The sequence below is a fragment of the Flavobacterium glaciei genome (assembly GCF_003350545.1).
In the GTDB taxonomy this organism is placed as follows: domain Bacteria; phylum Bacteroidota; class Bacteroidia; order Flavobacteriales; family Flavobacteriaceae; genus Flavobacterium; species Flavobacterium glaciei.
On record NZ_QQBA01000003.1, the window covers coordinates 230,687 to 288,357 of the forward strand.

The 57,671-nt window shown below is 33.9% G+C and carries 54 protein-coding genes and 1 pseudogene (2 of these 55 running past the window's edge); 28 read left to right on the top strand and 27 right to left on the bottom strand.

The genetic code is table 11. The annotated features are described in order from the left end of the window. The 3 genes in view from DFR66_RS04485 to DFR66_RS04495 are tightly spaced (at most 12 nt apart) and all read left to right on the top strand, a layout consistent with a single transcriptional unit that may run on beyond the window. Positions 1 to 462: the 3' portion of a polyprenol monophosphomannose synthase gene (locus tag DFR66_RS04485; protein WP_114753706.1), read on the top strand. It extends 264 nt beyond the left edge of the window; only the last 462 of its 726 coding nucleotides appear in the window; its start codon lies beyond the left edge, outside the window; it ends in the stop codon at positions 460 to 462. Positions 463 to 474: 12 nt separating this feature from the next. Continuing rightward, the gene (locus DFR66_RS04490; protein ID WP_114753646.1) at positions 475 to 1,815 is read left to right on the top strand and encodes a dihydroorotase; all 1,341 of its coding nucleotides are present in this window, start codon (positions 475 to 477) and stop codon (positions 1,813 to 1,815) included. Between the two features lie 10 nt (positions 1,816 to 1,825). Next, the gene (locus DFR66_RS04495) at positions 1,826 to 2,245 is read left to right on the top strand and encodes a DUF4296 domain-containing protein (RefSeq protein WP_114753707.1); all 420 of its coding nucleotides are present in this window, start codon (positions 1,826 to 1,828) and stop codon (positions 2,243 to 2,245) included. Between the two features lie 9 nt (positions 2,246 to 2,254). On the opposite strand, the gene DFR66_RS04500 is transcribed toward DFR66_RS04495, so the two are convergent. Further along, on the bottom strand, positions 2,255 to 3,256 hold the full coding sequence (locus DFR66_RS04500) for an NAD-dependent epimerase/dehydratase family protein (RefSeq protein ID WP_114753647.1): 1,002 nt from the start codon (positions 3,254 to 3,256) through the stop codon (positions 2,255 to 2,257). Between the two features lie 146 nt (positions 3,257 to 3,402). Between DFR66_RS04500 and tyrS the strand changes: the two genes are divergently transcribed. Genes tyrS through DFR66_RS04515 form a run of 3 tightly spaced genes read left to right on the top strand, consistent with a single transcriptional unit; the run spans position 3,403 to position 5,187 of the window. After that, positions 3,403 to 4,695 (top strand): tyrosine--tRNA ligase, encoded by a 1,293-nt coding sequence (tyrS, locus tag DFR66_RS04505; RefSeq protein ID WP_114753648.1) that lies wholly within the window; start codon positions 3,403 to 3,405, stop codon positions 4,693 to 4,695. A gap of 31 nt (positions 4,696 to 4,726) precedes the next feature. Further along, positions 4,727 to 4,930 (top strand): hypothetical protein, encoded by a 204-nt coding sequence (locus tag DFR66_RS04510; protein ID WP_114753649.1) that lies wholly within the window; start codon positions 4,727 to 4,729, stop codon positions 4,928 to 4,930. A gap of 2 nt (positions 4,931 to 4,932) precedes the next feature. Continuing rightward, on the top strand, positions 4,933 to 5,187 hold the full coding sequence (locus tag DFR66_RS04515; protein ID WP_114753650.1) for a type II toxin-antitoxin system RelE family toxin: 255 nt from the start codon (positions 4,933 to 4,935) through the stop codon (positions 5,185 to 5,187). 49 nt (positions 5,188 to 5,236) lie between these two features. On the opposite strand, the gene DFR66_RS04520 is transcribed toward DFR66_RS04515, so the two are convergent. The 5 genes from DFR66_RS04520 to DFR66_RS04540 all read right to left on the bottom strand — a co-directional run bounded on the left by DFR66_RS04520 (position 5,237) and on the right by DFR66_RS04540 (position 11,731). Next, on the bottom strand, positions 5,237 to 6,217 hold the full coding sequence (locus tag DFR66_RS04520) for a LuxE/PaaK family acyltransferase (protein ID WP_167400485.1): 981 nt from the start codon (positions 6,215 to 6,217) through the stop codon (positions 5,237 to 5,239). Between the two features lie 131 nt (positions 6,218 to 6,348). Next, positions 6,349 to 6,690: a T9SS type A sorting domain-containing protein gene (locus DFR66_RS04525; RefSeq protein ID WP_114753708.1), complete on the bottom strand. Its 342-nt coding sequence runs from the start codon at positions 6,688 to 6,690 to the stop codon at positions 6,349 to 6,351. A 160-nt stretch (positions 6,691 to 6,850) separates the two neighbouring features. Next, positions 6,851 to 7,414: a hypothetical protein gene (locus tag DFR66_RS04530; RefSeq protein WP_114753652.1), complete on the bottom strand. Its 564-nt coding sequence runs from the start codon at positions 7,412 to 7,414 to the stop codon at positions 6,851 to 6,853. A 78-nt stretch (positions 7,415 to 7,492) separates the two neighbouring features. Then, positions 7,493 to 8,893, bottom strand: coding sequence for a hypothetical protein (locus DFR66_RS04535; RefSeq protein WP_114753653.1), 1,401 nt, complete (start codon positions 8,891 to 8,893; stop codon positions 7,493 to 7,495). Positions 8,894 to 8,926: 33 nt separating this feature from the next. Beyond that, positions 8,927 to 11,731 (bottom strand): TonB-dependent receptor, encoded by a 2,805-nt coding sequence (locus tag DFR66_RS04540; RefSeq protein WP_114753654.1) that lies wholly within the window; start codon positions 11,729 to 11,731, stop codon positions 8,927 to 8,929. A gap of 176 nt (positions 11,732 to 11,907) precedes the next feature. On the opposite strand from DFR66_RS04540, the gene DFR66_RS04545 reads away from it, so the two are divergent. Together DFR66_RS04545 and DFR66_RS04550 are read left to right on the top strand one after the other, a co-directional pair. Next, positions 11,908 to 12,591 carry a response regulator transcription factor gene (locus DFR66_RS04545; protein ID WP_114753655.1) on the top strand — a complete coding sequence of 228 codons (684 nt, stop codon included), beginning with the start codon at positions 11,908 to 11,910 and terminating at the stop codon, positions 12,589 to 12,591. After that, a complete protein-coding gene (locus DFR66_RS04550) occupies positions 12,592 to 13,641 on the top strand; it encodes a sensor histidine kinase (protein ID WP_114753656.1) in 1,050 nt (349 codons plus the stop codon). An 86-nt stretch (positions 13,642 to 13,727) separates the two neighbouring features. On the opposite strand, the gene DFR66_RS04555 is transcribed toward DFR66_RS04550, so the two are convergent. From DFR66_RS04555 to DFR66_RS04575, 5 genes are all read right to left on the bottom strand, one after another. Then, positions 13,728 to 14,795, bottom strand: coding sequence for a glycosyltransferase (locus tag DFR66_RS04555; protein ID WP_114753657.1), 1,068 nt, complete (start codon positions 14,793 to 14,795; stop codon positions 13,728 to 13,730). A 179-nt stretch (positions 14,796 to 14,974) separates the two neighbouring features. Further along, complete coding sequence (locus DFR66_RS04560) at positions 14,975 to 15,643, bottom strand: hypothetical protein (protein ID WP_114753658.1); 669 nt, start codon at positions 15,641 to 15,643, stop codon at positions 14,975 to 14,977. Between the two features lie 91 nt (positions 15,644 to 15,734). After that, on the bottom strand, positions 15,735 to 19,178 hold the full coding sequence (locus tag DFR66_RS04565; RefSeq protein ID WP_114753659.1) for a hypothetical protein: 3,444 nt from the start codon (positions 19,176 to 19,178) through the stop codon (positions 15,735 to 15,737). Between the two features lie 191 nt (positions 19,179 to 19,369). Continuing rightward, positions 19,370 to 20,626 carry an aspartate kinase gene (locus tag DFR66_RS04570; protein ID WP_114753660.1) on the bottom strand — a complete coding sequence of 419 codons (1,257 nt, stop codon included), beginning with the start codon at positions 20,624 to 20,626 and terminating at the stop codon, positions 19,370 to 19,372. 27 nt (positions 20,627 to 20,653) lie between these two features. Next, positions 20,654 to 21,160 (bottom strand): GNAT family N-acetyltransferase, encoded by a 507-nt coding sequence (locus DFR66_RS04575; RefSeq protein WP_114753661.1) that lies wholly within the window; start codon positions 21,158 to 21,160, stop codon positions 20,654 to 20,656. Positions 21,161 to 21,330: 170 nt separating this feature from the next. On the opposite strand from DFR66_RS04575, the gene fbp reads away from it, so the two are divergent. Continuing rightward, on the top strand, positions 21,331 to 22,350 hold the full coding sequence (gene fbp, locus DFR66_RS04580; RefSeq protein WP_114753662.1) for a class 1 fructose-bisphosphatase: 1,020 nt from the start codon (positions 21,331 to 21,333) through the stop codon (positions 22,348 to 22,350). A 59-nt stretch (positions 22,351 to 22,409) separates the two neighbouring features. Here the strand turns inward: fbp and DFR66_RS04585 are convergent, their stop codons facing one another. Then, complete coding sequence (locus tag DFR66_RS04585) at positions 22,410 to 22,841, bottom strand: tellurite resistance TerB family protein (RefSeq protein WP_114753663.1); 432 nt, start codon at positions 22,839 to 22,841, stop codon at positions 22,410 to 22,412. A 178-nt stretch (positions 22,842 to 23,019) separates the two neighbouring features. On the opposite strand from DFR66_RS04585, the gene DFR66_RS04590 reads away from it, so the two are divergent. The 4 genes from DFR66_RS04590 to DFR66_RS13845 are packed head-to-tail and all read left to right on the top strand — an operon-like array spanning position 23,020 to position 25,824. Continuing rightward, positions 23,020 to 23,613: a HupE/UreJ family protein gene (locus DFR66_RS04590; RefSeq protein ID WP_114753664.1), complete on the top strand. Its 594-nt coding sequence runs from the start codon at positions 23,020 to 23,022 to the stop codon at positions 23,611 to 23,613. Between the two features lies 1 nt (position 23,614). Beyond that, on the top strand, positions 23,615 to 24,046 hold the full coding sequence (locus DFR66_RS04595; protein ID WP_114753665.1) for a deoxycytidylate deaminase: 432 nt from the start codon (positions 23,615 to 23,617) through the stop codon (positions 24,044 to 24,046). A gap of 13 nt (positions 24,047 to 24,059) precedes the next feature. Further along, on the top strand, positions 24,060 to 25,634 hold the full coding sequence (locus DFR66_RS04600) for a S41 family peptidase (protein ID WP_114753666.1): 1,575 nt from the start codon (positions 24,060 to 24,062) through the stop codon (positions 25,632 to 25,634). A 16-nt stretch (positions 25,635 to 25,650) separates the two neighbouring features. Further along, positions 25,651 to 25,824 carry a hypothetical protein gene (locus DFR66_RS13845; RefSeq protein WP_167400486.1) on the top strand — a complete coding sequence of 58 codons (174 nt, stop codon included), beginning with the start codon at positions 25,651 to 25,653 and terminating at the stop codon, positions 25,822 to 25,824. 29 nt (positions 25,825 to 25,853) lie between these two features. Here the strand turns inward: DFR66_RS13845 and DFR66_RS04605 are convergent, their stop codons facing one another. The 3 genes from DFR66_RS04605 to DFR66_RS04615 all read right to left on the bottom strand — a co-directional run bounded on the left by DFR66_RS04605 (position 25,854) and on the right by DFR66_RS04615 (position 27,350). Further along, a complete protein-coding gene (locus tag DFR66_RS04605; RefSeq protein WP_114753667.1) occupies positions 25,854 to 26,459 on the bottom strand; it encodes an FAD-dependent oxidoreductase in 606 nt (201 codons plus the stop codon). Positions 26,460 to 26,461: 2 nt separating this feature from the next. After that, positions 26,462 to 26,665, bottom strand: coding sequence for a hypothetical protein (locus tag DFR66_RS04610; RefSeq protein ID WP_114753709.1), 204 nt, complete (start codon positions 26,663 to 26,665; stop codon positions 26,462 to 26,464). A 106-nt stretch (positions 26,666 to 26,771) separates the two neighbouring features. After that, a complete protein-coding gene (locus tag DFR66_RS04615; RefSeq protein WP_114753668.1) occupies positions 26,772 to 27,350 on the bottom strand; it encodes a MarC family protein in 579 nt (192 codons plus the stop codon). A gap of 268 nt (positions 27,351 to 27,618) precedes the next feature. Here DFR66_RS04615 and DFR66_RS04620 point away from each other — a divergent pair, with 268 nt between their 5' ends. The 5 genes from DFR66_RS04620 (at position 27,619) to DFR66_RS04640 (ending at position 36,488) form a co-directional block, all read left to right on the top strand. Beyond that, positions 27,619 to 28,185, top strand: coding sequence for a DUF3109 family protein (locus DFR66_RS04620; RefSeq protein ID WP_114753669.1), 567 nt, complete (start codon positions 27,619 to 27,621; stop codon positions 28,183 to 28,185). Between the two features lie 265 nt (positions 28,186 to 28,450). Continuing rightward, positions 28,451 to 29,428 carry a ribonucleotide-diphosphate reductase subunit beta gene (locus DFR66_RS04625; RefSeq protein WP_114753670.1) on the top strand — a complete coding sequence of 326 codons (978 nt, stop codon included), beginning with the start codon at positions 28,451 to 28,453 and terminating at the stop codon, positions 29,426 to 29,428. Between the two features lie 286 nt (positions 29,429 to 29,714). After that, positions 29,715 to 32,129, top strand: coding sequence for a ribonucleoside-diphosphate reductase subunit alpha (locus DFR66_RS04630; protein ID WP_114753671.1), 2,415 nt, complete (start codon positions 29,715 to 29,717; stop codon positions 32,127 to 32,129). 280 nt (positions 32,130 to 32,409) lie between these two features. Then, a complete protein-coding gene (gene dgt, locus DFR66_RS04635; RefSeq protein WP_114753710.1) occupies positions 32,410 to 33,753 on the top strand; it encodes a dGTP triphosphohydrolase in 1,344 nt (447 codons plus the stop codon). Positions 33,754 to 33,830: 77 nt separating this feature from the next. Further along, positions 33,831 to 36,488: a T9SS-dependent M36 family metallopeptidase gene (locus DFR66_RS04640; protein ID WP_158634638.1), complete on the top strand. Its 2,658-nt coding sequence runs from the start codon at positions 33,831 to 33,833 to the stop codon at positions 36,486 to 36,488. 56 nt (positions 36,489 to 36,544) lie between these two features. Here DFR66_RS04640 and DFR66_RS04645 read toward each other — a convergent pair whose 3' ends face one another. The 3 genes from DFR66_RS04645 to DFR66_RS04655 form a co-directional block, all read right to left on the bottom strand. After that, positions 36,545 to 37,579, bottom strand: coding sequence for a DUF3078 domain-containing protein (locus DFR66_RS04645; protein ID WP_114753673.1), 1,035 nt, complete (start codon positions 37,577 to 37,579; stop codon positions 36,545 to 36,547). A 38-nt stretch (positions 37,580 to 37,617) separates the two neighbouring features. After that, positions 37,618 to 39,399 (bottom strand): 1-deoxy-D-xylulose-5-phosphate synthase, encoded by a 1,782-nt coding sequence (locus tag DFR66_RS04650; RefSeq protein ID WP_114753674.1) that lies wholly within the window; start codon positions 39,397 to 39,399, stop codon positions 37,618 to 37,620. Positions 39,400 to 39,581: 182 nt separating this feature from the next. Then, positions 39,582 to 40,433: an energy transducer TonB gene (locus DFR66_RS04655; protein ID WP_114753675.1), complete on the bottom strand. Its 852-nt coding sequence runs from the start codon at positions 40,431 to 40,433 to the stop codon at positions 39,582 to 39,584. 59 nt (positions 40,434 to 40,492) lie between these two features. On the opposite strand from DFR66_RS04655, the gene DFR66_RS04660 reads away from it, so the two are divergent. Continuing rightward, positions 40,493 to 40,936, top strand: coding sequence for a nucleoside deaminase (locus DFR66_RS04660; protein ID WP_114753676.1), 444 nt, complete (start codon positions 40,493 to 40,495; stop codon positions 40,934 to 40,936). A gap of 210 nt (positions 40,937 to 41,146) precedes the next feature. Here DFR66_RS04660 and DFR66_RS04665 read toward each other — a convergent pair whose 3' ends face one another. Then, positions 41,147 to 42,691, bottom strand: coding sequence for an Rne/Rng family ribonuclease (locus DFR66_RS04665; protein WP_114753677.1), 1,545 nt, complete (start codon positions 42,689 to 42,691; stop codon positions 41,147 to 41,149). Positions 42,692 to 43,069: 378 nt separating this feature from the next. After that, positions 43,070 to 43,360: an HU family DNA-binding protein gene (locus DFR66_RS04670; protein ID WP_066080765.1), complete on the bottom strand. Its 291-nt coding sequence runs from the start codon at positions 43,358 to 43,360 to the stop codon at positions 43,070 to 43,072. Between the two features lie 133 nt (positions 43,361 to 43,493). Between DFR66_RS04670 and mutY the strand changes: the two genes are divergently transcribed. Genes mutY through gldD form a run of 4 tightly spaced genes read left to right on the top strand, consistent with a single transcriptional unit; the run spans position 43,494 to position 46,905 of the window. Beyond that, positions 43,494 to 44,531 (top strand): A/G-specific adenine glycosylase, encoded by a 1,038-nt coding sequence (mutY, locus tag DFR66_RS04675; protein ID WP_114753678.1) that lies wholly within the window; start codon positions 43,494 to 43,496, stop codon positions 44,529 to 44,531. Between the two features lie 44 nt (positions 44,532 to 44,575). Then, on the top strand, positions 44,576 to 45,016 hold the full coding sequence (locus tag DFR66_RS04680; protein WP_114753679.1) for a single-stranded DNA-binding protein: 441 nt from the start codon (positions 44,576 to 44,578) through the stop codon (positions 45,014 to 45,016). A 23-nt stretch (positions 45,017 to 45,039) separates the two neighbouring features. Beyond that, positions 45,040 to 46,335: a gliding motility-associated protein GldE gene (locus DFR66_RS04685; RefSeq protein WP_114753680.1), complete on the top strand. Its 1,296-nt coding sequence runs from the start codon at positions 45,040 to 45,042 to the stop codon at positions 46,333 to 46,335. Between the two features lie 6 nt (positions 46,336 to 46,341). Continuing rightward, positions 46,342 to 46,905: a gliding motility lipoprotein GldD gene (gldD, locus tag DFR66_RS04690; protein WP_114753681.1), complete on the top strand. Its 564-nt coding sequence runs from the start codon at positions 46,342 to 46,344 to the stop codon at positions 46,903 to 46,905. Between the two features lie 62 nt (positions 46,906 to 46,967). Here the strand turns inward: gldD and DFR66_RS04695 are convergent, their stop codons facing one another. Then, the gene (locus DFR66_RS04695; protein ID WP_114753682.1) at positions 46,968 to 47,345 is read right to left on the bottom strand and encodes a heavy-metal-associated domain-containing protein; all 378 of its coding nucleotides are present in this window, start codon (positions 47,343 to 47,345) and stop codon (positions 46,968 to 46,970) included. 108 nt (positions 47,346 to 47,453) lie between these two features. Here DFR66_RS04695 and DFR66_RS04700 point away from each other — a divergent pair, with 108 nt between their 5' ends. Continuing rightward, positions 47,454 to 48,320: a DMT family transporter gene (locus DFR66_RS04700; RefSeq protein ID WP_114753683.1), complete on the top strand. Its 867-nt coding sequence runs from the start codon at positions 47,454 to 47,456 to the stop codon at positions 48,318 to 48,320. Positions 48,321 to 48,401: 81 nt separating this feature from the next. Here the strand turns inward: DFR66_RS04700 and DFR66_RS04705 are convergent, their stop codons facing one another. Further along, a complete protein-coding gene (locus DFR66_RS04705) occupies positions 48,402 to 50,450 on the bottom strand; it encodes an insulinase family protein (protein ID WP_242008627.1) in 2,049 nt (682 codons plus the stop codon). 11 nt (positions 50,451 to 50,461) lie between these two features. Then, entirely contained in the window at positions 50,462 to 51,787 is a 1,326-nt protein-coding gene (locus tag DFR66_RS04710; protein ID WP_114753685.1) for a M16 family metallopeptidase, read from the bottom strand. A gap of 240 nt (positions 51,788 to 52,027) precedes the next feature. Here DFR66_RS04710 and rplU point away from each other — a divergent pair, with 240 nt between their 5' ends. Next, positions 52,028 to 52,663 (top strand): 50S ribosomal protein L21, encoded by a 636-nt coding sequence (rplU, locus tag DFR66_RS04715; RefSeq protein ID WP_114753686.1) that lies wholly within the window; start codon positions 52,028 to 52,030, stop codon positions 52,661 to 52,663. A 32-nt stretch (positions 52,664 to 52,695) separates the two neighbouring features. Continuing rightward, positions 52,696 to 52,962: a 50S ribosomal protein L27 gene (gene rpmA, locus DFR66_RS04720; RefSeq protein WP_086453627.1), complete on the top strand. Its 267-nt coding sequence runs from the start codon at positions 52,696 to 52,698 to the stop codon at positions 52,960 to 52,962. Between the two features lie 180 nt (positions 52,963 to 53,142). Here the strand turns inward: rpmA and DFR66_RS04725 are convergent, their stop codons facing one another. Then, entirely contained in the window at positions 53,143 to 53,481 is a 339-nt protein-coding gene (locus DFR66_RS04725; RefSeq protein WP_114753687.1) for a DoxX family protein, read from the bottom strand. A gap of 7 nt (positions 53,482 to 53,488) precedes the next feature. After that, a complete protein-coding gene (locus DFR66_RS04730) occupies positions 53,489 to 53,827 on the bottom strand; it encodes a DoxX family protein (RefSeq protein WP_114753688.1) in 339 nt (112 codons plus the stop codon). A 170-nt stretch (positions 53,828 to 53,997) separates the two neighbouring features. Between DFR66_RS04730 and DFR66_RS04735 the strand changes: the two are divergent. Continuing rightward, positions 53,998 to 54,189 (top strand): annotated as a pseudogene (locus DFR66_RS04735) (50S ribosomal protein L27); the annotation flags it as partial. Positions 54,190 to 54,356: 167 nt separating this feature from the next. Here the strand turns inward: DFR66_RS04735 and DFR66_RS04740 are convergent. Both DFR66_RS04740 and ahcY read right to left on the bottom strand, forming a co-directional pair. Next, positions 54,357 to 55,403 carry a hypothetical protein gene (locus tag DFR66_RS04740; protein ID WP_146841091.1) on the bottom strand — a complete coding sequence of 349 codons (1,047 nt, stop codon included), beginning with the start codon at positions 55,401 to 55,403 and terminating at the stop codon, positions 54,357 to 54,359. A 607-nt stretch (positions 55,404 to 56,010) separates the two neighbouring features. Beyond that, positions 56,011 to 57,327, bottom strand: a complete 1,317-nt coding sequence (ahcY, locus tag DFR66_RS04745; RefSeq protein WP_114753690.1) for an adenosylhomocysteinase — start codon at positions 57,325 to 57,327, stop codon at positions 56,011 to 56,013. A gap of 250 nt (positions 57,328 to 57,577) precedes the next feature. Here ahcY and DFR66_RS04750 point away from each other — a divergent pair, with 250 nt between their 5' ends. Then, positions 57,578 to 57,671 carry the 5' end (the start) of a 4'-phosphopantetheinyl transferase family protein gene (locus tag DFR66_RS04750; RefSeq protein ID WP_114753691.1) on the top strand. 545 nt of this gene lie beyond the right edge of the window, so the window shows 94 of its 639 coding nt (coding positions 1-94); its start codon is at positions 57,578 to 57,580; its stop codon lies off the right edge, out of view.

Here is a 57,671-nt window from a genome sequence, read left to right on the forward strand (position 1 = left end):
ATTTTTGAAATGGACGCTGATTTTTCTCATAATCCAAAAGATTTAGAGAAATTATACAATGCTTGTCATTTTGGTGACGCAGATTTAGCGATTGGCTCCCGATACGTTACTGGAGTAAATGTTGTAAATTGGCCTTTGAGCCGTGTATTGATGTCATATTTTGCATCTGTATATGTACGAATCATTACCGGAATGAAAATTCATGATGCTACAGCTGGTTTTGTTTGTTACAAAAGAAGAGTTTTAGAAGAGATTAATTTAGATAAAATAAAATTTGTTGGATATGCTTTTCAAATTGAAATGAAATACAGAACGTATTGTAAAAAATTTCAAATTGCTGAGGTTCCTATCATTTTTACAGATAGAACAAAAGGGCAATCCAAAATGAGTAATTCGATAATTATTGAAGCTGTTTTTGGTGTAATTGCGCTTAGATTAAAAAGATTAGTAAACACATTATAAGAAAAAGACAGGATGAATAGGGTTTTAATTAAGAATGCCAAAATAGTAAATGAAGGGGTGATTTTTGAGGGCGATGTATTAATTGAAAATGACTTAATTGTTGAAATTTCAGATAGCATTAGTGCTAAATCCTCTCAGTGTAAAATTATTGATGCCGAAGGGAATTATTTAATTCCGGGTGCAATTGACGACCAAGTGCATTTTAGAGAACCAGGACTAACGCACAAAGGGGATATAGAATCAGAATCCAGAGCTGCAGTTGCAGGAGGAATCACCTCCTTTATCGAGCAGCCTAATACAGTACCTAATGCGGTTACCCAAGAAATATTAGAACAAAAATACGAGTTAGCTGCTCAAAAATCCTATGCTAATTATTCGTTTATGATGGGTGCAACTAACGATAATTTGGAAGAAGTTTTAAAAACAAATCCAAAGAATGTTGCCGGAATCAAAATATTTTTAGGTTCTTCAACCGGAAATATGTTAGTGGATAATGAAGCAACATTAGAGAAGATTTTCTCTAGTACGCCCATGCTTATTGCGGTGCATTGTGAGGACGAAACGACAATCAAAAATAATTTAGAAAAATACAAAGAAGAGTACGGAGATGATATACCCGTAACAGCGCATCACCTTATCCGTAGCGAGGAAGCGTGTTACATTTCGTCTTCTAAAGCGGTTGCGTTAGCTAAGAAAACGGGTGCTCGATTGCATATTTTCCATCTTTCGACCGCTAAAGAAATGGATTTGTTTACGAACAAGATTCCTTTAGAAGAAAAGAAAATTACTGCTGAAGTTTGTGTACATCATTTGTGGTTTACTAATGATGATTATGCTACAAAAGGCAATTTGATTAAATGGAATCCAGCTGTAAAAACAGCTAATGATAGAAAAGTGCTTTGGGAAGCCTTACTAGATGACCGTATTGATGTCATTGCTACAGATCATGCGCCACACACTTTAGAAGAGAAAAAACAACCGTATTTGAATGCGCCTTCCGGTGGACCATTAGTGCAACATGCTGTAGTTGCTATGTTTGAAGCGTACCATCAAGGGAAAATAAGTATTGAAAAAATCGTGGAGAAAATGTGCCACAACCCTGCTAAAATTTTCAAGATAGAAAAACGTGGTTTTATCAAAGAAGGTTATTATGCAGATTTGGTTATCGTAAATTCAGGTTTGCCTTGGAGCGTTAAAAAAGAAAATATTTTGGCTAAATGTGGTTGGTCTCCATTTGAAGGTTTTACTTTTAAATCTAGAATTACCCATACTTTAGTCAACGGACAATTAGTCTACACCGCTTTTAAAGTGAAAGATATTCGTGCAGGAAAAAGGCTGTTATTTGAAAGATAAAATTTCATCAATGAGAAAAATCGTAACATTTTTAGCAATTATATCACTATTTATCAGCTGTGAAAAAGAAGTGGTAAAGAAGCCTGAACGGATTATCGAGAAAAAAGTTATGGTTGATATTATGTATGATTTATCTGTTTTGGAAGCCATAAGAAATCAAAATCCGGCTTCCTTGGATACCTTTAAAATAAACTCCAGAGATTATATTTTTAAAAAATATAAAATTGACAGTGTTCAATTTGCTAAAAGCAATGTCTACTATGCTTCTGATTATAATGAATATAAGAGCATGTTCGAGCAAATAAGCAAGCGATTGGAAGCAGATACAAAAAGTGTAGATTCTTTGATAAAATTGAAAAAAAAGAAAAAGATTAAAAAGAATGTAAATCAAATAGAATTAAAAAGCAGAGATACTACTAAATTAAATTAAGAAAAGAACTTACAGATTAGAGATATCTTTGATGTATTGGTTAATATTTATAAAATCGGTTTTCAAAGTATCTTTAATCTTTTGGTTTGAATACATAGATATGGCATACGAAGATTTAGCAGTTGTTTGTGTCAGTTTTCTTCTTTGTTGAAACACATTAGACACAAACCAATCCAGCCTCCAGATTATTTCCATCAAAAACGGTTTTGCATGAATTTTAGGTCGTTGCACACCCATTGAATCACTCATAGCATTCAGAATGTCACGAAAAACACTATTTTCTGCTATCAACGTAAAGCGTTCATTTTTAATTTCGCTTTGCATTAATTGATGAGCTATTCGCACAACGTCAGTAACGGCAACAAATCCAGTGGAACCCAGTGTATAAAATTTCAATCCGTTTTTTACTTTCGTAAAAAGTTGTCCACTTCCTTGCTCTCTAAAGCCGGGACCAAGAATCACACCTGGATTTACAATTATTACCTCTAATCCTTCTTGTTGTCCGCGCCATATTTCCATTTCCGCGCCATATTTAGAAATGGCATAATCATTATGATACTTCTCTGGATTCCATTCGGTTTCTTCAGTAATGAATTTTTCATGTGGTAGTAAGTCGCCCAAAGTGGCAATGGAACTTACAAAACACAGTTTTTTTATTTGATAGGCTATACAAAAATTTACAATATTCGCGGTGCCTTCAATGTTTGTTTTTCGCAATAGATCTTCATCTTTTGGATCAAAAGAAATCAATGCGGCACAATGGTACACGTTGTCAATATTTTGAAAGGCGATTTCTAATGAAGGAACTTCAGTAATGTCTGCTTGAATCCATTCGATTTGATCGAACAACGATTCCTTTTTATAAATAGCAAATAGGGATTTGGTTTTCTCTATTGAAGTTACACTTCGATAAATGGCGCGTATTTTTTCGATTCCAATATTTCGGGATTCAATTAAATGAAGCAATAAATGTGCACCTACTAAACCTGTTCCTCCTGTGACTAAAATCATAGTTACAAATGTAATGAAATCAATTTCAATGGCAAAAACAATAGCAATTTCAATCGAATAACATTTTCAATCACCACTTCAATTTTACTCATTGAAATTTAGTTTTGCCATTGATATTATTATCTTTGTGAAAATTGATTAAAAAGATGAAGAATTTTATTGAAGAAGTAACTTGGAGAGGAATGCTCCACGATGTAATGCCCGGCACAGAAGAACATTTGATGGAACAAATGCGTGTGGCGTATGTGGGAATTGACCCAACTGCCGATTCATTGCATATAGGACACTTAGTTGGCGTGATGTTGTTGAAACATTTTCAACTATCAGGACACAAACCATTAGCGTTAGTAGGTGGTGCAACAGGAATGATTGGTGATCCATCAGGAAAATCGAATGAAAGAAATTTATTGGACGAAGCGACTTTGCGTCACAATCAAGAAGCGATAAAAGGACAATTATCCCGTTTTCTGGATTTTACTTCTGATGCGGCTAATGCGGCTGAATTAGTGAATAATTACGACTGGATGAAGAACTTTTCCTTTCTGGATTTCATTCGGGACGTAGGTAAACATATTACGGTAAATTATATGATGGCAAAAGATTCCGTGAAGAAACGTTTGTCATCAGAAGCTGCCGAAGGAATGTCTTTCACGGAGTTTACGTATCAATTGGTTCAAGGATATGACTTTTTGCATTTGTACCGAGAGAAAAACTGTACGTTGCAAATGGGAGGAAGTGACCAATGGGGAAATATCACCACGGGAACCGAATTAGTTCGCAGAATTGCCAGTGGAAAAGCGTATGCATTGACTTGTCCGTTGATTACAAAAGCGGATGGAACCAAATTTGGAAAGTCAGAAGGCGGAAATATCTGGTTGGATGCAGCTAGAACATCACCTTATAAATTTTACCAATATTGGTTGAACACTTCGGATGTGGATGCAGAAAAATACATTAAGATTTTTACTTTTTTATCAAAAGAGGAGATCGAAGATTTAACTGAAAAGCATAGAGAAGCACCACATTTACGTTTGTTACAAAAACGTTTGGCCGAAGAAACTACGGTGATGGTACATTCAGCAGAAGATTTAGAAAATGCTATAAAAGCATCGAATATTTTGTTTGGGAATTCTACTTCAGATGATTTGAAGCAATTGGACGAAGCCACTTTCTTAGATGTTTTTGACGGTGTTCCTCAGGCGGAAATCAGCAGAAATGAAATCGAAACAGGAATTAATATTGTTGATGTTCTAAACGAAAAAACAGGATTTCTAAAATCGAATGGTGAAGCAAGACGTGCTCTAACAGCTAATTCTATTTCAGTAAATAGAGAAAAAGTTACCGAAGATTTTATGCTTTCGACCAAAGATTTAATCAACAATCAGTTTGTTTTGTTACAAAGTGGAAAGAAAAACTATTTTGTGATTCGGGTTAAATAATTTTATAACTTTACTTGAAATAACAAAAGCTATGGAAACTCAATTTTTGACCGACGAAAAAGGAAATAGAACGGCTGTTGTGTTACCTATAAAGAAATACAATAAATTGATTGAAAAATTGGAAGATTTAGAAGACATACGTCTTTATGATGAAGCCAAAAGAGAGGATGACGGTTATCGAATTTCTATAGACGAAGCTTTTAAAATTATTGAAGAAAAGCGAAAATTAGTGTAGTAATGGCTTATACTATCGAATTTAGAAATAAAGTTTTGAAAGCTTTAATCAAAATTAATGAGCCTCACTATTCTGCAATCAAAAAGCAAATCTATGATTTAGCTGAAAACCCTCGGCCGCAAGGTTATAGAAAATTGAAAGGAAGAAAAGGATATAGAATTCGTGTTGGAGATTACAGAATTATTTATGAAATTTTTGATGATATTTTGCTAATTGATCTAATCGACTTAGGTCACAGAAAAGATATTTATGAATAAGTTTACTCGTTGATTTGGTTAACCGAATAGATAAATAACCAAATAAACTTTAAATCACCATCAAATTACAACCACGAATATCTGAATTATCAAAACGTCCCAATACCTCGAAAGAGTTGTTGGGATTTTTTTTGCCCAAATCCTGCGTAGCTATAAACGAACACGAATTAATGTTGGCTAAATCAATCACATTGATTCCGCCTGTTTTTCCGTCTGGAATATAAGTCAAAGCATCTTCGGTATCGCGCACCAGGATTTGCATCCAAGCAGGGCACTCAAATACGCCATTTCCCAAGGAGTAGGCTTGTGATAGTAATTCGGTCATGCCGTATTCTGAATGTATGGCTGCTACGCCAAAACCTTCACAGAGTTGATCGTGTAATTCCTCCCGAATCATTTCTTTGCGTTTGCCTTTCATACCACCTGTTTCCATAATAATGGTATGTTGCAATTGAAACTGATGCTGCTCTATTAAATCTAATAAAGCAAAAGTAACACCAATCAGAATTACATTTTGACCTGCTTTATCTAAAGCGATAAGTTTAGTAATCAATTCGTCGTGATTGTTGAGGTAAAAACCGCTTTCAGGATGATTGGAAAGTTCAATTAAATCCTTGACCATGTAAATTAAGGATGAGCCTTCTCTTTCCAGATAGGAGGGAAGTAAAGCTAAAACTACATAATCTTCAATGTTGCCATAAAATTCTGAAAATCCTTTGCGGTAGCTTTCTTCATATAACGAAACATCAGTAACGAGATGTTTGCTAGTGATCATTCCGGTTGTTCCACTGCTGGTAAAGGTTTCTTGAATTTCATCGGTATTAGAAAGGACCTCATGACTCTTAAAAAACTGTATGGGCAAAAACGGGATTTGTTGTATTGATTTTACTTTATGAGGATCTGTTTTTAGGAAATTACAAAAATCCTGATATACTTTGTTGTTTTCATATTGGTAACGAAAAACTTTTAAAGCAATTTTTTCAAATTGTTTTTGACTTGAAATAGTAAATATATCAGTGGTTGTGATCAAGATTTTTTTTTGTAAAAGTATGAAAAATTTAAAAAGGGAGTTTGTTTATCTGTCATTAGAAAACGGATGCTGTTTGGTATTAAAAAAAAAGCTCCAATAAAATGGAGCTGTAATTTTATATTTAGAATGAATTACCGAATTATTAATTTTCGAGTAGCTGAACTTTCTTTTTCATTTATTTTAATAATGTATACTCCCGGAGATAAATTAGAAACATTTAGTTCTCGTGAACTAAGCATTGTTTGTAGCACTTTTTTACCAAGCACATCAAATATTATGATTTCTTTATCAAGATCATTCTTAGTGGTAATGTAAACTTTGCCATTGCTCACAGGATTAGGGTACAAGCTTAAACCCTCAATAGTAGAGGCAGTTTCTTGTAGTTTTGGTTGCGGTTTACTGTCTTGAGCATAGGTGCTTGCAGAGAATAAAAAGACCAATATAAGTAGGGTATTAAAGTAGTTTTTCGCCATTCTTACTAATTTGATTTGTAAATATACAAAATATATTTCAAATAGTGTACCAAAAAAAATGCCTTTCACAATGAAAGGCATTTTGAGCACTAGTATTTTTTTTCTTTACAATCAATCGAAAACAAGGTAAAGCTGGGGTTCTTTTTTATCAAAACGAAATTTAGTTTTGTTGTATTGTAACCCATTTCCTTTGAGTTAGATCATACTTTGTTACATCATCAGGAAATTCAATAATGAATTGACCATTTGAATTTTTAGTATAAAAAGGGCTTAAATCTTCTCCGTTAATATATTTTTCAAAGAGCATGGTTGTTTTTTCCTTGAGCTCAGGAACAAGCATTTTCCATGTTCTGCATTTTTCCTCATATGTTTTTATGGTTCCATCCTCATTGTATGAAACTGATCCTAATGTGGCTACTTTTTTTAATTTTAAACTCGGTGCAATCTTTGTGATAGCGAAATAGGCCTTTTTATTTATAGTGTCAAAATAATAAAATAATAAATCACTAGCTTCACTTTTTTTCTTGTAATAGGAATTAAAAACAGTGTCAAATTTGGTTTCATGAGTAGCTTTTGGTGCTACATCATCATAATAACGTACAATAGAATACTTAAAATTGTTTTGCTCTGTTTTTGTTAAAAAATCATTAGGATTTGTTTTTTTAGTATTAGAAACACATCCGTAAAGAAGAAAAAAGATACCTAGAAATAAAATATTTTTCATTTTGAAATAGTTTTTATAATCAAAGAGCTTAATCTCATAACAAGATTAAGCCCTTTGTAAATGTAATTAAAAAAATTATTAGTAAACTTTAGCAATTGGGTTAAATTCAGCCCAACCGTCAGTCCAGTCAGTAGTACCAAAAGCACCTCTGTATGCAACTCTAGTAAAAAACGCATCAGCAAGTTTAGCGTTAGTGAAGGCCGCACCAGCTGTAAGCGCACCAGCAGTAACTCTAAAATCAGGGTTTGAAGCATAACCTGTACTTGTATTGTTACCAAAGAAAATATTAGTATTCAAACCTAAATCAAGGTAAACCGCTGCTAAATCAGTACTAGTATTTGTCTCATTTGTAGCGTTCCAAAGCGTTTGAATTGCAGCTGCATTAGCAGTCATTCCAGTTCCTGCTGAGAATGTAACTAATGGAGCACTCATGTAGTTGTTTAATAACACTCCTGTTCCAGTTGTGTAATTATCTACTACTGATTGCTGGTTCATACGCAAACCTCTTGGCATACCTACAAAAGCAGAGTTAGCAATTGTTAATGCAGTTCTTCTTCTTAAATCTAAAGCGTGTTGAAAATTACCGTTTATAGATTGTGTATTAGTAATTTTTGGTCCAATACCTGTAATGTTTGAGAAAACACCAGTAGTAATTAATGTAGTCAAGTTATCATTAGGTCCATTGTCAGTTTCAAAAATGTTAGATCCAGATTGATCTGCATAACTTCCGTAACGTACAGCCACTCCAAATTGAACTTTACCAGTAAAACCGAAATCAACATCAAAACAGTCATCCCACATAGCAAATGCTACTAAGTGTTTTGAATTTACAGATCCACCAAACCACTCAAAACCATCATCACCACCAAAAGATACTTGTGTATAATCCATTTGTGTTCCACTTCCTACACCACCTAATGTGATTGAGTTTGTTTCGTTATTAGGAGTTAATTCAATTCCTGCAAATTCAACTCTTACATACTTGAGAATACCTGAATTATCAGCATTGTTTGTTCCTCCAAAAATTACAGCAGGTGTAATTCCTTCAATAGCTGGATCTGGTTGGTTAACAGGTGCGTTACCTAATATTACTAATCCGCCCCAATCTCCTCTATCACGAGTTCCTGCAGGTTGTCCCGATGTAAAAACAATTGGCGCAGCTGCTGTTCCGTCAGCTATTATTTTACCTCCTCTGTCAATTACTAAAGTTCCTTTTGAAGCCTTGTCACCAAATATAACCGTTCCAGGCTCAATAGTTAAAACAGCTCCAGATCTTACAAATACTTGACCTTTGATAAGGTATTTTTTGTCTTTTGTAAGTGTTCTAGTAGCAAGATCTCCAGTCAATTCTACTGGTCCAGCAGGAGTTGCAGTAGGTGGTGTAACATCAACAACGATAGGGTTGTCATCATTGCTACAAGAGTTTAATGTAATGACAGCTGATAGTAAACTAGCCATTAAAATTAGATTTTTTTTCATTGTTTTTGTTTTTAATAATTTAGTTATAGTTGTTTAAAAATTATGCGTCACGTTAAGAGAGATTAGAGTTCCTCTTCTAAATACAGATGTTGCGTTGTCTATATTCTTTCTGATTTTCTCATCTCTGTTTGAATCTTCAAAGAATTGATATTTTGCATTTAATAAATCTTTAATTCCAAGTTTAAAAGTGGTTTTTTTAACTGTTTTTGAAAAAGTTAGATCTAAATTGTCTCTTGAAAGTTCATAAATTGTAGGGAAGTTTCTGTCACCAACAGAGAAGATACGGTCTCCAAAGCGGTTGTACGTTACGTTTGCAGAAAATCCAGTTTCATCAGCATAGCCTAAGGCTACGTTTACAATGTAAGGTGATTGTCCTTGAAGTGCACGCTCTTGATCTTGTGAGGTTACACCTGCTCCTAAATCAACTTTTGAAACGATGTATGATGCATTTACGTTAGCTGAAAGTCTACCTAAGTATAAATTGTCTGTCATTTCTTTGAAAGATTTTCTCAATTCTAGTTCAAGACCATAGTTGAATGCATTATCTGCATTAGCATAATTAAATTGAGGTTGCTCAGTAGTAATTTGCGTCACGTTTTCTATTGGTTGGTCAAATCTCTTGTAAAACGCACCTAAACTTACCGTTTCTCCCTTTGTTGGGTAAAATTCATAACGGAAATCTAAATTGTCAATTTTGGCTGTTTTTAATTGTGAGTTACCTACTCTAGCTGCTTCGTTCTTGTAATCATAAAACAAGAATGGTGCAATTTCTCTAAATTCTGGACGGTTAACTGTTTTGCTGTAGGCTAATCTTAATATCGATTTTTCACTAATGTTATAAGCAATATTCAAAGATGGCAATACAGATGTTACTGGATTTTTAATATTTTGTGGTCCAGCATCAGTGGTACTTTGTAATGATAAAATGTTATGTTCGACACGTACACCTCCAGTTAGATCAAATTTCTTTAATGGCAATTCTCCGTAGACATATCCTGCAGTTAAGAAATTATCTGCGCTGTATGAGTCAATAGATCGAGTACCTTCTCTCATAATCCATCCATTTGTAGCGTTTACATTTTCAGAATTAAAGATGGTAGTTAACGGTAGTTGCTTTAACTCATTGATACGATCTATTCCTAGGTCTGGTAAGTAGTAAGACACATATCTTGAGTCAAATGTTCTTTTTCTGTAGTCAACGTAGTAACCCGTTTTTAATTTAATGGTCCCTAATTCTTCATCGTTCTTAACTCTGTCTATAGTGTGCGTATAATTAGCGCCGTTATTAACAGAATATTCACTAAGTGTACCAAAATATCTTCCTGTATCAAATAAATTAGTAGATGAGGGATCGATCATTTCATAAGGTGCATCTGGATTAGAAGCATCTTTGATGGTTCTAAATCTTCTTAAATCTGGCTCAGATTCATACATATAATTCACACCAGTAACCCAGTCAATTGCATTATTGTCATTTAATTTATGATTACCTTCAAGTTGACCTATGTAGATTGATCTTGATTTATATCCTAACAAATAGTTTCTAAATAAATCATCTCCTCTTTGTAAAAAGTTGTTTCCATTACGAATGATGGTTTCATTCTCACCAATTTGATTTAAAAGGTTTTTAAACTTAATCGTGTTATTGCTATTAAGTTTCAAAATCCAGTTAGAAAGGAATGTTATTCTAGATTCATTTTGGTAGGTATCATCTAAGAAGTTTAACCAAAGTGGTGGTCTACTTTCACCTTCGTTTAAGGTAGTGTAGCGTGTAAATTGTCTTTGAAAAGTTTGAAAACTATTAGCGTAACTTAATGAGTTTATAGATTGTAAACTCATTCCGTTTGCAAATTTTTTATTTCTACCAAAAGCAAACCCTACACTATTATCTAAAAAAGCAGTGCTTTGTGTTGGATTAAAATTGTTTTGAAGCTTTGTGTTAGAAGCTACAACACCTACTTGAGGGTATGTATTAATCAAAGCTGCAGATGGGAATGTGCTAGGAAGCGTTCTAAATTCGTAATCAAACCCTAAAAAGTCAGTTTTAGAACCTTCTGTTTGAAATTGATCTTGAAAAGAGGTATCCATTCTATATCCAAAACCGACAGATGCTCTGTTGAATTCTGTTATGTTTTCTGATGTTGTAATGTTGATGATACCTCCAGAAAAATCTCCTGGTTTATCTGCAGATCCTGTTTTATAAATTACCATCTTGTCAATTGCACTTGATGGAATTAAATCAAAAGCAAAAGTTCTACGATCAACCTCAGTACTAGGAGCAACTGAATTGTTTATAAGTACATTGTTGTAACGCTCACTAAGTCCGCGTATCATGATAAACTTCCCATCAACAATGGTAACTCCTGGAACTCTCTGTATAGCCTGTGCAGCATTACTATCTGTTCCTTTAGAGATTTGTTCTGAAGAGATAGCACTCACAACTTGTTTTGCTTCTTTTATTTCGACCATTACAGCCGTCTCAGTATTCTTTTTTCTGGTGTTTTTTATTACAACATCTTGCAAAGTAAATCCGGCGGAGCCTAATGCTTGATCTACAGTTATAGTTTCATCTGCTGTAACAGTTACTGGAACCTCTATAGATTCATAACCTACAAAGCTGAATTGTACAATGTAATTACCTGCTGCTACAGAAATCGAGTATTTTCCATCAAGATCAGTGTTTGTTCCAATTGTTGTTCCTTTAACTAGGACATTTGCAAATGGCAATGATTGGTTGTTAACATTTTTATCTGTTACGGTACCGGCTATCGTTCCTTTATTCTGAGAATGAGTTATAGCTGTTAGTAATAAAGTTAAAAATAGTAATTTGAATTTCATTTGATTTATTTTTTTTGCAAAGTAACACCTGAATTGTAAAATGTAAGTTACTGGCTTGTTATGGTTATGTTTTGTTTTTGGTTATAAAATCATTCCAATATTAAATTATGGTTAACACCTTTTGAATACCTCATTTATTATTACATTTACAATTCAAAAACAATTTTTGGCGCTTTATGAAGAAAAAAAACACAAAGATTCTATTAGTAGATGATGAACCGGATATTCTGGAAATTGTGGGGTATAACCTCTCTCAAGAGGGGTATCAAATCGTTACAGCCGCAAATGGGAAAGAGGCAGTGGCAAAAGCTAAAAAAGAAATGCCGGACCTTATTATAATGGATGTTATGATGCCGGAAATGGATGGTATGGAAGCTTGCGAAAACATCAGAAAGATTCCAGAACTTAGCAATGTGCTCATCGCCTTTTTGACAGCCAGAAGCGAAGATTATTCCCAAGTTGCAGGCTTTGACGCTGGTGCAGATGATTACATCACAAAGCCAATTAAGCCTAAATTATTAGTCAGTAAAGTAAAAGCCTTACTGCGCCGATTAAAAGAAAAGGAACAAAACAGCGAAACACTTAATGTAGGTGGTATCGAAATAAATCGCGAAGAATATAAAATTGTAAAAGATAATATCGAAATAGCATTACCTAGAAAAGAATTTGAATTGTTCTACCTACTGGCATCAAAACCAGGAAAAGTCTTCAAACGAGATGAAATTTTGGACAAAGTCTGGGGTAATGAAGTAGTGGTTGGCGGAAGAACTATTGACGTTCACATCAGAAAATTGAGAGAAAAAATTGGAGAAGAATTATTTAAAACAATAAAAGGGGTTGGTTATAAGTTTGAAGTATAAATGACAATAAATTTTAAAAAAACATATCGTTTTGCTGTAAAGTCAGCACTTTACATTACTCTTTTTTCTACAGGATTAGTTGGTTTTCTCACCTATTTATTTTTTACTTTTTCTTATCGTTTTTGTTTGATTTTTGCCATAGCAATTGGAGCATTTTCATTTCTGGTTATACAGTATAGAGTGGAACGCTTTATTTATAAAAAAGTAAAAAAGATATACGATGACGTTTCTTTATTAGAGTCAAGTACTTTTAGAAACCAACCCATTACCACAGATATGGCAACACTAACACGTGAAGTCAAAAAGTTTGCCACTGATAAAAAGTTAGAAATCGAAACTTTAAAAGTTCGTGAAGAATACCGACGAGAGTTTTTGGGCAATGTTTCTCACGAACTCAAAACACCACTTTTTATGGTACAAGGTTATTTGTCAACCTTGCTTGACGGTGCCATGAGCGATAAAACAATCCGAAAAAAATATTTAGAACGTGCCGAAAAAGGAGTAGAGAGACTTATTTATATCGTACAGGACTTAGATATGATTTCTAAACTCGAAATTGGCGATTTAAACTTGGAAATTGCAGAATTTGACATTGTTAAGTTAGTTCAAAATGTCTTTGATTTGCTCGAAATGAAAGCTTCCAAGAAAGACATTTTGTTGATGTTTGACATGAAATACAACAAACCAATTATGGTTGTTGGGGATCAGGAAAAAATCCAGCAAGTAGTGATGAATTTGATTGTAAACTCCATTAAATACGGTAAGTTTAAAGGTTCAACTGAAGTTAGTATTGAAGATTTAACAGATAAAAAAGTTATCGTTAGAGTAACGGATAATGGAGAAGGAATTGAGAAAAAAAATATCCCTAGACTTTTTGAACGTTTTTATCGAGTTGATAAAAGTGGTGCAAGAACTGAAGGGGGTTCTGGTTTGGGATTATCCATTGTAAAACATATTATTGAAGCTCATGAGGAGAAAATTTTTGTTGATAGCACGTTTGGCGTAGGATCTGAATTTTCTTTTACGCTTGAAAAAACAAATAAAAGTTAAAAAAAACGAATAAAATAAATATTAAAATAGTTTAAAAACCGATTGTTACAAATCGGTTTTTTTTATTTCTGGGATTTAAAGTTTGATTATTTTTGAAAAACTTCAAATAAATTTGCCCATTCAATTTTAGAATCTAATCGAGGCAAACCTTTATAATCGTGAATTTGCTCAATGTTTTCCATTTTAAAGTCATCTTGCGTAGCATAAGGAATCAAGCCTTCTTTTTTTAGCTTTTTAGCTAAATATTCTTGTTCATATTGACCAGGAGTAGGTATAAAAAAAGCTTTTTTTCTCAATTGTGCTAAATCCATGATTGTAGTGTAACCGGAACGGCAAAGGACCATTTCACTTTCGTTAAAAGCTTGTTCCAGCTCAGTTGAGTTCATAAAGTTGTAATACGTCACATTTTGCATTGTAGTTATTTTTTGTACCTTTTCGATATTTCCCTCAATGAAAATCGCATTGCCCTTGTAGGAAGCAATTTCTTTTTTTAAATGTTTTTCTAACATACCGCGTTGTGGTTCAGGACCGGAGAGAATTACCAATAAGTCATATTTTTTTGGCAATAGTTTCTTATGTAGTCTGCTCAAAGGACCAATATATTTTATCTTAAGATTTGGATTGTCAACATGACCGAGCTTACCGGTTAGGTTTAGTGTTCCCGCAAGATCTGGAACCCAACATTCTGTATACTTTTTTATAATGTATTGATGCATTTTACTGGTTATCCAAGTTGTATTTCCAGTCATCACATTCAATTGATGGGTGATAAACACTGATGGGATTTTCTTGCTGAAAACCCCTAGTCTATTATCTGAAATAATACCTTCAATTGCATATTTTTCGATCCAAGATTTAATTATTTTTTTTTCTTCCAAAATAGCTCGGATCATTTTTGGACCATTCTGTATTAATTTCCATTTAAAATTGGCGCCATTTTTAGCATATTCAATTTCATAGGATGGTAGTTCTAGTGTTTGTAGATTTTGAAACTCTTTTCGTAGTAATTCTAGTGCTATGCCATCAGAGGCAATTATCGGGATGTAGTTGTTTTCTTGTAAAGCCTTGATGATTGGTATGCATCGGGTGGCATGGCCTAAACCCCAGTTTAAAGGTGCAATCAAAATAGTTTTAGGAGCGGTTTTTATATCCATTTCTAATTGTATCAAATGTTTTTTATAGTTTAAAGGTACATAAATTAAGGCCTTTTTAATATTTGTAAAATATTACTAAACTATTAAGTTATTAAATAGTATTTTAGAATGAGCCAATGTCTAAAACAAAGAAAGGCTATCTTTTTAGATAGCCCTTACCATATTTTTTTCAGTTAAAATTATTCTTGTATGTAGGTTTTATTTCCGTTTGCGTTAATGTAATATTTTCCTCCTCGAGGACCAGTATATACTTTTTTACCATTGTATTCTCCTGTAATCTTGTCAGCTACTTTAGGTGCTTTTTCGTTAGTTTCCTTGATTTTTTTTATTGATTTTGTACTAGAAGCTTTTTCTTTTACAGTTGTTTTTGCAGATGATGCTTTGCTTTTTGCAGTTTCTGCTTTTTCTGTACCAGTTTTTTTAGACGCCGTTGCTTTTTCTTTAGTTATTGCTGCTTTATCTTTTGAAGTTTCAGCTTTATTTTGAACTACTTTATCTTTTGCAGTTTTCGCTTTTTCTTTGGCTGTAGCCGCTTTTTCTTTTGCCGTCTCGGCTTTCTCTTTAGCTGTTTTTTTAGCTGTAGCCGCCTTATCTTTAGTCGCTTCAGCATTATTTTTCGTTGCTTTTTCTTTTGCAGTTTCGGCTTTCTCTTTGGCTGCTTTTTTAGAGGCAGCTGCTTTTTCTTTGGCTGTAGCGGCCTTATCTTTTGCTGCTTCGGCTTTTTCTTTTTTGGCTTTCGCTAATTTTTCAGTTTTAGCTTTTGCTGCTTTCTTTTCAGCTGCAGTTTCTTGTGCTTGTAAGTTTCCTGACAAAATAATTACAAAACATAACAACAGTAATTTTTTCATAATGATTTGATTTTGAATTTTATACTTTAAAAATAATGAAAAATAATCACATTTAGAATGTCGTTTAATAAAATTATTCTAAATCAAACAATTAAAAATATGCTCTTAATTGAACATTTCCGGTATGAATGGCTTGGCTAATTTCACTTTTTCGTCCTTGATAATTAAAATTAATATCTAAAAACTGTGTGATGTTTTTTTGTAAAAGCAATCTCCAAGTCAAGTTCTGTCCAGTTTGTAATCCCTCAAGCATTTGAAAACCTATCGAAGAAAATTCATTTCCATCAAATTTATTTTGGTAAAAAGAGACTTCTCCATTCAGCGTTATTTTTTTATCACTGGCATAGGAAAAAGAAGTTCCAAAGCGGTTTTGTAATAATGTTTCGAAAACCCCAATTTGGTTTCTTTTGCTTTGTAATTCATAAAAAAGATCCCAGCTGGTACTTTTTGAGAATATATAACTGATTTTTGGTGCGAGTTGATACCCATCTATAGCATAGTTTTTTTCTGGAAAATTTTCAGATAGAACAGTTGTCTGGATTGTTTTGGCAAAAAAACCGAACAGCCAGCTTTTTTGGTATAAATGTCCATATTGCAATTGATGGGAGCTGTTTGTTGCTTCCTGCGAACCTATCGACAACAAGTTTTTCGTTTTATTTTGGAGATACGAATAAGTTACGGAATGGCTTTGTTTTCCGCGATTGTAAAACAAGCTATTTCTTAAACTGGAATTTAATCCAAGCACATTCTCATTAGAACGGCTAAACGGGTTTAATTCAAAATTATCTCCATTACTTAACGTTTTCCGGTCGATTATAAAAGCGGTTTGGTTGTAGAAATAGGAAAGCAATTTCTTGATTCCTGTTTCATTTTGCCATTGATTTGGGTTTAAAGTAACGGATTGTGAGAACTTATTTTGATGTGTTTTAATGTAAATCCGATTGGGCAAAAATACCCGGATAAATTTTGCCTGATCGATAAAAGGAGCAACTTCAAATTCCTGTAATTCTTGAACTCCATTCTCGTTATAATCATTCCAAGTATATACTCCCTGGCCTGCGGGAACCTCTAGATACGTAAATTCCTGTTGTGGAATACTTCCTGAATTTGTTTCGTAAACCGTTGTGCTTTGGATTAATTGATTAAGAAAACGGTCCGTGTACACGATTCTGGAATTTAATGTAGGTTCTTTTTTTCTTGTGGCGTCTTCAAATTCTAAGACTCTGTAATTAGCAAAAAGTGACAAATCACTTTTATTGTTTTGAATTAATTTTGATTTTAGTATAAAAGTCTGGGAGGAATTTACACGCTGAATCAGCCTCTCGACACCTCTGGATTGTATGCTGTCATTGGTTCTTCTAAGATAACCCAATTCTACAAAAACCTTAGTACTGTCGCCTCTTCCAGTATACAAACCATACTCTGTAAATTTTTGGCTCAAAGCCGTAAACTGATTGTTCGTTTTGTCTTTTTCCTTATTGTCTTCTAATCGCAAGCTGGAACCAACCCAGTTTTTATCAAAATGAAAACGCATTTGGGATTGGTTTCTTACAAATTTAGATGATAAAATAGTACCGTCACTGTTTAATAAACTGCCTTGGTTTTGAAAAGTCCAATTTTTTATTCGGAACAAACCATTTAAAACATGCCTGCTTCCTGAAAAATTTTCGGAGAAATCTAGTTTTTCAAACTGATACAACAGCAATCCTTTATTGGTTGATTTTGGTTTTGGATTTAAATCTAATTGCAATCCGGAAACTAGAAGACTTTGATTTCCAATTCCTGCGGTTCCTAAATTCCAATCTCTGTCAAATTCTATATTGTACAGTCGTTCCACGGATCTGAAATCTTTCTGAATAAATTGATAATTGGTGAAAGCATCCATCTGCCATCTTTTTGAAAAAACACGTTGTTTGGCATTTATTTTTCCGGCTAAGCCTTTATTGTTGGTATCATCAATGGATGAAAATAAATTTTGATCATTGTTGCTAAGACCAATTTCAAAATCGACAGCCGTTTTTTCTGTGGGTTTATATTTTCCTAAAAAGGTGGCTACTTGAACTTTTGTTGGCGCAATAAGCTGAATTATGGGTTCGTAATTTCCTTGAGGTATACCGTTTATTGGCTCTACATATTCATAAACTCGTGAAATGGTAGCCGAATTGGTTACAATATAATTCCCATTATTGGTTCCGACCAAAGTGAATCTCACGTTAAATAATTCCTGTTGCGGATCATTCGAATATTCAAAAATTTCTATGGCATTAACGAGTGTTTTTCGATACAGTACTTTGTTTTCAGAGTAGGTGTCTGAATAGGCGGATGGTGCGGTCATCAAACTTGGATTGTCTCCGGCATTGACTAATGTTTGGGCTTGTTCCTGTGACAAATTTTGTTGCAACGGTTGGTTTTTCAGGTCGTTTTCCGAATATAAATAACCTCCAAAACTCCATTTTTCATTTTCATGTGTAGCCCCGGCATACGTTACAAAACGAGTATAATTCCTGTCGGAGTATTGATATTCTATGGCTATACGCATTTCGGAAGTGATAGTAAAAAGCGGCGTAAAAACAATTTCACCCGCATTGTAATCTATCGTATAATCGTTATTTTCTCCACGTTTCAGTAAAATCCCATTGACATAAACGCGCTCTGAACCTGAGACAACTAGAACATATAATTCTCCATTTTTTCCTATTAATTTATAAGGACCTTGATTTCCTTCTTGACCCACAAAATTACTTTTAGCATATTGTCCTCTAACGAGTGCTACAGATGCAAATACATTTGTTTTATTTTGTTCGGTTCCAAAGTTGAAATTAGTTGCGAGTCCTTGTACTTTTTTATTGAAATTTAAGAACTGGGTTTTACTGTTTTCCAGAAAAATATCTCCTGCACGAATAGTCCATTCGTCGCTGAATAATTCCATAAAAACATTGTCAAACTGATCTAGTTTTTGAGAATAGCCGCCGTCTTGCAATGGAATATTACTATCTTGTATGGAAGCTCTCAAACTTACTTTTTCGGAAATTTTTCCAGTGATTTGTAAATCTAAATTAGAGTTCAATACCGCATTTTGATTGTTTCCTATCGTCAAGCCTCGCGTAATGCTTCCAGAAGTATTCAATCCGTCAAAAGGAACATTTTTGTTTATTTTTTTCTCTTCAATTTTATATAAATTCCCGGTTCCGGCTTCATTGCTAACGACTCTGCTGGAATCATAAATGCGGTATTCTTTTGTTAATATTTCAGGAAATTTTAGGTATTGTACGGTAAGTGAGTCGGAGCCAAAAACGTTATTTTCTTTTAAAACTAATGTGCCTTTTTCGAAATTTATTTTAAATAAAGAACTGTCAATTTGTTTGCCATTTGTATCTAACAATTTGAAAAAGCTTGAATTAATACTTTCTTTTTCGATGTAAATCGTGTCTCTGGAAGGAAGGATTTTTTTGGTTTTGTACAGCAAATTTATTTCCTGAGCATGGAGCCCAGAAAAACAGCTTATTACAATCCAAAAAAGTAATTTTTTCAACATAAATATATAACTCGAAAGTACCAAAAGTAGTATTTATAATTTGATATTTTGAGAATGTTCCTCTCAGAAAATAGGAGACTCGATAAATCGATATTTCTGTTTTAGAGTTCTTGATTGTATGTTTTTGTATAATAAAAAATGGGAATCAAAATTTAATTTTGATTCCCATTACAATATTGTTGATAGAGTTTTTAAACTTCTTTAGTGATCACTTGCATGGTTTCACGGCTTACTTGTTTCAATAAAACAACTTTATTTTCTTCAACAGTCTGGGCTGCCTTATCATTAAAATGTCGGATCGTATATAAGGTTACATTTTCGTCAAATTCAACTTTAAATTTTTTAGATAAAATAGCATTCAACGCTTTAAAATTGTCAAATTTATCCTCTACACATACAGAAAAACTAATGGCAGAATTCTGAATTAAGTTTACCTTTATTTTGAATTGGTGAAATAACGCAAAAATTTCGCTGATGTTTTCTTCCATGATAAAAGAGAAATCTATTGATGAAAGCGAAATCAAAAGCTGGTTTCTTTTGACAATAAAGCAAGGTAAATACGGCTCTAAATCGACACCTTTAGAAACACTTGTGCCTTTTAACAATGGATTTATAAATGATTTTACAAACAAAGGAATTTCCTTTTTTTGTAATGGTTGTAATGTTTTAGGATGAATAACCGTAGCGCCGTAAAAAGCTAATTCAATGGCTTCGCGATACGATATTTGATTTAATAAACTGGCATTTTCAAAATATCTTGGATCGGCATTCATTACTCCAGGAACATCTTTCCAGATGGTTACGCTTTCGGCATTTAAGCAATATGCGAAAATTGCAGCTGTATAATCAGAACCTTCACGTCCTAAAGTGGTGGTGAAATTATTCTCATCAGAACCCAAGAAACCTTGTGTAATATTTAAGATTTTTCGTTTTACGTTTTTGGCAATATTTTTCTGTGTCAATTCCCAGTCTACTTCTGCATCTCTATAATTTGCATCTGTTTTTATGAAATTGCGAACATCCAGCCATTGTGTTTTTATTCCCATGAAATTCATGAAATGACTAAGAATAGTTGTCGAAATTAATTCACCGTAACTTACAATTTGGTCGTAAACAAAATTATAATTTGGAGATTTATTATGTGCTAAGAAATATTCTAAATCAGCAAATTGAGTATTTACAGCTGCAAAAACTTCGTTTTTGTCATCTTCAAATAAATCCATCAAAATTTGATTGTGGTATTTTTTTACTTCTTGGACAGATGAATTTAACTCGGCTGATTTGTCGAAATAGTTTTTTATGACAAGTTCCAATGCATTGGTCGTTTTCCCCATTGCAGAAACCACTAACAAAACATCTTCGTAACCCACTTTTTGTAAAACGTCATATACGTTTTTAATTCCTGCGGCATCTTTTACAGAAGCTCCTCCAAATTTGAATACTCTCATATTTTTAAACAAAAATTATTCTTTAATTTATTTCAATTTATTCTCCACAAAATGGTTGATTCCTATTTCATCCATTTGTACGACATACCAATCTCTAAGTATTTTTGCGCCTGATTTTTCATAAAAATCTATTGCTGGAGTATTCCAGTCCAATACATTCCATTCCACTCTTCGAACTTGATCTTTTTTACCCTGTTTTATAATTTCAGAATATAAAGCATATCCAAGTCCGGTTCCACGCATTTTATCTTTTACCACTAAATCTTCTAAATGAATTGTTTTTCCTTTCCAAGTTGAAAAACGGTAATACCACAATGCGATACCCACGATTTGCTTCGCCTGTTCGCTATCGCTCGAGTCATCTTCCACTTCGGCAACAAAAACATGAAATAGAGGAACAGGGCCAAAACCATCGCGAATTAAATCGTCTACAGTTACAAGAACTGCATCTGGCTCCTTTTCAAATTCAGCCAACTCTTGGATAAGACCTAAAACAGCTTGCATATCTTGCGGGTTTCCTCTTCTTATATTCATAAATTTTTATTTTAATGATTCAAAAACGCAATAAAACAGCACTTTTACGTATTTATTTTGTGTTTTATTCAGCAAATATACAATACTGTCAAACTAAATAAATAGTATTCAAATTGTTTTCACAAAAAAAACGATATTTGTGACTTCAAATTAACTACATCGATTTCGTAATGGAAGAACGCAACAAAACACTAGGAGAATTTATCATTGAAAATCAAAATGCTTTTCAATATTCGTCAGGCGAATTATCCCGAATTATTAACTCCATCCGTTTGGCCGCTAAAGTGGTCAATTATAAAGTAAACAAAGCAGGATTAGTTGATATTGTAGGTGCTGCCGGAGAACAAAATATACAAGGTGAAGATCAACAAAAACTGGACGTGTATGCTAATGAGGTTTTTATTCAAACTTTAATCAATCGCGAAATAGTATGTGGTATAGCCTCTGAAGAAAATGATGATTTTATCACCGTAGAAGGTAGTGATAACAGTCATAATAACAAGTACGTAGTTTTGATGGATCCTCTTGATGGCTCATCAAATATCGATGTAAATGTTTCGGTTGGAACTATATTTTCGGTTTATAGAAGAGTTACTCCTATAGGCACTCCAGTAACCATTGAAGATTTTTTGCAGCCGGGAATCAATCAAGTTGCGGCCGGATATGTTATTTATGGTACCTCGACAATGTTAGTGTATACTACAGGACATGGAGTAAATGGATTTACGCTTAATCCGGCTATTGGAACCTTTTATTTATCACATCCAAAAATGCAATTCCCAACAGACGGTCATATTTATTCGATCAATGAAGGGAATTATGTTCATTTTCCGCAAGGAGTAAAAGATTACATAAAATATTGTCAGTTAGAAGAAGGTGACAGACCATATACTTCAAGATATATTGGAAGTTTAGTCTCAGATATTCATAGAAATATGATTAAAGGCGGAATTTATTTATACCCTACGAGTTCTAAAGCACCAAAAGGGAAATTACGATTGTTGTACGAATGCAATCCGTTAGCTTTTATTGCTGAACAAGCCGGAGGAAAAGCTTCGGATGGATTTAACAGAATCATGGAAATTGAACCGACAGAATTGCATGAAAGAGTGTCGTTCTTTTGCGGAAGCTATAATATGGTCGAAAAAGCAGAAGAATTTATGTATAAAGCAAAATTAAGCAAATACTAAAATTCAGATTTATAAAAAAAGCTCCCAGATTTTGGGAGCTTTTTTAGTATGCTTTGTAATTACTTATTCATATTTTGCATTTCGAAAAGGAAAGTATCTAAATCTACTTCTTTATCTGCTAATTTAAGAGATTTGTGTACAATGTAGTTCACGTTTTCAGCATTAAAGCCTAGTGCTACTCCAATTTTTCTTAGTAATGATTCTTGGCTGTCACCTAACTGATGATCTACATGAACCATTCTTGCTAAATCAAACAAACGCTCCAGTCTTTGCTCATGTAAATAAGGAGGGTTAATTGGATATTTTAAAGGATTTTCTAAAATTTCTTCATATTCTGCTGGAGAAATTTCTAATCGAACGGCCAGTTTGTCTAGAAACAGTTTCTCTTCCGGAGCAAACTTATCGTCAGAAAGTGCTACACGAACAATAGCTGAAAAATGACCTTTATTTCTTTGTTTGAATTCGCTATCAAATAAATCTGAAAATGACATAATTATTGTTTTTTTATCCTACAAAGATAAATCTATTTTTAAATTAATGATTTTAATTTTTTTAAATTTTTTTTTGAATTTGATTGCTTTTGAACTGTATTAATTTAAGTAATCAAATCAATCATTTTCAAAATTAATCGTAAGTTTACAACCCCTTTATCAACATAATACATTGGCCATGTCAGAATTTTGGATTTACTTTCAAATAGGATTAAAACACGTTTTAGATATTCATGCGTACGATCATGTTTTATTTTTAATAGCACTTGCGATTCCTTTCTCTTTCAAGGATTGGAAACGGGTTGTACTTCTGGTTACTCTTTTTACTATTGGTCACACAATGGCTTTAATGCTTTCGGTTTTTGAAATAATTGTCATTAAAGTAAATGTGGTCGAGTTTCTAATTCCAATTACGATACTCATCACGGCTTTGTTTAATCTTTTTACGGCGGGAAAATCAAGCAAAAAAGAAAGTATAAACTTGGTATTTTTTATCACGCTTTTCTTTGGAATCATACATGGATTGGGTTTTTCAAATTATTTTAAATCGATTCTTGGGGGCGATGCTGTGTCTAAAATAATACCACTATCAGAATTTGCATTAGGAATCGAAGCGGCACAAATAGTTGTGGTTTTTGTGGTGTTGATATTATCGTATGTTTTTCAAACCGTTTTTAGATTTTCGAAACGTGATTGGACTTTAGTAATGTCGGCCTTTATAATAGGGGTAGTTATTCCTATGATTGTTGAAAGTGAAATTTGGATAAGATAAAATGAACGAAAAAAAATTAAATAAATACGATAAAGCGTATCTCAGAATTGCGAAAGAATGGGGTTTATTATCATATTGTAAACGTAAACAGGTTGGTGCGATTATTGTACGCGATCGTATGATAATCTCTGATGGATACAATGGAACACCATCTGGTTTTGAAAATTGCTGTGAAGACGAAGAAGGATTAACGCGATGGGATGTTTTACATGCTGAAGCAAATGCGATTCTTAAAGTGGCGCGTTCGACTCAATCCTGCGAAGGGGCGACTTTGTATATCACACTTTCGCCTTGTAAGGAATGCAGCAAATTGATTCATCAATCTGGAATAAAAAGAGTAGTATATCAAAATGGTTATCGTGATGATTCAGGAATTCAGTTCCTTATAAAAGCAGGCGTAGAGGTAGAACATATCCCAGTATTAGAAGAATAATTGTTGTCCTCTTATGAAAAACAATGTAAAATATTTGCCCATTATTATTTTCTCAACACTTGCACTAGGTGTTGTTCTGGGAGGAATGTTGAATTTTCCTAATGCTGCAGATTTTTCAAATAGAAATAATTCTAGGAGTAAACTCAATAAACTAATTGATTTTATTGACAATGAATACGTGGATGATGTTAGTACAGATTCCATTGTAAACCTTACTGTGGATAATATTCTGGCGCAACTTGACCCACATTCCGTATATATCCCACCTAGCGAACAAATGGAAGTGGTAGAAAGTATGAAAGGAAACTTCGTAGGAATAGGTGTCAATTTTTACATGTACAACGATTCAGTAGCGGTTATAAAACCAGTTGAGAATGGCCCTTCGGCAAAAGCTGGAATAAAGGCTGGCGATAGAATTTTGTATGCCGATAAAACGAAATTGTATGGGCGCAAATTACCAAGTGACAGTTTGTTTTCTAAATTAAAAGGAACAGTAGGTTCTGATATTGAATTGACTATCTACAGAAAGTCAGAAAGAAAAAAGCTTAAAATAAAAATTAAACGCGATGTTATTCCCTTAAAGAGCGTCGATGTGGCATTGCTTTTAGGCAATAAAACGGGTTACATAAAAATAAATAGATTTGCAGAAACGACCTATAGAGAGTTTATGCTGGGTATAACTAAACTCAAACAACAAGGTGCAAAATCACTAGTAATTGATGTACGTGATAATGGCGGTGGTTATATGGAAGAAGCAGTTGCTATTGCCGATGAATTATTGACAGACAAGCAGTTGATTGTTTTTACTAAGAATAAAAATGGAAATGTAGACAAGACATTTGCAACCAAAAAAGGTAGTTTTGAAACCGGAAACGTATTTGTTTTAATCAATGAAAATAGCGCTTCTGCTAGTGAAATTCTTGCAGGCGCCATTCAAGATAATGACAGAGGAACTATTGTGGGACGTCGTTCTTTTGGAAAAGGATTAGTGCAACGAGAAATGGATTTTGCTGATGGTTCCTCCGTGCGATTGACTATTGCAAGATATTATACACCAACTGGTCGCTCTATTCAAAAACCGTATTCTAAAGGAAATGAAGCTTATTTTAAAGAATCAGAAGCACGTTTTGGGAACGGGGAATTGTTTGAAAAAGACAGTATCAAGGTTTTAGATACCTTACAATTCAAAACAAAAAAAGGCAAAATTGTATACGGCGGTGGCGGGATTGTTCCCGATGTCTTTGTTCCTATAGAAGTAGAGCACGGAAATGAAAGCACGGCTTATTTATTGCAATCTGGTATCGTGGGCAATTTTGTTTTCGAACAATTAGATAAAGACAGGAGCGCTTTTAAAGGGCTAAACTTTGAAGAATTCAAAACTAAAATGAATCAAACAGATTTGTATTTTAATTTGTTTCAAAAATTTATTTTCAAAAATGGGTTGGATTTAAATTTTGGGAAAAGTAAGTCTTTGGTAAAAAGATATTTGAATGCAGAATTTGCCCGACAATTGTATGGAGAAAGCTATTATTATGAGATTGTATTGAAAGAAGATGCGATGATTAAAAAAGTTTTAAATCAGAAATAATGAATTTTTGTTCAATATGCTAAGTAAGTTTTTTGGGATGACAGTTAATGAACGTTTGTACGTTGCAGGACTTACCAATGATTTTGAATATTGTTTGAAACAAAAAGATTTTGAAGAAATTAAATCGATTTTAAAGAAAGTCGAATTGAATGAGGATTCTATTATTGAAGTAATCAATAGTCTAAAGTGATGGACAATTGTAAGTTTAATTCAACTTTTTTATCTAATGCTATCGTGTGCATGAGTTTGAATACCGTTATTCCATAAAGTGAGAATGTCTGTTGCAACAGCTGCACCGCTTCCGGCAGCAATAGCCAGTTGACTTCTCCAGCCAGCTAAAGTTCCTATGACATAAATACCTTCGGCAACTTTGTGGTCAATATTCTTAAGTTGTATTCTTTGTTTTTCGGGAAGTGATTTTTGATGCGGTTCTACATACTGCAGTAAACCTTCTATTGCAAAAGTATTTGCTGAGCCAATTCCTACCACAATTATACGAGCCTTGTAGCTAGTTTTGTTAGTAATTACTGTAAATTCAGGGAAACTGCCCTCTATTTTCAGTACTTTTTCACTGGGTATTTGTATAATGTGCGGATAGGTTTCTGAAAGATGCGTGTTGCTTTCCTTCAATAAATTAGCGCCTAATGTTTCTGGAGGAATTCCGTAAGCATTGTTGAATACGGCTTCTTGAAGAGAAGATGTTTTTTGATGGGTGAAAATTCCGATTTTCTTATCAAAAACAAAAGCTTTGTTTTTTGCAGAACCTAAAATGAGTGCGCATGACATTCCGGAAGCACCACCACCAACTATGAGTACATCAAACACTATTACAGCTGGTCATTTGATTTTTCTTCAATTTTTTTTGACATTTTAAAAATCAGAAGAATCAAAACAGCACAAAAAGAAGCGGCAATTCCAATAAAAGCAACTACGCTATCTCCTTTTAATGGATTTCTAAAATCCAACAAAGTAACATTAAATACGATTAGCGCTATTGCTAAAAACACCAAGATGTTAGTAAAAATTTTCATAATACGTTTTTGTTTTTGATGTAAAAGAAACAGATTTTTTGTCTTAGAAACACAAACCAAATGATCTTTTAAAATTATCTTAGGGGTAAATTTATGAAAATTTATTTTAGATAAACAAACCTTTAACATTCGCAGCGAATAATTTAACAGCGATTGCAAGGAGTACTACCCCAAATGTCTTTCTAATGACGCCAAGTCCATTTTCACCTAGTATTTTTTCGATTTTAGAAGACGATTTTAAAACGATATATACCAGAATAATATTCAAAATTATTGCAACAACAATATTTATTGTTGAGAATTGAGAACGTAAAGATAATAAAGTGGTCATAGTACCAGCTCCGGCTATCAGTGGAAATGCCAAAGGTACAATAGAGGCGGAACTCGCTTCTTCGTCTCGATAAATTCGAATGCCTAAAATCATTTCTAGTGCTAGAAAGAATAATACAAACGATCCGGCAACTGCAAAAGAGTTTACATCAATCCCTATTAAATTCAATAATTCCTCTCCTACAAAAAGGAAAACTATCATAATAATTCCAGCTACTATTGAAGCTTTTTCGGATTCGATGTGTCCGTGTTTTGATCTTAAGTCAACAATGATAGGAATTGTTCCTACAATATCAATTACAGCAAAAAGAACCATACCAACCGTAATTATTTCTCTAAAATCGATTTCAAACATAGTTTTTTGTTTGCAAAGTTAAACTTTTAGGTAGATTTTTGACTAAAATTATATTTTATTACAATAATTCTGATGCATTTTTTTAGAGATATAGTTTTAAATGATTTCTTCTTTGTGTAAATGTATGTTGTTTATTATTAGTGTATTAAGATGGTTAAAATATCCATTGATTCGTTGGGTTTTCAAAAAGTTAAAGTTGTTTTTTATCTAAAATATTACAATTTACTTTAACTACCTTTGCGCTTTATAATTTCAGTACCCCAAAATAATGTTTCAATTAGGAAAAACCATCGTCTCAGAAGACATACTCGAAAAAGATTTTGTTTGCAATTTGTCAGCCTGTAAGGGAGCTTGTTGTGTTGATGGCGATGCGGGAGCACCATTGAGCCTTGAGGAAACTAAGATTTTAGAAGAAATTTATCCTAAAGTAAAACCATTTTTGCGCAAACAAGGAATTGCTGCAATCGAAGCGCAAGGAACTTGGACAATAGGAACTGATGGAGATCTTGAAACACCGTTGATTGATAATAAAGATTGTGCTTATGTAATTTTTGATGGTAAAACAGCTTTATGTGGAATCGAGCAAGCTTACAATCAAGGCATAATTGACTGGAAAAAACCTGTTTCTTGTCATTTGTATCCCATTCGCGTGAAAGATTTCACAGAGTTTGCAGCTGTTAATTATGATAAATGGGATATTTGTGATCCAGCCTGTTCCTTAGGTCAAGAACTTGAAGTTCCAGTGTATAAATTTGTCAAAGAAGCTTTAGTTAGAAAGTTTGGGGAAGACTGGTATGCGGAGCTTGAAATAGTCGCACAAGAACTCAAAAAATAAATCTAAAATAAAGGCAAATTTTCTTGTTTGCTGTTTTTAAAATCCTATATTTTACGGTGCTTCATCTCTTTTTTTAAATTTTAAAACATTGATTTTCAATTATTTGAAATCCTAGTGAAAAACACCTCGTTTTTTTTTAGTTTGTTAAAAACTATGGCTGATTGTGAATAAGTTTGACTTTTAATTCCGGCAATATTTCACAATCTTTGTAATCCGCAGAAAGCATAAAATTTCGTTAAAATCTCAAAAAAAACAAACTATTATAATGGCACAACTTGAACCAATTTTACAAGAAAATAAAAATCGTTTCGTGATTTTTCCTATCAAACACCATGACATTTGGGAATTTTATAAAAGTATGGAAGCCAGTTTCTGGACTGCTGAAGAAATCGATTTGTCACAAGATTTAAATGACTGGAATAATAAACTTTCTGATGATGAACGTTATTTTGTAAAACACATACTTGCTTTTTTTGCTGCTTCGGATGGGATTGTAAATGAGAATTTAGCCGAAAATTTTGTAAACGAAGTGCAATATGCAGAAGCAAAATTCTTTTACGGGTTCCAAATCATGATGGAAAATATTCATAGCGAAACCTATTCGTTGTTAATCGATACTTATGTAAAAGATGAAGCTGAGAAAGATGAATTATTCAATGCTCTAGAAGTTTTTCCTGCAATTAAGAAAAAAGCGGACTGGGCACTTAAATGGATAGAATCTGATTCGTTTGCAGAACGTTTGATTGCTTTTGCGGCGGTGGAAGGAATTTTCTTTTCGGGAGCATTCTGTTCTATTTATTGGTTGAAAAAACGTGGCTTAATGCCAGGATTAACGTTTTCTAACGAATTGATTTCTCGTGACGAAGGTGTTCACTGTGATTTTGCAGTGCATTTACACAACCACCACTTGGTGAATAAAGTGCCAAAAGAAAGAATTAGAAGCATTATTGTAGATGCTTTGAATATTGAAAGAGAATTCATTACCGAGTCGCTTCCAGTAAGTTTGATAGGAATGAATGCGGTATTGATGACACAATATCTAGAATTTGTTGCTGATAGATTATTGGTTGAGTTAGGTTGCGAACGAGAATACAATACTTCTAACCCTTTTGATTTTATGGATATGATTTCGCTTCAAGGAAAAACAAACTTCTTTGAAAAGAAAGTGGCGGAATACCAAAAAGCAGGTGTTATGAATACTGATGAGCATGCGCAAAAAATATCTTTTGACGCTGATTTTTGATTTTTTTAAACCATTAAGGAATTAAGGTTTATTAAGTTTTTATTTATCTAAATGTCTTGATGTTAAAGAAATATTTTGATTTTTTAAATCTTAATGATTTATGTTTCAGATGCTGATTAGCCCAGATAGTAATGAAAATCCTTTTTATTTTTTTCTTTAAAAAATAAAAAGATTGCAATGGATAGCTGGAATAGCTCCAAAAAAAATGCTGAAATAAATTCAGTATAATTTACAAATAACGAAAAACAGTGAAGGGATTTTCTGTTTTAAAAAAACAAGCAAAAGTATGTATGTAATTAAGAGAGATGGCCACAAAGAGCCGGTAATGTTCGACAAAATCACGGATAGAATAAAAAAACTATGCTATGGTTTGAATGATTTAGTTGATGCCGTGAAGGTGGCAATGCGCGTAATTGAGGGGCTTTATGATGGTGTGTCGACTTCTGAGTTGGATAATCTTGCTGCCGAAACTGCTGCGTCAATGACCATTGCGCATCCGGATTATGCACAATTAGCCGCTCGTATTGCAATCTCAAATTTACATTCAAATACTAAAAAATCATTCTCTGAAACGATGAATGATATGTTCAATTATGTAAATCCAAGAAACGGCCAGTACGCACCATTACTTTCTGATGAAGTGCATAAAGTGATTATGGATAATGCGGAATTTTTAGATTCCCATATTATATACAACAGAGATTTCAACTACGATTATTTTGGTTTTAAAACCTTAGAAAGATCGTATTTGCTAAAAATAAATGGTAAAATCGTGGAGCGTCCGCAACACATGTTGATGCGTGTTTCTGTTGGAATTCACTTAGATGATTTGAAATCGGTGATTGAAACCTACGACTTAATGTCGAAAAAGTTCTTTACGCATGCAACTCCTACATTGTTCAATGCCGGAACTCCAAAACCTCAAATGTCAAGCTGTTTCCTTTTGGCAATGCAAGACGATAGTATTGATGGGATTTATGACACGTTGAAACAAACGGCTAAAATCTCGCAATCAGCGGGTGGAATTGGGCTTTCTATTCACAATGTAAGAGCGACTGGTTCTTATATTCGTGGAACAAACGGAACCTCAAACGGGATTGTTCCGATGTTACGCGTATTCAATGATACTGCACGTTATGTAGATCAAGGAGGAGGAAAACGTAAAGGAAGTTTTGCTATTTATATCGAAACTTGGCATGCTGATATCTTTGAATTCCTAGACTTGAAAAAGAATACCGGAAAAGAAGAGATGCGTGCTAGAGATTTGTTTTTTGCCATGTGGACTTCGGATTTATTCATGAAAAGGGTGCAAGAAGACAGTTATTGGACGTTGATGTGTCCTAATGAATGTCCAGGTTTGTATGATGTATATGGCGAGGATTTCGAGAAAATGTATACGGATTACGAAAAAGCAGGTAAAGGTAGAAAAACCATCAAAGCGCATGAATTGTGGGAGAAAATCCTAGAATCGCAAATTGAAACCGGAACGCCTTACATGTTGTACAAAGATGCAGCCAACAGAAAATCAAACCAAAAAAATCTAGGTACAATACGTTCTTCGAACTTGTGCACGGAAATAATGGAATATACATCCAAAGATGAAATCGCGGTTTGTAACCTAGCATCTCTTTCGTTGCCTATGTTCGTGGAAAACAAAAAATTCAATCATGACTTGTTGTTTACTGTTACCAAACGTGTAACTAGAAACTTAAATAAAGTGATTGACAGAAATTATTATCCAGTAAAAGAAGCTGAAAATTCAAACATCCGACACAGACCAGTAGGTCTTGGAGTGCAAGGATTAGCTGATGCTTTTATCATGTTGCGTTTGCCGTTTACGAGTGACGAAGCAAAAAAACTGAATCAGGAAATTTTTGAAACTTTATATTTTGCTGCCGTAACCGCATCTATGGAAATGGCAAAGGAAGAAGGACCGTATTCTAGTTTTGAAGGTTCGCCAATGTCACAAGGTGAATTTCAGTTCAATTTATGGGGAATGAAAGATGAAGAGTTATCCGGTCGTTGGGACTGGGCTTCATTACGAAAAGAAGTGATGGAACATGGAGTGAGAAACTCATTGTTAGTAGCACCAATGCCAACAGCTTCGACTTCACAAATTTTGGGTAACAACGAAGCATTCGAACCATATACTTCTAATATTTATACCAGAAGAGTTCTTTCGGGCGAATTTATTGTGGTAAACAAGCACTTGTTACACGATTTAGTAGAACGTGGTTTGTGGAACGAAACCCTGAAACAAGAGTTAATGCGTAATAACGGTTCGGTACAAGGACTTGATATTCCGCAAGACTTGAAAGAATTGTACAAAACGGTTTGGGAAATGTCTATGAAAGACATTATCGATATGTCACGTCAACGTGGATATTTTGTGGATCAATCGCAATCATTGAACTTGTTCATGCAAAATGCCAATTATTCTAAATTGACATCGATGCACTTCTACGCATGGCAATCCGGATTAAAAACGGGAATGTACTATTTAAGAACAAAAGCTGCGGTGGATGCAATTAAATTTACATTAAACAACGATAAAAAAGCAGAGCCTATCGAAATCAAAGAGCAATCAATCGCTGTTCCTGCAGTTGCAGAAGCAGTAGAAATGACTGCCGATGAATATAGAGCGATGCTAGAATTGTCTAAAAATGCTGGTCCAGACGAATGTGAAATGTGTGGGAGCTAGTAAATAAAATATGTTATAAACAGAAACAGCTATCATTTTTGATAGCTGTTTTTTTTGCAGTTTATTTTTTTGAGTTCAATTGGTATCTTTATTTCTTAATGGCTGTGTCAAGTTGCAGTCAGGAATATTTTAAACATAAAATTTTTAAAATTGTGGTAATTGATATATGATGCAGTAATTTCAAAGTTACATACTACCAAAGGTGTGTCAGCTTTTTTCATTGCTGAAATCTTTTTCTTTATATTCGCTGTCTAAAACAAAAAAAGCAAATCATACCATGATGAACTGGGAACAACTTTTATCACTAAGACGACAAGGAGACAAAGGCAAAAGATTGCGTGTGGAGCAAGACGATACCCGTTTGGGTTTTGAGGTGGATTATGACCGTATTATTTTCTCAGCCGCTTTTAGAAGTTTACAGGATAAAACACAAGTTATTCCGTTATCAAAAACTGATTTTGTACATACCCGATTAACGCATAGTTTAGAAGTTTCGGTTGTGGGTCGTTCTTTAGGTCGATTGGTGGGGAAAAAAATCATCGAAAAATATCCACATCTTAAAGAAGTTCATGGTTATCACATGAATGATTTTGGGGCTATAGTGGCTGCGGCATCTTTGGCTCATGATATTGGGAATCCACCTTTTGGACATTCTGGTGAAAAAGCGATTGGAGAATATTTTTCCATTGGAAAAGGGCAACAATACAAAGACCAGCTTACGCCAAAAGAATGGCAGGATTTAATTGATTTTGAAGGTAATGCCAATGGTTTTTCGGTACTTACTGCAAGCCGTCCCGGAATAGAGGGAGGACTCAGGATTTCCTATGCAACTCTTGGTGCTTTTATGAAGTATCCTAAAGAAAGTTTACCTAAAAAACCAACCAAAGATATTGCCGACAAAAAATATGGTTTCTTTCAAACGGACAAAGCTTTTTTTCATGATGTAGCTTCTGACATGGGTTTGATTCCAAATAAATCAGGAAGCGATATTGGTTTCGAAAGACATCCTTTGGCATATTTAGTAGAAGCAGCCGATGATATTTGTTACACCATTATTGATTTTGAAGACGGAATCAATTTAGGATTAGTTTCCGAAGATTTTGCTTTAGAATATTTGATTAAGTTGGTAAAAGATAGCATTGATACTGCTAAATATAAAACTTTAGAAACTAAAGAAGATCGCATTAGTTATTTACGCGCTTTAGCAATTGGTAGTTTAATCAACGATGCCGTAAAAGTATTTGTCGAAAATGAAACCTTGATTCTGAGCGGAAAATTTCCGTATGCCATAATGGATAAAAGTAAATACAAAGCCCAGATGGATGATATTATCAAGATTAGCGTAGATAATATTTACCAAAGCCGTGAAGTCATCGAGAAAGAGATTGTAGGTTATCAGATTATTCAAACGTTGTTGGATAAATTTATAACGGCTTTCAATAATAAATACAACGGGAATGCTTCTAATTACGACACTTTGATTCTGAAAATGTTGCCTGAGAAACACCATTTAGAAAAAGATAATCTATACGGACGACTGTTACATATTTGTCATTTTATTTCCTTGTTAACTGATGGAAATGCATTATTGTACTACAAAACCATCACAGCCTCAAAAAATTAAATTTTTGAAGTTTTTAAAAGTGCGTTTATTTTATGATAAATATTGGTTATTTTTGTTTTGCCAAACTATCAATATTTATGAAAAAAATTTTACTATTCGTTATTTTAGTACTTCCTTGTTTTATTTTTTGTCAGAGTAATAGTGAAATCATTAAGAGTTACTTAAAAAGCCCATCTGCTAGGGCAATGGTCTCTAGTCAATCATTACAAGATTGGGTAATTCAAAGTGAAGCTCCTTCAGGGACTACAGGCATTACCAACTGTTTTGTAGTGCAGCGTTACCAAGGTATAGAGATTTTTAGATCTATTTCTAATTTTTATATTAAAGACGGAAAGGTTATTGGTCATCAAGAGCGTGTTGTATCTGATCTTAATAAAAAAATCTATGCTACAAAACCATCTTTGGCGGCGCCCGAAGCTGCAGCCAAAGTTTATTTTCAATTAGGCTTACCATTAGCTGGTAATTTTCAAATTAAATCGCATCCACAACCTAATTCATACACTATTATTACTGGGGTTAGTAACGAAGAACCTATTGTAGCTAATTTGGTTTACCATCAGAGTAAAAGTGGTGATCTAAAATTAGCTTGGGATATGACAATACCAACCGCTGATCATGATAAAATCTGGAGTGTTAGAGTGGATGCATTAACGGGTAAAATTTTAGAAAAAATCAATACCGTTATCAATTGTAGTTTCGATCATAAAGGTTTTTTTTCTAGTCATAATCATTTGAGTACTCCAGAATCAATATCCTACAATCAGATTTTCACTCCTGTAAAAGCTCAAGTTCAAGCCGGGACTTATCGAGTGCTACCATTTCAAGTAGAAAGTCCTATCCACGGTAATTTCCAACTAGTAAGTAATCCAGCTAATTCTATCGCATCACCTTTTGGATGGCATGATATTGATGGTAATAATGGGGCTGAATTTACCACAACTAGAGGGAATAATGTATGGGCCAAGGAGGATTTTGAATCAAATAATTCCTTAGATGGATACAGTCCAGAGGGAGGAAATTCATTACTATTTGATTTTCCCTATGGAGGTACAAGTGTGAACGCTTCTAGTTATATTGATGCAGCTTGTACAAATTTGTTTTACATGAACAATATCATGCATGATGTATGGTATCAGTACGGTTTTAATGAGGCTAGTGGGAATTTTCAACAAAATAATTACGGAAGAGGCGGTACTGCTGCTGACTATGTTTTTGCGGATGCACAAGACGGATCTGTAGCTTCGCCACCACGCATAAATAACGCCAACTTCTCTACTCCTGTTGATGGAAGTAGCCCACGTATGCAAATGTTTCTATGGAATACAACACCTTCAATTAGCCCTGTCATAATAACTGCTCCAAGTATTTTAGCAGGGACTTATGGCGCTAGGCAAAACGCATTTAATCCCGGAAAAGTAGATTTACCAGTTGCCCCTGAATTTTTACAATCAAATTTAGCACTATACATAGATAATTCTGGTGCAGGATCACTAGGTTGTTCAGCACCAAGTAATGCTGCTGCTTTGAATGGTAAAATTGTGGTATTGTACCGTGGCTCTTGTAATTTTGTGGCTAAGGCTAAATTTGCGCAAGATGCTGGAGCTATTGCGGTTATAATTGTTAATAATGTTCAAGGTGAAGTAAATATGTCTGGTGCCGATGAAAGTATTGCAATTCCAGTAATCAGTATTACTAAGGCTCTTGGAGATAGTATAATAGAGCAAATGCAAAGCGGTGCGGTTAACGTTAAATTACAATTAGAATCGTCTTCTTTTGTTAACTCCGATGGTGATTTTGATAATGGAATTATAGCACATGAATACGGTCACGGAATCTCTACACGTTTGGCAGGAGGAAGAAACAACTCCCGATGTTTAGATAATACGGATCAAATGGGTGAAGGTTGGTCAGATTGGTTTGCCTTGATGATGCAATTAAAACCAGGAGATGTTGGTACTGCTAAAAGAGGAATTGGAACTTTCGTGTCTTCTCAAAAAACCGATGGAGTAGGAATTCGTAGTTTCCCATACTCGACTGACACTTCAGTAAATCCAATGACTTATGGTGTTACGAACTCTTTTCAGTTTATAAATGCCGAAAATGTAGAGGAGACTTCAGTGCACGGCGTTGGTTCTGTATGGGCTACGATGTTATGGGATTTAACATGGGCCTATATCAATAAATACGGATATGATGATAATAAATATACAGGAAAAGGAGGTAATAATAAAGTAATGCAGTTAGTGTTAGACGGATTGAAGTTGCAGCCGTGTAGCCCAACTTTTATAGACGGTAGAAATGCAATCATAGCTGCTGATCAAGCTATTACTGGGGGTAAAGATTTCTGTTTGATTTGGGAGGTTTTTGCTGCAAGAGGACTAGGAGTAAACGCATCTGCTGGAGACAACAATGTTGGAAACGATCAAGCGGAAGATTTTACTACACCAGCTGCTGGAGCAAATTGTACATTAGGAACAGTAGATATTAATCAAGAAAATGTGATGCGTGTGTATCCAAATCCATCAACTGGGAATATAACGGTTCGAATTAACAACTATAATGGATTAGTAACTGTAAATGTGGTTGGTCTTAATGGTAGAATAGTTTATAGCGAGGATAAAGTAGCATTTAGTAATGAAAAATCATTTGATTTAAGCCAACTTAGCGCTGGTATATATATGATTGATATTACGGGAGAAGCTTTGAAATATGTAGAAAAAATAATTATAAATTAAAATAATTAGTTAAATAAAAAGCCCTGAGATATAACAAATATTTCAGGTCTTTTTATTTAGAATATGTACTCAATGCCAACTCCAATTGCTTGTCTTATTTGAGTTTTTGGGCCTTCGGTTACTTGTATTCCAGCAATTTCTCTTTTTGATTTAATATCATCGTCATAGATTACATGTGCCCCAATATTAGCTTTTACATATTGATTTACAACAAGCTTAACTTGCAAATCGCAATCAACATCTATATTCCCAAAACGATTTATATAATCAGAATATAAGCTCAGACGATTTTCTAAGCTGATATTTTTGAAGATTTCTTTTTTGTATTTGTTGGTAATCAGAAAGCCAAGTTCCATTTTGACTTGTTCCCCAGCATTTATTAGGTTTCCATCGAGATCATAGGTGGCTTTTACAACTCCAAAAGCACCTTGATTTGCTAATCTTTGGTCTAAAACTAAGGTTGTTTTAAATGTAAATGGAGAGATGTAAAACGTTCTACTTTTTTCTTTATTAATATTTTCAGCACCTATTCCCATAAAAATATAAGCGGGAGCAAAAGGTTTTGAAATTGCCTTTTCAGTATTTGGATACGCGTAACCGTTAGTAAACTGCGTGTTAAAATTAAATTTAGCTGAATGAAACCAGTTGGAAAGCGTATCTTTTCTATATCCAAAAGTAGAGTTTAATTGAATCGCATCTTCGGTTTTTCTTAGATCTATTCCGTCTTGTTTGTTCAATCCGTATCTAACGATTAATTCATTTGACCAGTTATAATTACTTCGGTTATATACTCTGTGAAAATTACCTTTAAATAATCCCGAAATTGAACTTGTTCCCCCGGCAGACCAGTTGATGAAAGCAACTTCAGAAATATCAAAGCCTAAGCTGTTTTTTTTAGTCCAATAGGATAATGGAAGATAATGTGTTTTTGTTTGTATTTTTAGCGGAACATATAAAGTTTTACCAGCAGTTGTTAGTGTGGTTATAGGTTTGAGTCCGTCTGAAAGAATAGTGTTTGTCGCTTCTTGAGAAAAACTATTAAAAGGAAATGTGAAAACAAGCAGAAATAATGTGTAGGTTAATAATTTCATTTGAGAGTGCATGTGTTTGGGATTGCAAAATAATTATTTTAATAACTTGAAAAAAGTATTTCAAGACTTTTAACGTCAATTTTGCAGTATTGTTGTAATTCAGCTACAGTTCCTTGTTCAATAAATTCATCTGGTATACCCAAAACAGTAATTTTTGACACGTAATTGTGTTCTGATGCAAATTCTAGAATTGCACTTCCAAAACCGCCTTTTACAGTACCGTCTTCTATGGTAATTATAGCAGTAAATTTACTAAAAATAGTATGTAATGCTTTTTCGTCTAGTGGTTTGACAAATGAAAAGTCATAATGCGCAATCGTTTCTGGATGTTTCATTTTGGCTATAGCCAAAGAGACAGTATTGCCAATAGTTCCATTGGATAAAACGGCTACCTTAGAACCTTGTTTGATGCAAATACTTTTTCCAATTGCTGTTTTTTTATACTTCCCAAGATGTTGTGTTTGCCAATTTTGAATGACTCCCCGACCCCGTGGATAACGAATGGCTACTGGATGATTTAATCCTAATTGTGCAGTATAAAGAATGTTTTGCAGTGCTATTTCATTCATTGGTGCATAAACAATCATGTTAGGAATGCAACGCAAATAAGCCAAATCGAAAACACCGTGATGTGTTGCTCCGTCTTCTCCTACTAAACCTGCTCTGTCCAAACAAAAAATTACGGGAAGATTTTGTAAAGCCACATCATGAATAATTTGGTCATAAGCTCTTTGTAGAAAAGTCGAGTAAATATTGCAATAAACAATCATTCCTTGAGTTGCCATTCCGGCGGCTAAAGTCACTGCATGTTGTTCTGCAATTCCCACATCAAAAGCACGTTGAGGAAAGGCATCCATCATGAATTTTAAGGAACTTCCTGATGGCATCGCTGGTGTAATTCCTATTATTTTTTCATTTTTTTTTGCCAAATCCAATACGGTCAAGCCAAAAACATCCTGATATTTTGGAGGTAGATTCTCTTCGAATTTAATGTGAATTTCTCCTGTTAAAGCATCAAATTTGCCTGGAGCATGGTATTTTACTTGGTCTTCTTCGGCTTGTTGTAGGCCTTTTCCTTTTGTGGTAATGATATGAAGGAATTTTGGTCCTTTTATTTTATGTAAACGTTTCAGTTCTTTAATCACAGCAAAAATATCGTGACCATCTATTGGACCCGAATAATCAAAATTCAAAGATTTAATCATGTTATTTTGCCTCGGATTTTTTCCTTCTTTTACGGCTGTGAGGTATTGTTTTAAAGCGCCTACACTTGGATCAATCCCGATAGCGTTATCATTGAGAATTACTAATAAATTAGCATCAGTAACTCCGGCGTGATTTAATCCTTCAAAAGCCATTCCTGAGGCAATAGAAGCGTCGCCAATAACAGCAACGTGTTGTTTACTGTAATCACCTTTCAAATTAGAAGCAATCGCCATTCCTAACGCTGCCGAAATAGAAGTGGAGGAGTGGCCTACGCCAAAAGCATCGTAAATACTCTCGCTTCTTTTTGGGAAACCGGAAATACCGCCTAATTGACGATTAGTATGAAAACTTTCTCTGCGACCGGTGAGTATTTTATGTCCATAGGCTTGATGACCTACATCCCAAATCAATAAATCGTTTGGTGTGTCAAAAACATAATGCAAGGCAATTGTCAATTCGATGACTCCTAAGCTTGCGCCAAGATGACCTTCTTTTACCGCCACAATGTCGATAATAAAATCGCGTAATTCTTGGGCAACTTGAGGAAGCTGCGCTTCGTCAAGCAAGCGTAAATCGGTTGGGTTATTGATGTTTGAAAGTAAATTGTTTTTCATTATTTTATAAAAAGCAAATTTACGGTTTTAAATTGGAATCTTTTTTTCAATTTTAGACGATTCTAGTACCTGTCTTATTTTTACAAGTAGGTAATTAAATAGGTCAACTAAGTTCAGATTGGTTGCTTTTTGAAACAATTGTAATTAGTTATGCTAAATACGTTTTGTCAAAATTATTTTGTTTAGATCAAAGAAATAGATTCAGTGTATAATGTTCGTGTTTTTTTACCATTTTGTTCACCTGGTTTCCATTTAGGACATAATTTCAAAACTCTAATAATTTCACTTTCTAAAGCTTCGTCAATTTCGGATTGGGGTTTGACATAGGTCAATGAGCCGTCTTTATCCACAACGAATGAGATTGAGATTTTGGTAATTTTATTTTTTAAATTTTCTGGATGTTTGAACTCTTCTTTAAAAAAAGTATAAAATTTTTCAATCCCGCCTTTATATTCTGGAGGGAATTCGAAACCGATACCTCCGTTGTAAATGACATCTTCAACAACAGTCTCGTTCTTTGTTGTTTCTTCGCAAGCAATTGTTTGGGGATTTATAAATTTTACATGATTTACCTTGGTTGCTGGCGCAGGAGGTTGAACATGGTTTTGGGTATTGTTTTTTTCTGGCAACATCATGCCAACAGTTATTCGAGATGCTTTTGTACTGTCTTTAACCACTTCAACAGCATCAATTTTTTGTTTGTTTCCATTTTTATCGGCACAACTAAACAAAGTGGTTCCCATTGTGATAAACAATGCTAACAAAAACATTTTGTGATACTGAGTTTGAATATAAAGTGCACGATCTGGGATTTGAATGGTAATCGAATCTAATTGCGATTTTCTCATTCTACCACAGATATTCTGGTTTTGATTTTGTATGAAAAAATGCTGCACTTGTTCAGGTAACATTACAGTGAAATCTACAACAGTTTTAGCGCAACTCATACAAAAACGACCTTGGTCATTTGGAGTCATTTTGTTCCAATCTTCTTGACAAGGTTCCGAAATTGTGATTTTATATTTCCTTACCATACTTTACGTTTCTGATTATAAAACTAACGAAAATTATTTCAAATCCTTACTTTTGCTGTATGATAAACCCATTTGCCGACGAATATTTTATGAAAAAGGCTTTGCAGGAGGCCGAAATGGCTTTTGAAAAAGGCGAAATTCCTGTTGGCGCTCTAATTGTCATTGATAACAAAGTCATTGCTCGAAGTCATAATTTGACCGAATTACTTCATGATGTGACAGCTCATGCCGAAATGCAATCCATTACTGCTGCTGCGAATTATCTTGGTGGGAAATATTTAATAGGTTGTACACTCTATGTCACACTGGAACCTTGCCAGATGTGTGCCGGCGCTTTGTACTGGAGTCAAATTTCGAAAATTGTGTATGGTGCCAGCGATGAAAATCGCGGTTTTGTAAAAATGGGAACACAATTGCATCCTAAAACTACGGTTGTTTCTGGAATTATGGCTAATGAAGCCTCGGAGTTGATGAAGCGATTTTTTGTCGATAGAAGGAAATAATATTCTTATCCTAAATACTTTAGCCCAGATAGAAGCGGCATCCTTTTGCAAAGCTGCCAGCCTTCAAAAGGCTGGCAGCTTTGCAAAAGATATAGCGGATAGCTGTAAATAGCTCCTAAAAACATATAAATTATAAATTACAGATTGCTTCGAAAAATCTCGCAATGACGCACAAAAAAACCGCCAATCTCACGAAAGGCGGTTTGTAATTTATTCTATGACAGCATTTTCTTTTTTGTCGTAGAAATGATATTCTAAATACGTGTAAGCATCACGAGGTATAATTTTCACCCATTTTTTATGTTCAAGAAACCATTTTGAACGTAATGATGGAAAACCTTTGGTAAGGTATGCGGCCACAAAAGGGTGTACATTTAGGACAACATCTTTGTGGTTTTTTAATACTCTTTCTAAATCAAAAGCGATTTTATCAATGATTTGAATTGGCGCTTCAATTTCGCCGCTTTCATTGTTTGGATCTTCTTCTCTAGTTTTAATATTAACTTCTGGTCTTACTCTTTGTCTTGTAATTTGGACTAATCCAAATTTACTTGGAGGTAAGATTTTGTGTTTTGCTTTATCATCGCTCATTTCTTCTTTTAAGAAATCGAACAACACTTTACGATTTTCAGGATTTGACATATCGATAAAATCAATTACTATGATTCCGCCCATATCACGTAGACGTAATTGTCTTGCGATTTCGGCAGCAGCAATCATATTGACTTCCATGGCTGTATCTTCCTGATTGGTAGCTTTATTAGAACGGTTTCCACTATTCACGTCAATAACGTGTAGAGCTTCAGTGTGTTCGATAATAAGATAAGCCCCTTTACTCATGGATACTGTTTTTCCAAAAGAAGTTTTGATTTGTCTCTCTATGTTGTATTTCTCGAAGATAGGTGTGTCTTTTGATTGATAAAACTTAACGATTGATTGTTTGGATGGAGCAATTTCTTGCAAATAATCCTTTGTTTGGTTGTACAACTCTTCGTCATCTATCTGAATACCACTGAAGGTATCGTTGAATACATCTCGTAATATCGAAGAGGCTCTGTTGAGTTCTCCTAATACTTTAGAGGGATGATGAGCAGTTGGTAATTTTTTACACATTGCAGTCCATCTGCTGAGCAGGTTCTGCAAATCTTTTTCTAATTCGGCTGTATTTTTGCCTTCGGCTACTGTGCGAACAATAACACCAAATCCTTTTGGTTTGATGGATTGTACTAATCGTTTCAAGCGTTCTTTTTCTTTTTTGTCTTCTATTTTTTGTGAAATAGAAACACGGTCAGAAAACGGAACCAAAACTATAAATCTTCCGGCAAGAGAAAGCTCAGCGCTTATTCGAGGTCCTTTAGTAGATATAGGTTCTTTTACGACTTGTACTAAAACAGATTGATTGGAACTCAACACATCAGTGATGGTGCCATCTTTGTCTATTTCTTTTTCAAACTGAAAGGTTTTTAGGGAGAAATCTTTTAATTTACCTGCGCTTACAAGTTTTATGAATTTCAGTTGGGAAGATAAGTTAGGTCCTAAGTCGTGATAATGTAAAAAGGCATCTTTTTCGAAGCCAACATTTACAAAAGCAGCGTTAAGTCCAGCAACTGGTTTCCTGATTTTAGCAATAAAAATATCGCCTACTTGGAAGTTGCTTTTTTCTTCTTCTTTGTGTAATTCAATTAGTTTTCCATCTTTTAATAAGGCAAAATCTACAGCTTCAGAACTAGATCTAATGATTAATTCTTTATTCATTTGTAAATTTTTATCCTGACTTTAAGTCGAAAGTCAAAAGTCGAAAGTCAAAAGTATTGCAACTCATAACTCATAACTTATAACTCATAACTGGCTGTAAGGATGGATTAAACAATATTTTAACAGGTATTGTACCCGGGGAAAATTAGCTGGCAGTTTGCAGTGTTAAGTTTGCAGTTGACTGAATACTATAAACTGAATACTGATTACTAACTTTCAATTTCAATGAACGTTTAAAAAGAAAAAAGTAGTTTAAAACTACTTTTTCTTTTTGTGACGGTTAGCTCTCGCTCTTTTTTTACGTTTGTGCGTTGCTACCTTATGTCTCTTTCTTTTTTTACCACTTGGCATGTCTTGTAGATTTTATGATTAATATTATTATTTTGCTTCGTTATTTGTTTTCACTCCTTCTACAAAAACTTTTGCAGGTTTAAATGCTGGAATGTTGTGTGCAGGAATTTTTATTGTAGTATTTTTTGAGATATTTCTACCAGTTTTCTCCGCTCTAGTCTTCACTATAAAACTTCCAAAACCTCTTAAATATACATTGTCTCCAGTTTCTAATGAATTTTTAACTTCATTCATAAAGGTCTCTACAGTTGCTTGAACATCTCCTTTTTCAAGACCTAATTTTTCTGAAATTTTTGCTACGATATCTGCTTTCGTCATTTTCTTTCCTATTTATAATGTTGTACTATTTTTTTGAGTTTGCAAATATAGGAATTTAAAAAACAATTATTCAAGCTAATTCATTAAATTTTAATTACATAAACTTTTACATTTGCTAACAAATAATTAAAACATGATTTTTTCTAACTTGTTAATACAATGGTATTTACAAAACAAACGCGATTTGCCTTGGAGAAATACCACCGATCCGTACGCTATTTGGCTCTCTGAAATCATGTTGCAGCAAACGCGTGTAGCACAAGGAATGCCGTATTTTTTGTCTTTTACAATCGCTTTTCCTACTGTTTTTGATTTGGCTAAAGCCAATGAAGAACAGGTTTTGAAACTCTGGCAGGGATTAGGATATTATTCTAGAGCTCGAAACTTGCATAAAACCGCTCAACACGTAGCACAGGAATTGTTGGGAGTTTTTCCAGGGAATTATAATGACTTAATGAAACTGAAAGGTGTAGGAGACTATACCGCAGCGGCAATTGCCTCTTTCTCCTATAACGAACCTGTTCCTGTGGTTGATGGTAACGTGTTTCGGGTTTTGTCCCGTTATTTTGACATCGATACGGATATTGCTCAGGCTTCCGCCAAAAAAGAATTCGCTGCACTAGCTTTCGAACTGATGCCAAAAGACAATCCTGCAACTTTCAATCAAGCCATTATGGAGTTTGGTGCGTTGCAGTGCGTTCCTAAAAGTCCGAATTGCGGTATTTGTATTTTTAACGAAAGTTGCGCTGCTTTGCAAAAAAACAAAGTTGATCAGTTGCCTGTTAAATCCAAAAAACTAAAAGTTAGGAACCGATATTTTAATTATATGGTTGTTGCAGATGAAAATGATAACACTATAATTCAAAAAAGAACGGACAAAGGAATTTGGCACAACTTATATGAATTCCCTTTGATGGAAACCGAAAAAGAGGAAGATTTTGATTGTGTTAGTGAAGCTGTTCAAGCGGAGTATTTTAAAGATAATACTATCGTAAGTATGTTAGAATACAACGAGAAAAGTATCATTCATAAATTGTCACACCAGCATTTGCATATTAAGTTTTGGAAAGTGAAAATTGGAGGTACAATTGAAAACGGGATTGATGTGGAAACATTGAGAACTTTTCCGTTTCCAATTGTAATTCATAATTTTATTGAAAAGGATTTATAGAGTTTCTAAAAAAATGTATCTTTGATTAAATACCACATTCTAAAATGAACGGAACATTAAATAAGGTCATGCTAATTGGTTTTCTTGGCGATGATATCAAAATGCATTATTTTGACGGAGGCAACTGTATCGGTAGATTTCAGTTGGCTACAAACGAAGTGTACATCAATAAAACTACCAATGAAAAAATAACTTCTACAGAGTGGCATAATCTTGTAGTGCGCAATAAAGCGGCTGAACTTTGTGAAAAATACCTCTCGAAAGGAGATAAAATATATGTGGAAGGGCGCATTAAGTCCCGCCAATGGCAATCAGATGACGGAAGTACAAAGCACACCACTGAAATTCAGGTAACCGAATTCACTTTTCTTTCCACAAAAAAAGACAGTGAAAACAACAAACAAATTCCTGCAACTGATGTCCCGAAAAACACTAATTTTGACCCTGAAAATAATGTCTTGCCTATTAATGACTTGCCATTTTGATTGTTTAATTAATCTTAACTAATTTGGACCCAGAGCCCAGTTTATTTTTTGCGTACGCCATTGATACTAATCTAGTTTTTGGTTTTGTAGGAATAGTTGTTTTGCTGTTTTGTTCCGCATTAATATCAGGAGCGGAAGTAGCCTTGTTTTCGTTGTCACAAAAGGACATTGATGAGACGCTACAAGAAAATAATTCTAAAGGGAAATTTATAGCTGCACTTTTAGAAAAACCAAAAAAGCTAGTGGCGACTCTTCTTGTTGCTAATAATATTATTACCATTTCTATAGTATTATTATTTTCGTTAGTTGGAAAAACTATTTTTTCTGCAGTAACAACACCACTTCTAAAATTTATTTTGGAAATATTGACCGCTGCCTTCTTAATTTTGTTATTTGGTCAGGTCTTGCCAAAAGTATATGCCAGCAGAAACAATATAAAGTTTGCCAAACTGATTGTATATCCAATTGCTTTTCTGGATAAATTGCTTTCGCCTATAAGTCTACCCATGCGCGCTGTCACGATTTATTTGCACAATAAATTAGCAAAGCAAAAAACAAATTTCTCCGTTGACCAATTATCACAAGCCTTAGAGTTAACTGCTTCGGATGAAACTTCTACCGAAGAGCAAAAAATATTAGAAGGAATTGTGAGCTTTGGAAATACGGATACTAGGCAAGTGATGAGTCCCAGAATAGATATTTTTGCTTTAGAAATAGACGAATCTTTTTCTGTTATTTGCCCTAAAATTATAGAAAAAGGATATTCTAGAATTCCGGTGTATAGAGACAATATAGACCAAATAGAAGGCGTTTTGTATGTTAAGGATTTGCTTCCGCACATTAATACGAATGAATTTGACTGGAAATCGTTGTTGCGTGAACCTTTTTTTGTTCCTGAGAATAAAAAACTGGATAATTTGTTGAAAGATTTTCAGAGCATGAAAAGTCATCTCGCGATTGTGGTCGATGAATATGGTGGAACTTCAGGATTGGTTTCCCTTGAAGACGTAATAGAAGAAATCGTTGGTGATATCAGCGATGAATTTGACGATGAGAATATTAATTACTCCCAAATTGACGATAAAAATTACCTTTTTGAAGGAAAAATAAACCTCAAGGATTTTTACAGAATAATTGATGTAGATGAAGAATTATTCGAAATCAAAAAAGGAGAAGCCGAAACACTGGCTGGTTTTATTCTTGAAATTTTGGGAAATTTTCCGAAAAAGAACCAGAAAATTTCATTCGAAAATTGCCTGTTTACGGTTGAAGCTGTGGATCAAAAAAGGGTAAAGCAAATAAAAGTAACGATTGAATAAGTAAAAATGTTAAAAAAAATAATCACTTTTTCGGCAATAATTGCAGTCTCATTCTTGAGTTTTAGTTGTAAAGATGATGTCTTGCCAAAACCTTCTGGCTATTTGCGATTGGATTATCCGGAAGCTAAATATGTAAATTTCGAAAATGAATGTTCTTACGCTTTCGAAATGAATTCAGATGCGATTATCAAAAAAGAGAATGATTGTGGTTTTACAATTACCTATCCTAAAATGAAAGCAACTATTTATTTGACGTATAAACCAGTCACAAAAAACATTAATGAACTGTTGCGTGATGCACAAAAACTGACTTTTGAACACGTGATAAAAGCAGATGATATTCTGGAACAGCCTTATTTGAATCCCGAAAAAAAAGTGTACGGTATGTTTTATCAGGTTGAAGGAAATGCGGCTACCAACTCACAGTTTTATGCTACGGACAGCACGAAGCATTTTGTGACGGGTTCCGTTTACTTTTACGCAAAACCCAATTATGATTCTATTATGCCGGCGGCAAGTTATATCAAAAATGACATGCAGCGACTGATGGAAACCTTGAAGTGGAAATAATATTTCACAAAAAAAGCATTCGCCAGTAACGAATGCTTTTTTTTACAATTTGAAAGTCTGAATTAAGACTTCATATTCGAAACTTTGTATGTTTTACCATCAGCAGCGGCTTCTACAACTTTAGTCAATTTTTCTGGAGTTTGAACCGTTTTGTCAAAAGTTACGGTGGCTAATTTTGTCTCAAAATCGACAGTTGCTTTTTGAACGCCGTCCAGTCCGGTCAAATCTTCTTGAATCGTTTTGGCACAACCTACAGCACATGTCATTCCTTCTACAGAAAAACTTGCTGTTTGAAGATTAGCTGCTGCGATTTCCTTTTTAACTTTTGGAGCTTCTGTAGTTTCAGTTTCTTTTGAACCTATTTCTGTTGGTTTCTCTTTACATCCTACAAATACAACACTTGTAAGTAATAGCGTTACAATTGATTTTTTGAAATTCATTATATTGAAATTTAAAAGATTAAAATCACATTTGTGTTTTGCAAAATTAATTAAAAAAAGAAGGACTAATTCATAAAATAATTACAATTTTGGGGCAAAATTATCTTTATGGAATCGAAGCAGTTAAAATGGGTGTATTTGATGGTACTTGCCTTAGTTTGGGGAAGTTCATTTATATTAATAAAAAAAGGATTAATCGGTTTGACAGCTTTGCAATTGGGATCGTTGCGAATCATATTTGCTGCTGTTTTTTTAGTATTGATAGGATTTAAAAGTTTGTCAAAAATTCCAACATACAAATGGAAATATATTGCCTTAACTTCGCTATTCGGGACATTTATTCCGGCTTACTTATTTGCTATTGCCCAAACCGAAATAGATAGTTCTGTGAGTTCAATTTTGAATTCGCTAACTCCTTTGAATACATTAATTCTGGGCGCTTTGGTTTTTGGTTTGCAATTCAAAAGGAATCAGATTATTGGGATTCTAATTGGGTTATTAGGAAGTGCCTTGTTGATCTTGAATGGTGCTATTCATCATCCTGAACAGAATTATTACTATGCTATTTTGGTTTTAATAGCGTCTATTTGTTATGCAACTAATGTCAATTTAATCAAGAAATATTTGCATGATTTGAGTCCGTTGAGTATTACTACAGGGAATTTTATGGTGTTGTTTTTTCCGGCATTCATCATCTTGTTTTTCTCCGGTTTCTTTGAAGTGGTGCAAGATGTAAAAGTGCAAGAATCGGTTTTATTTATTATGATTCTTGGCGTTGTAGGAACTGGAATTGCCAATATTTTGTTTTTTAAATTGATCCAAATGTCTTCACCCGTTTTTGCTACGTCAGTAACATATTTGATTCCTGTAGTTGCTTTTTGTTGGGGATTATTAGATAATGAAATGCTTACGCCTGTACAGTTTTTTGGTGCTTTTATTATATTAATTGGGGTGTATTTATCAGCTAAGAAGTAGTGTTTAGTATTCAGTTTAATTAGTATAAAACAACAAAGGCTACCTAAATAGATAGCCTTTGTTTATTAATTCAAATTTTGATTATTGAAAATCAGCATCTGAAACTCCTTCATTGATTTTTACGTCAGACATTTTTATATCCAATTCAAAACCTACATTTTGGATGATGTTAAAAGGAACCTTAACTCCTTTTACTTCTTTGTAATCTCCATAATTAGTAGTTTGCGTAACACTTTTACCACCTTGTTCCATAACTTTAGAATCAGCTAATTTCAAGCCAGAAACTACATCATAATACAAAGTAGTTTTTCCGTTCTTAACAGCGTATGCGTCTTTTCCGTTAATGGACTCGATAGTTTCTAAAGTTAATCCTTGTTTTGTAGAAAGAGATAGTTCTTCAAATGGTGTTGCAGCAGCTCTCATGTCAGTTAACATTGTTCCTTCGATGTTTTGACGTTGCCCTTGTTGCATAACATAAGCTCCTTTTTCATTTACAACTCGTTTCATCAAGCTCATTGTTCCCATGGCTAATTCAACCATAAGTTTTCCTTTTGCATCAATCTTAGAAGTAAAATTTAAAGGAGAAGGCGCTTGTGGAATTGTTGTAGTTCCAGTCATTGCAATTGTTTTTACATCCATTGCAGCTTTTTCGCCACCAATAACTTTGATGTAATTGTCAATAACGCTTTTTGCAGTAACTCCAGCTGGAACCGGTTTTTTGAATTCAGGTTTAGCCGTTGGGTTTCCGTATTTATCAAAATATGATACTGGGTATTTTAATTTTTCTAAACTAGGAGCTACGTCAGCCGCTTTTCCTACAATTACAATTCTGCTGTTGTCAGCCAAGAAGTATTTATTGGCTACTCTTAAAATGTCATCTGCTGTTACAGCGCTGATGTTTTTAATGTAGTTTTCGTAAAAATCAGCTGGTAAGTTTTGTGTTTGAATTCTCAAAGCGTATCCTGCTACCGTTTGTGGTTTTTCAATTTGCATTACAAATCGTCCAATGTATCCTGCTTTTACGCTAGCTAACATTTCGTCAGTTACTTTTTCAGTTCTGATTTTTTTAAATTCTTTGAAAATCTCAACAACGGTACTATCTGTTACAGCATTACGAACTTGAGTAGAAGCATTAAAAGTAGAAACGCGTTTGTCTCCGTAAATGCTAGTTCTAGCACCATACGTCCATCCGTGAGCTTCTCTTAAATTCATATTAATGTAACTGTTGAAATCACCTCCTAGGATTTGGTTTGCGACTAAAACAGCAAAATAATCAGGATCAGTCATTTTAAGATTTGAAATGTTTACTACCGCAACTTCTGATTGAACTGCATTTGGCATATCAATAAAGTTGATTTGTGTTTGAGGAACATCTTTAGGGTCACTATATGTAATAGAAGGAGCAGTTGCTTTTTTCCATGAACCAAAGAATTTCTCTACCATTTTTTTTGTTTCCTTGAATTTCACATCACCCACAATAATTAGGTAAGCGTTACTTGGAACAAAATAATTGTTGTAGTTTTCTTTTACATCAGCAAGTGTTACATTTTTCAAAGTAGCTTCGCTTACATATTCTCCTGCAGGATGGTTTTTTCCATAAGTCAAAACATCTACAACTCTTGCTGCTACTGCTGAAACGCTTTTTTCATTCGCTTTTAAGCTTTCAATAAGTTTTGTTTTTTCTTTGTCAAATTCCTCTTGGGTAAAGTTAGGGTTTAATGCGCCATCTGCCATTAACTCTAAAACTCTTCCAGAATATTTAGATAATGCGCTTGCCGAAGCACCGTTTGAGCTAAAATTGATGTTGGCGCCTAGAAAATCTACTTCTTCATTGAAAGCTTCTTTAGAGATTTTAGTTGTTCCGCTTCCAATTAAAGTACTAGTCATATCAGCAACACCTTTTTTGTCGCCTTCAGCGTACGGATCATTGTCTAAAGTAAGACTAAATGATACTCTAGGTAATTTATGGTTTTCGACCACCATAACTTTTAACCCATTTTTTAATTCAAAGGTTACCGGTTTTCCAATTTTTATCGTTGGAGCGACGCCAGGTTTTGGCTGAGGGATGATTTGTCCTTGCATGATTACTGTTAAGAACAAGCTTGATAAAATTAATATTGATTTTTTCATAATGATATATCTTAGTTTTGAGCTTTGTCTTTAGATGGAACGTAATCCAAAACTAATCTTTGGTTTGGATTTAAATATTTCTTGGCAACATCTCTGATTTCCTCACGAGTGATAGAATGGTAGATTTCGATTTCGGTATTGATTAAGTTTACATCACCGTATAACAAATGATAAGTAGCCAAGTTGTCAGCGATACCGTCAATAGTTGAGTTGCTGTTTACGTATTGGTTTTCGAATTTGTTTTGTAATTTTTGTAAATCTTTTTCAGAAAGTAATTCTGTTTGTAGTTTTGCAATTTCCAAGTCGATTTCCGCAAGGATACTCTCAGCAGTATTTGGAGCTTGTGGCAAACCGTAAATGATATAGCTTCCATAGTCTTCTTGGTTGTTGCTAAAAGCACCAATTTGTAAAGCCATTTTCTTGTCGTCTACAATTTTCTTGTATAATCTTGAACTTTTTCCATCACTTAAGATAGAGGAAATCATATCAAGTACTCTCGCATCTCTAGTTTTCATAGAAGGCGTTCTATACGCTGCTACAATTGCAGGAATTTGGATATTAGCATCTTCAAATTTTGCTTTTATAGTTTGAGTAATTGGTTCTTCAACAAATTTTTCTCTTTGTATAGCAGCTCCTTTTTTAATAGGTCCAAAATATTTCTGAATCCATTCTTTAGCTTGTTCCTTTTTGAAATCACCGGCAACAATCAAAACAGCATTGTTTGGAATATAAAATTTCTTGTTGAAAGCTTGGAATTCTTCTAATGTTGCAGCGTCTAAATGGCTCATAGAACCAATAGTTGCCCAACGGTACGGGTGTTTTGTGAAGATATTCTTTTTTACTTCCGCTAAAAAGTTTCCATAAGGCTGATTGTCAACTCGAAGTCTTTTTTCTTCTTTCACTACTTCGTTTTGAGTATCAACACCTATTTGATTGATTACAGGGTGTAGCATTCTTTCTGCTTCCATCCACAAACCTAATTCTAAGTTGTTAGAAGGGAAAACTTCATAATAATAGGTTCTGTCATCCGTAGTGTTCGCATTGTTTACACCGCCGTTTCCAGTTACAATCTTGAACCACTCACCACGTTTGATGTTTTCAGTTCCTTCAAATAATAAATGTTCAAAAAAGTGAGCAAATCCCGTTCTTTCTGGATTTTCGTCTTTGGCACCTACATGGTACATTACTGATGTAATAACAGTTGGAGCAGATGGATCGTTGTGCAAAATCACGTGCAAACCATTGTCTAATTTGTATTCCTCAAAAGCTACTTTCTGCGCTGAAGCGACTCCTCCTAGCATAAACAAAGCACCTAAAGCCATTAATGAATTTTTCATAAGGTTAATAATTTTGTTGATTATGTGTGGTTAGTAGCGATTTCAAATTTTTTGTTACACAATAATGTTCAGTAGTGTTAGAAATTTAACACTAGTTCAGCGGACTATTTCATGAAATAGTTATAAAAGCTTGATATTATGGATGTTTTTTCATAAAAAGTATTTTTTTTATTCAACAGATTGCTAGGTAAATATTTAATTGTATATTTGCAACCTTAAAAATTATTAAAACAATTCAGTATGTATGCAATCGTAGAGATAGCAGGGCAACAATTCAAAGTAAGCAAAGACTTAAAGGTTTATGTTAACCGTTTGACTAATGAAGAAGGTTCAAAAGTTTCTTTTGACAAAGTTCTTTTATTAGATGACAACGGAACAATCACTTTAGGCGCCCCAGCTATAGAAGGTGCTTCAGTAGAAGCTAAAGTGTTACAACACTTAAAAGGAGATAAAGTTATCGTTTTCAAAAAGAAAAGAAGAAAAGGATACAAAAAGAGAAACGGTCACAGACAGTATCTTACTCAAATTGTAATTGAAGGTATTTCTGCATCAGGTACAAAAAAAGCAGCTCCAAAAGCTGAAAAAGTTGCTGAAGCAAAAGCTCCAAAAGCAGCAAAAAAAGCTGATGATTTGAAATTAATTGAAGGAGTTGGTCCTAAAGCAGCAGAAGCATTAGTTGAAGCTGGAATTACTACATTCTCTAAATTAGCAAAAACAAGCGCTGATGCGGTAAAAGCAATTTTAGAAGCATCTGAATCTAAATTATCTCATTTAGATCCAACTACTTGGGCTCAACAAGCACAATTAGCTGCAGATGGTAAAATGGATGAATTAAAAAAATTACAAGATGAATTAAATGGTGGTAAAGCTATTTAATTAATTACTAACAAATATAAAACTAATACGTCATGGCTCACAAGAAAGGTGTCGGTAGTTCTAAGAATGGTAGAGAATCAGAATCAAAACGTTTAGGTGTTAAGATTTTTGGTGGTCAAGCTGCTATTGCTGGGAACATCATCGTAAGACAAAGAGGTTCAAAACATAATCCAGGTGCTAATGTTTACATCAGTAAAGATCACACACTACACGCAAGAGTAGATGGAGTTGTTTTCTTCCAAAAGAAAAGAGATAACAAATCTTATGTTTCTATCCTTCCATTTGAAGTTGAAGCATAATTGATTTTCTCAATTATTAAGAAACCCGTCTCGTTTGATAACGAGACGGGTTTTTTGTTTACTATAATTTTTCAGTTTTCTTACTTAGAAAGGGTGTCAATAGTCAAAATTGATATTTTTCAAAATATAAAATGCTCTTTGACTATGACTTTGATATAATTGGTTATAATTCTGATTGATTTATTCTAAGGTTTTATATAAAATATAGGCATTCAATATAAAGTAGAAAAAGGCGGGTAAGGAAACTAATAAAGAATCTTTCATCTTTATTCTCACGCCCACGCCAAGTAACATTAACAAAGTTAAGCCTCCAGAGGCAAAAACTAAAATAGTGTAATTCTGTAAACCTATAAATAAACCAAAAGCGCCAGTCAATTCCAGGATGGCAGTCAACGTTCCAAACTTTTCAAGGCCAAAACGTTTGAATTCATTTTTCATGTTGGTGGAGACAAAATAAGCGATTCCGTAGATGAGAAAGGAGATTGCTGAAAAGCAAATAAGTACATTTAAGAAATTCATATTTTATTTATTTGGAAGCGAATAGCGCAACAAAAAGGGATAGCGCCAAAAGGAATAAAGATGGAAAATGTTTATGCCAAGGGTTTTTTGCTTTAAAATGAAAAAATTGTGCGCAAACCATCAAAAACGCCATTAAAAGCGCTGGTATAAACACTAATTCAGGAAACCATATTCCTGTCGTTAGTAGGGTTGCTAAAATTATTTTTGAAGCACCTACAAGATTTCTTGTCAAATCAGACAAGCCGTATTGTTTAAATTCGGCATTAATGTTGTCAAGCCTAAAAATCCATACATAACTTACAGATAACGCGATTACAAGTTGAGCAATAGTAGTATAAATATTCATAGTTTTATGGTTATGTTGTTTTCCTCTTTGATTTTATAAATATATTTTTTGACTAAGTTTTGTTTCTATAAATTATATAATGTACTCAAATATACCATAAACTTAGAATATATTGATCCCATTGTAGATTTAATAGTAAGGGCTCTTACTTTTATTATGATGAGAATTAAATTTTTGTTGGTCAAGCTGCTATTGCGGGTAGCATCATCGTAAGACAAAGAGGTTCAAAACATAATCCAGGTGCTAATGTTTACATCAGTAAAAATCACACACTACACGCAAGAGTAGATGGAGTTTTTCTCCAAAAGGAAAGAGATAACATATCTGATGTTTCTATCCTTCCATTTGAAATTGAAGCATAATTGGGTTTGTTCATTATTTTAAAAACCCGTTTCGAAAGAAATGAATTTTTTTGTTTTAATTACTTTTTTGCCGAATTAGTAAGTTGTCTGAGATGATTTTTAAAGTAAATGTACTTGCAATTATTATTATTATATTGGTTTCAATATTTCTCAAATCCATATTCTTTCTAGTGGCAGTAGTACTCTATTTCTCTTCTAAATAATTGTGTGATAACATTTTTTGAAACATATGTTTTCTTGATCCAGTTATTAAATTTATCGAATTCTATTAGTATTGTTGTGGTGTGTTCACTGTTTTTATCATTGTCGCTTATGTAAACTATTTTATTAGGAGTGGTAATCAAATTGTAAAACGTACCTATTTCCTTTTTGCTTGTAAAGAAATATTTGGATGAAGAAATGGAATCTTTTGTCGAATAAGTGTATGTATATTTGTCTAAGTGATTATTTTTATATTCTTCTGTAATTTCTATATCGTAATTGTAGGATTTTAGTTCTTTTCTGATGTTCTTTAACTCTAGAAATTGAGTAAATTTTGTTTTTGTAAATACTAATGTGTCTAAAATCTTCGTGTATTCGTATATCGTGTAGTTATCAGGGCTTAGACTTTTCTCCTCTTTGTCACCAGTTATGGATTTGCCAAGCGTAATTCCCCATCCGTTTTCAGTGTTAATAAATGACTCCTTTGTTATTCTATTTTTTTTATCATATTGGTAAGTATTATAATGTCTCAATGTATCTTGAGTAAAATATTCTTGTTTAACTAAAAGTTTTTTAACGAAGTGGTTTATGTACTGATTTGTTTTTCTTTTTTCACTATTATAAAAGTTCAATGAATCAGGATGTTCAGAAAAATTATTAAAAAATTGTCTGGCAAACAAAGAAATACTGTTTTTGTCTTTTCTTGAAATAGTTAGTACCCTTCCCTGGTTGTCGTATTCAATTATTTGCCATGGGTCATTGACTGAATTATTGCAATTCAATTGTTTTGTTATTATTCCCTTTTTATTGAAAAGTGTTTTATTAACAGACTTGATAGTATCTTTTGTCTCTTTATTTTTGATGAATGTAAAATTGTGATTGGTTATACTTTTTACGCATCCATTATGATCGATGTCTCTTAGAGAGTGGGTGAATTGACTAATCGCATTATTTTGAGCAAAAATAAACAGTTGTGTCATCAGTAGTACAAATAATAATGGTAGTCGCTTCATTTTTGCTGCTATTGGTTTTTAACTATGTTTTAGTATCATTTATCAAATATATTGTAAAATTCTTTCAATTTTATTTTTTTTGGGCGACTTAAAATTTAGTGGTCTTTCTTCCCTTATGAAAAGCTGATATGTCGCAATGTAAAGTTCTCAAATTGCAGTAGGGTTGGGGTTTGGATTTTTCCTATCGTCAGAATGACAAATAAGACTAGTATCTATAGTACTCTGGTTTGATTGGTCCATTTGCTTTAGTAGAAATACATTTAGCTTTTTCGATACGCTGTGATTCAAGTGTAGTGTGTAGTTTTGCGAGGTGTACTATTGTAAAGCTTCTAGCCTTTAAAAGGCTAGAAGCTTTATTGTAAATACTTCCGCATGAGGGATTACTCAACTTCGCTTTTATTTTTATCGGAGTTCATTGAACTTCGTTTGTAGCGGCATCCTTTTATGAAGCGCAGCGCAATAAAAGATACAGCGTATAGCATGACCCGTAGTCTCGTCTTTTTGGACGAGACTACGGGTCATGCCCAAAAACAAAAAAACCCTTGCTCCCGAAACTTCGGGACTGCAAGGGTTTGGATTCTTCCTATCGTCAGAATGACAAATAAGACTAGTATCTGTAGTACTCTGGTTTGAATGGACCTTCAACAGGAACTCCAATATAATCCGCTTGTTCAGTACGTAAAGTCTCTAATTCAACACCTAATTTAGCTAAGTGTAACATTGCTACTTTTTCATCAAGGTGTTTTGGTAACATGTATACTTCATTGTTGTAAGCAGCACTGTTTTTCCACAATTCGATTTGAGCAAGAGTTTGGTTAGTAAATGAGTTACTCATTACAAAACTTGGGTGACCTGTAGCACAACCAAGGTTTACCAAACGACCTTCTGCCAAAACGATAATGTCGTTTCCAGCAATGGTGTATTTGTCAACTTGTGGTTTGATTTCAATTTTTGATGCACCGTGGTTTGTATTCAACCAAGCCATATCAATTTCGTTATCAAAATGTCCAATGTTACAAACGATAGTTTTGTCTTTCATTTTTTCGAAATGAGAACCTAAAACGATATCTTTATTTCCAGTCGTAGTGATGATAATATCAGCAGTTGCGATAACTGTGTCTAATTTTTTTACTTCAAAACCGTCCATTGCAGCTTGTAAAGCACAAATAGGGTCAATTTCAGTAACTGTAACAATAGAGCCAGCACCTCTAAAAGAAGCCGCAGTTCCTTTACCTACATCACCGTAACCACAAACGATTACTCTTTTTGCAGCAAGCATAACATCCGTTGCACGACGAACAGCATCAACTGCTGACTCTTTACAACCGTATTTGTTGTCAAATTTCGATTTAGTAACTGAGTCATTTACGTTAATAGCAGGCATAGGTAGTGTTCCCGCTTTTACTCTTTCGTACAATCTATGAACTCCTGTTGTAGTTTCTTCAGATAAACCTTTGATACCAGCAACTAAATGTGGGTAACGATCAATAACCATATTAGTCAAATCTCCGCCATCATCAAGGATCATGTTCAATGGTTTTCTGTCTTCACCAAAGAATAATGTTTGCTCGATACACCAGTCAAAATCCTCTTCATTCAAACCTTTCCAAGCATAAACTTGAATTCCTGCAGCAGCAATAGCAGCGGCAGCTTGATCTTGAGTAGAGAAAATGTTACAAGAAGACCAAGTAACTTCAGCACCAAGAGCGATTAAAGTTTCAATCAAAACCGCAGTCTGGATTGTCATGTGCAAACATCCTGCAATACGAGCACCAGCAAGTGGTTGTTCGTTTTTGTATTCCGCACGAAGCGCCATTAAACCTGGCATTTCAGCTTCTGCTAGTTCAATTTCTTTTCTTCCCCAAGCCGCTAGAGAAATGTCTTTTACTTTGAAAGCCACAAAAGGCATAGTTGTAGTACTCATTTATAGTATATTTGTAATTTTAATTTTTTGCAAATTTACGTAATAACTTTAGAATTTAACTGTTTTCTATAAGATTTGTGAATTGTTTAATTCGCTAATCTTTTGAACATTAACTAAATAATTTCATGAAGCTGATCTTGTTTCAGTTTCTGGAGCTATTTCCCGTTATTCGCTATATCTTTTATCACGCAAAAAAGCGTGAAAAAAGGATGCCGCTGCTACCGGGGCTAAAAAATGATACCAGAACACGATGCCGCTTTTCAAAACGATTAATTTATCTCAAACCGTCGCCACCACTCAAATTCTTGTTTGGAAAGTAACCGAATCCTATGCGGAATTATTCG

Coding starts and splice junctions, on each gene's coding strand:
- DFR66_RS04655 (WP_114753675.1), bottom strand. CDS start 40,433: ATGGTAAGGAAATATAAAATCACAATTTCGGAACCTTGTCAAGAAGAT.
- DFR66_RS04495 (WP_114753707.1), top strand. CDS start 1,826: ATGAGAAAAATCGTAACATTTTTAGCAATTATATCACTATTTATCAGC.
- DFR66_RS04615 (WP_114753668.1), bottom strand. CDS start 27,350: ATGTTTGAAATCGATTTTAGAGAAATAATTACGGTTGGTATGGTTCTT.
- DFR66_RS04540 (WP_114753654.1), bottom strand. CDS start 11,731: ATGAAATTCAAATTACTATTTTTAACTTTATTACTAACAGCTATAACT.
- DFR66_RS04530 (WP_114753652.1), bottom strand. CDS start 7,414: ATGAAAAATATTTTATTTCTAGGTATCTTTTTTCTTCTTTACGGATGT.
- DFR66_RS04680 (WP_114753679.1), top strand. CDS start 44,576: ATGAACGGAACATTAAATAAGGTCATGCTAATTGGTTTTCTTGGCGAT.
- DFR66_RS04560 (WP_114753658.1), bottom strand. CDS start 15,643: ATGAAAAAATTACTGTTGTTATGTTTTGTAATTATTTTGTCAGGAAAC.
- rplU (WP_114753686.1), top strand. CDS start 52,028: ATGTATGCAATCGTAGAGATAGCAGGGCAACAATTCAAAGTAAGCAAA.
- DFR66_RS04620 (WP_114753669.1), top strand. CDS start 27,619: ATGTTTCAATTAGGAAAAACCATCGTCTCAGAAGACATACTCGAAAAA.
- DFR66_RS13845 (WP_167400486.1), top strand. CDS start 25,651: ATGCTAAGTAAGTTTTTTGGGATGACAGTTAATGAACGTTTGTACGTT.
- DFR66_RS04640 (WP_158634638.1), top strand. CDS start 33,831: ATGAAAAAAATTTTACTATTCGTTATTTTAGTACTTCCTTGTTTTATT.
- DFR66_RS04570 (WP_114753660.1), bottom strand. CDS start 20,626: ATGAGAGTATTCAAATTTGGAGGAGCTTCTGTAAAAGATGCCGCAGGA.
- tyrS (WP_114753648.1), top strand. CDS start 3,403: ATGAAGAATTTTATTGAAGAAGTAACTTGGAGAGGAATGCTCCACGAT.
- rpmA (WP_086453627.1), top strand. CDS start 52,696: ATGGCTCACAAGAAAGGTGTCGGTAGTTCTAAGAATGGTAGAGAATCA.
- DFR66_RS04515 (WP_114753650.1), top strand. CDS start 4,933: ATGGCTTATACTATCGAATTTAGAAATAAAGTTTTGAAAGCTTTAATC.
- DFR66_RS04525 (WP_114753708.1), bottom strand. CDS start 6,690: ATGGCGAAAAACTACTTTAATACCCTACTTATATTGGTCTTTTTATTC.
- DFR66_RS04565 (WP_114753659.1), bottom strand. CDS start 19,178: ATGTTGAAAAAATTACTTTTTTGGATTGTAATAAGCTGTTTTTCTGGG.
- DFR66_RS04650 (WP_114753674.1), bottom strand. CDS start 39,399: ATGAAAAACAATTTACTTTCAAACATCAATAACCCAACCGATTTACGC.
- DFR66_RS04705 (WP_242008627.1), bottom strand. CDS start 50,450: ATGAAAAAATCAATATTAATTTTATCAAGCTTGTTCTTAACAGTAATC.
- DFR66_RS04555 (WP_114753657.1), bottom strand. CDS start 14,795: ATGGATATAAAAACCGCTCCTAAAACTATTTTGATTGCACCTTTAAAC.
- DFR66_RS04725 (WP_114753687.1), bottom strand. CDS start 53,481: ATGAATTTCTTAAATGTACTTATTTGCTTTTCAGCAATCTCCTTTCTC.
- DFR66_RS04695 (WP_114753682.1), bottom strand. CDS start 47,345: ATGAATTTCAAAAAATCAATTGTAACGCTATTACTTACAAGTGTTGTA.
- mutY (WP_114753678.1), top strand. CDS start 43,494: ATGATTTTTTCTAACTTGTTAATACAATGGTATTTACAAAACAAACGC.
- DFR66_RS04630 (WP_114753671.1), top strand. CDS start 29,715: ATGTATGTAATTAAGAGAGATGGCCACAAAGAGCCGGTAATGTTCGAC.
- DFR66_RS04575 (WP_114753661.1), bottom strand. CDS start 21,160: ATGAATATAAGAAGAGGAAACCCGCAAGATATGCAAGCTGTTTTAGGT.
- DFR66_RS04600 (WP_114753666.1), top strand. CDS start 24,060: ATGAAAAACAATGTAAAATATTTGCCCATTATTATTTTCTCAACACTT.
- DFR66_RS04710 (WP_114753685.1), bottom strand. CDS start 51,787: ATGAAAAATTCATTAATGGCTTTAGGTGCTTTGTTTATGCTAGGAGGA.
- DFR66_RS04665 (WP_114753677.1), bottom strand. CDS start 42,691: ATGAATAAAGAATTAATCATTAGATCTAGTTCTGAAGCTGTAGATTTT.
- DFR66_RS04545 (WP_114753655.1), top strand. CDS start 11,908: ATGAAGAAAAAAAACACAAAGATTCTATTAGTAGATGATGAACCGGAT.
- fbp (WP_114753662.1), top strand. CDS start 21,331: ATGGAAGAACGCAACAAAACACTAGGAGAATTTATCATTGAAAATCAA.
- DFR66_RS04595 (WP_114753665.1), top strand. CDS start 23,615: ATGAACGAAAAAAAATTAAATAAATACGATAAAGCGTATCTCAGAATT.
- DFR66_RS04550 (WP_114753656.1), top strand. CDS start 12,592: ATGACAATAAATTTTAAAAAAACATATCGTTTTGCTGTAAAGTCAGCA.
- DFR66_RS04730 (WP_114753688.1), bottom strand. CDS start 53,827: ATGAATATTTATACTACTATTGCTCAACTTGTAATCGCGTTATCTGTA.
- dgt (WP_114753710.1), top strand. CDS start 32,410: ATGAACTGGGAACAACTTTTATCACTAAGACGACAAGGAGACAAAGGC.
- DFR66_RS04490 (WP_114753646.1), top strand. CDS start 475: ATGAATAGGGTTTTAATTAAGAATGCCAAAATAGTAAATGAAGGGGTG.
- gldD (WP_114753681.1), top strand. CDS start 46,342: ATGTTAAAAAAAATAATCACTTTTTCGGCAATAATTGCAGTCTCATTC.
- DFR66_RS04585 (WP_114753663.1), bottom strand. CDS start 22,841: ATGTCATTTTCAGATTTATTTGATAGCGAATTCAAACAAAGAAATAAA.
- DFR66_RS04700 (WP_114753683.1), top strand. CDS start 47,454: ATGGAATCGAAGCAGTTAAAATGGGTGTATTTGATGGTACTTGCCTTA.
- DFR66_RS04625 (WP_114753670.1), top strand. CDS start 28,451: ATGGCACAACTTGAACCAATTTTACAAGAAAATAAAAATCGTTTCGTG.
- DFR66_RS04660 (WP_114753676.1), top strand. CDS start 40,493: ATGATAAACCCATTTGCCGACGAATATTTTATGAAAAAGGCTTTGCAG.
- DFR66_RS04590 (WP_114753664.1), top strand. CDS start 23,020: ATGTCAGAATTTTGGATTTACTTTCAAATAGGATTAAAACACGTTTTA.
- ahcY (WP_114753690.1), bottom strand. CDS start 57,327: ATGAGTACTACAACTATGCCTTTTGTGGCTTTCAAAGTAAAAGACATT.
- DFR66_RS04740 (WP_146841091.1), bottom strand. CDS start 55,403: ATGAAGCGACTACCATTATTATTTGTACTACTGATGACACAACTGTTT.
- DFR66_RS04670 (WP_066080765.1), bottom strand. CDS start 43,360: ATGACGAAAGCAGATATCGTAGCAAAAATTTCAGAAAAATTAGGTCTT.
- DFR66_RS04510 (WP_114753649.1), top strand. CDS start 4,727: ATGGAAACTCAATTTTTGACCGACGAAAAAGGAAATAGAACGGCTGTT.
- DFR66_RS04535 (WP_114753653.1), bottom strand. CDS start 8,893: ATGAAAAAAAATCTAATTTTAATGGCTAGTTTACTATCAGCTGTCATT.
- DFR66_RS04645 (WP_114753673.1), bottom strand. CDS start 37,579: ATGAAATTATTAACCTACACATTATTTCTGCTTGTTTTCACATTTCCT.
- DFR66_RS04610 (WP_114753709.1), bottom strand. CDS start 26,665: ATGAAAATTTTTACTAACATCTTGGTGTTTTTAGCAATAGCGCTAATC.
- DFR66_RS04500 (WP_114753647.1), bottom strand. CDS start 3,256: ATGATTTTAGTCACAGGAGGAACAGGTTTAGTAGGTGCACATTTATTG.